Genomic DNA, 57671 nt, shown 5'->3' with positions numbered 1-57671 from the left:
CCAGATCAGTGTACCAACTCCAACAATCTCTGGAACGCTTACTTTCTGTGCTGGAAGCAATACAGTATTGACTTCAAGTGCAAGTACTGGTAATCAATGGCTATTGAATGGTAGTCCAATCTCAGGCGCTACTAACCAAACATTAACAGTTTCGACGGCTGGTAACTATTCTGTAGTAGTTACAGTTTCTGGCTGTTCTGCAACTTCAGCAACAGTAACTGTAACTCAAACAACGACAACTGCACCAGTAGCTAACAATCCGGCAGCAATCTGTACAGGAGGTACAATTCCTCAATTGACAGCTACTGGCTCTTCAGTAAAATGGTATAGCGATGCGGCACTGACAACTCAAGTGGGTACAGGTAGTCCGTTTACACCAACGATTAGTAATGCAACTGCGGGTACATTTACATTTTATGTAACTCAAACAGTAAGTGGTTGCGAAAGCCCTGCTAAATCAGTTACAATAACAATAAATGCGGCTCCTGCAAAACCAACAATCAGCGGAACACTGATATTTTGTACAGGAGGTAATACAGTGTTGACTTCAAGTGCAAGCACTGGAAATCAGTGGTTGTTGAATGGATCTGTTATTTCTGGAGCTACCAATCAAACGCTGACAGTAACAACGGCAGGTAATTACTCTGTAAGAGTTACTTCAAATGGTTGCTCAACTACTTCCGATCCGGTTGCGGTTTCTCAGGCAAATGCAACAGCTCCGGTAGCAAGTAGTCCAGCGGCAATTTGTACAGGTGATGCTATTCCAGCTTTAACAGCAAGTGGAACAAACATTCAATGGTATAGCGATGCGGCTTTAACCAATCTGGTTGGAAGCGGCAGTCCGTTTACCCCAACTATCAATAATGCAGTTGCAGGAACAACAACATTTTATGTAACACAAACAGTGAGTGGTTGTACAAGCACAGCGACTGCTGTTACTGTTACCATCAATGCTAAACCTGCCACTCCAACTATTTCTGGAACGTTGACATTCTGTGCTGGAAATAATACAGTTCTAACATCAAGTGCTGCATCTGGCAACCAATGGTTCTTAAATGGAACAGCTATTTCCGGAGCAACCAATCAAACATTAACAGTATCAACGGCAGGCGATTACACAGTAAGAGTTACTTCGGGAAATTGTTCAGCTACATCAAGTTCTGTAACTGTAACACAAATCAGTGTACCAACTCCAACAATCTCTGGAACGTTAACTTTCTGTGCGGGAAGCAATACAGTGTTGACTTCTAGTGCAAGTACTGGTAATCAATGGCTATTGAATGGATCTGTTATTTCTGGAGCTACTAACCAAACTCTGACAGTAACAACTGCAGGTAATTACTCTGTAAGAGTTACTATTTCTGGCTGTTCAGCTACTTCTGCTGTTGCTACTGTAACACAAACAACAGCTTCTGCTCCAGTAGCAAGTAATCCGGCTGCGATCTGTACAGGCGGAACAATTCCAACCTTAACAGCAACAGGCTCAAACATACAATGGTATAGTGATGCTTCACTGGCTACATTGGTAGGAAGTGGAAATTCATTTACGCCAACAATCAGTAATGCAACGGCTGGTACATTTACTTTCTATGCAACACAAACGGTATCAGGATGTACCAGCACAGCAACTGCTGTAACAATAACAATAAACCCAACTCCTGCTACGCCAACAATTAGTGGAACATTGACTTTCTGTACTGGTGCTAATACAGTATTGACTTCTAGCTCAGCAAGTGGCAATCAGTGGTTCTTAAACGGAACCGCTATTTCAGGCGCTACCAATCAAACGTTGACTGTATCCACAGCTGGTAATTATACAGTTACTGTTGCTTCAAATGGTTGTTCGGCTACTTCAGCCACAGCTACTGTAACTGAAGGTAGTGCAACTACACCTACAATTTCAGGTACATTAACCTTCTGTACAGGCGGAAATACAATATTGACTTCTAGTGCAAGCACTGGAAATCAGTGGTTATTAAATGGTAGTCCAATCTCAGGTGCTACCAATCAAACATTGACAGTAACAACTGCAGGTAATTACTCTGTAACTGTAAATTCTGGAAGCTGCTCGGCTACATCTACAGTTGCAACTGTAAGTGTAACCAACACAGCTGCCCCAGTAGCAAGTAGTCCGGCAGCAATTTGTACAGGTGATGCTATTCCAGCTTTAACTGCAAGTGGAACAAATATTCAGTGGTATAGCGATGCGGCTCTAACCAATCTGGTTGGAAGCGGCAGTCCGTTTACCCCAACTATCAATAATGCAGTTGCAGGAACAACAACATTTTATGTAACACAAACAGTGAGTGGTTGTACAAGCACAGCGACTGCTGTTACTGTTACCATCAATGCTAAACCTGCCACTCCAACTATTTCTGGAACGTTGACATTCTGTGCTGGAAATAATACAGTTCTAACATCAAGTGCTGCATCTGGCAACCAGTGGTTCTTAAATGGAACAGCTATTTCCGGAGCAACGAATCAAACATTAACAGTATCAACGGCAGGCGATTACACAGTAAGAGTTACTTCGGGAAGCTGTTCGGCTACTTCAAGTTCTGTAACTGTAACGCAATCAACATTAGCTGCAACAGTTACAAGCACAAATCCAACTTGTGCAGATGCCAGTGCAGGTACCTTGACAGTAAGTGCGACAGGTGGTACAAGTCCATACAGTTATAGTCTGGATGGAGTGACATTCTCTAATACAACAGGTGTATTCACAAGTTTAACCGCTGGTAATTATATCGTATATACAAAAGATGCAAGTGGTTGTGTGGTGTCCAGTACCAGAACATTGAATGCTGCATCTAGTATTACGGCTGTAACAGTAACCGCTGTGAATGAAACGGGTTGTGCTACATCAGATGGAACAATCACAGTGAGTGGCGTAACTGGTGGAACTGCTCCTTATCAATATTATATTAATGGAAGCGCTAACCCTGCCGGTATCAATAATAATGTATTTGCTGGTTTGGTAACTGGAAGTTATACAATCCGAATTGTTGATGCCAATGGTTGCGAAATTACAAGAACATCAGCTGTTGGTACAGATTGTCCAGCTTGTACGTTAAGTGCAAGTGTTTCGTCACAGGTGAATCCAACTTGTGCCGGAAATGATGGAAGCATTACATTGACAGCTTCAAATGGTACAGGTACAATCAGCTATTCAATAGATGGCGGTTCAAATTATAATACAAATCCAGTATTCAGCAATCTGACTGCTGGTAGTTATACTATCGTTGTAAAAGATGCCAACAATTGTATTGTGAATGTTGGTACAGTTACATTGGCTTCACCTGTGGCAATCACAGCAACAGTAAGTGGCAGTAACCCAACCACATGTGGAGTCAACAATGGAGCCATTACCGTGAGCAATGTATCGGGTGGAACCGCTCCTTACCAATACTCGATTGATGGAGTCAACTTCCAGACATCGAATACATTCACCGGTCTGGCAGGCAACAGTTACACGGTTTCCGTTCGGGATGCCAACAACTGTAAAGTAAGTTACACTCAGGTGATTACAGCGCCTAACGGTATTTCCGCTGTGACTGTCAACACCACTTCCGAATCAGGTTGTTCAACCCTGGATGGAACTATCACCGTCACTGTAACAGGTGGAAAAGCTCCTTATCAGTACTATATCAATGGTTCTGCCAACCCAGCTGGAATCAACAGCAATGTATTCTCGAATCTGGCAGGTCAGATTTATACAATCCGGGTGGTAACAGCAGATGGCTGTTTCTTCAACACCACAGCGGCTGTAGGGACCAACTGTCCTACTGCCTGTACACTGGCAGCCACCAGTACAGTAACTGATCTGGTTTGTCACAATGGTACCACAGGTAGAATTACTGTGAGTGCCAGTGGGGGAACGGGCTTGTATGAATACTCACTGGATGGAACAACGTATCAGAACATCGCAGTATTCAATAATCTGTCAGCAGGTAACTATACTGTTTACACACGGGATAAAAACAGTCCATCGTGTGTGGTAACCAATGCGGTGACGCTGACCAATCCACCCGCAATCACAGGCTCAATCACCAGCAGTGTGGATCCAACCTGTCAGAACAATGATGGATCGATTACAGTGAGTGTGAGTGGTGGAAGTGGCAGTGTGCAATACTCACTCAATGGAGGAAGTGCCACCAACTCACCTGTGTTCAGTGGACTGGCCGCAGGAAGTTATACCATCACTGCTACAGACAGCAAAGGATGTAGTGCCACTATTGGTACAGTGACATTGACTCTGCCAGCTTTGATTACGGGAACAGTAACTGGAACAGCGCCAACTACCTGTTCAGCAACGGATGGATTCGTAAGTGTGACCAATGTAAGCAATGGAACTGCTCCGTATACTTACTCAATTGATGGAGTTACCTTCCAGAGTTCAACTACATTTACAGGTCTGGGTGAAGGTACTTATACGGTTCAGGTGAAGGATGCCAAAGGATGTGTCAACAGCCTTACTCCAGTGACACTGAAAGTGAATGTGACCATCACAGCTACCATCACCCCTTCCAATCCAAGCAGTTGTACCGTTAGTGACGGATCAATCACCATCACCAATCCGGCAGGGGGAACAGCTCCGTATCAGTATTCGATCGGAGGTGCTTTCCAGACATCGAATGTGTTCAGCAATCTGGCAGAAAACAGCTATGCGATCACTATTCGCGATGCCAATGGCTGTACGCAAGGGTTCAATGCTACCCTTGTTGCACCAAACAGCATCAGTGCGGTGAGTCTATTAGGTAGCGATGAGTCAAGCTGTGGTGCCAAAGATGGTATGCTGACCGCAACCGTGACAGGTGGAAAAGCACCTTATCAATACTATATCAATGGTTCTGCCAACCCTGCCGGAATCAATAACAATGAATTCTCTGGTTTAGCGCCAGGTACCTATACAATTAAAGTGGTCACAGCAGATGGGTGTAGCTTCACCACATCTGAAACGATTATTGCCGCTTGTTGTCTTCAGGCAACGATTGCCTCTCAGTCCAATCCGGGTTGTGTGGGCAATGATGGCTCAATTGTGATCAGTGCCACAGCAGGTAATGGAACGATTCAGTACTCCATCAACAATGGGGCAAGCTTCCAGGCTTCAGCCAGCTTTACCGGTCTGAGTGCAGGCACTTATACGATTATAGTGAAAGATGCTGTCTGTCAGAAAACGATTGGTAATGTGACTCTGACAGCCGTTCCATTGACAGCGACTGTGACAGGCAATGATCCAAGTGGCTGTTCAGCTACCAACGGATCGATTGTGATTACCAATGTAACAGGTGGAACAAGTCCTTATACTTACTCAATTGATGGAGTGAATTATGTGTCAGCATCTACTTTCAGCAATCTGTCCAGTGGCAGTTACACAGTCTTCATTCAGGATGCATCGGGATGTGTGATCAGTTCGACTCAGAGTCTGGCAGCTACAGGGGGTATATTGAGTGTGAACACAACCACGGTATCAGAATCAGGTTGTTCGACCAAAGATGGCTCAATCACAGTAACCAATGTGGTCGGAGTGGGAGGACCCTACACCTACTATATCGATGGAGTGATTAATCCATCAGGAGCAAGCAACAATGTTCTGTCAGGTTTATCTTCGGGAGCCCATGTAGTGCGAGTGGTGGCATCGAATGGTTGTGATTACACAGTAAATGTGATTGTAGGCAGCAACTGTCCGAACACATGTACCCTGACAGCAAGTATTTCATCACAGACAGATCCGACTTGTGCAGGTAACAATGGATCGATCAGTGTGAGTGCAATCAATAATACAGGAACGATACAGTATTCCATAGATGGAGGTACAACATATGTGACAAGCAGTGTGTTCACAGGATTGAGTGCAGGTAACTACACGATCTTAGTGAAGGATGCTTCAGGTTGTCAGACCAGTGTAAGTGCTGTGTTGAGTTTGCCATCAGCCATTACAGCGACAGTAAGTGGAACCAATCCAACCAGTTGTACAACTACTGATGGTTCAATCACAATCAGTGCTGTAGCTGGTGGTACAAGTCCTTATCAATATTCAATCAATGGCACAACATTCCAGGCGAGCACAAACTTTACAGGGCTTGCAGCGGGAAGTTATACCGTAACAATAAAAGATGCGTCTGGCTGTACAGCAACTTTCACTCAGACGATTACAGCACCGAGCGGAGTGAGCGCAACAGTTGCATCAACCAATGAGACAGCATGTAACACAAACGATGGATCAGCAACGGTAACCGTAACAGGCGGAACAGCTCCATATCAATACTTTATCAATGGAAGTGTGAATCCGGCGGGTGCTAATAATAATGTGTTCGCATCGTTAGCTCCTGGTTCCTACACACTTAAAGTGGTAGATGCTAATAATTGTGAATTCACAGTGACTGCAACTGTAACCAAGTTTACTTGTCCTGTAACCTGTGACCTGACAGCTCAGATTACCTATGCTGATCCAACCTGTACGAATGCTAGTAGCGGGTATATTACAGTGACTGCAACAGGAGGTACAGCGCCTTACCAATACTCAGTAAATGGTGGTGCCTTTGCAGCAGGAACCGGACAGTTTACTGGACTGACTGCAGGCACTTATACAGTACAAGTTAAAGATGCCAATGCTTGTGTATATGATATTTCTGCAGTAACGTTAACATTGCCAGTAGGTCCTAGAGATTTAACAATACAAACAACTAATCCTACCACATGTACAGATGCTGATGGAATCATTAACATCAGTAATGTAGCAGGAGGAACAGCACCATATCTGTATTCAGTAAATGGAGCTTCTTACAGAGCGAGAACTAATTACACAAATCTTGCTGCTGGAACATACACTGTTTCCGTTCAGGATGGAAGAGGTTGTATTTATACAGAAACTGTTACATTAACTGCCCCAAGCGGTGTAAGTGCAACGATTGCATCAACCAATGAGACAGCATGTAACACAAATGACGGATCAGCAACGGTAACCGTAACAGGTGGAACAGCACCATATGAATATTATATCGGTGGTGCACCTAACCCAGCAGGTCTGAACAACAATGTGTTTGCATCTCTGGCTCCAGGCTCTTACACGATCCTGGTAAAAGATGCAGCAGGATGTCAGTTTACTACAACAACAACGGTAACCAAGTTTACTTGTCCTCCGGTTTGTAACCTGACAGCAACTGCAAGTGGCACGAACCCAACAAGTTGTACAACTACCGATGGTAGTGTGAGTGTAAGCAATGTAAGTGGTGGAACATTGCCATATCAGTACTCAATAGATGGTACAACATTCCAGTCAAGTGCAAGCTTCACAGGCTTAGGAGCAGGAACTTATACAATTACTATTAAGGATGCAGCTAACTGTAGCATTACTCTAACACAGACGATTACAGCACCAAGTGGAATCACAGCGACTGTTGCTTCTACTAATGAGACAGCATGTAATGCAAACGATGGTTCGGCAATAGTAACTGTCTCTGGTGGCACAGCTCCGTATCAATACTTTATCAATGGAAGTGTGAATCCTGCTGGTGCTAATAATAATGTGTTTGCTTCTTTAGCTCCTGGTTCGTACACACTTAAAGTAGTTGATGCTAATAATTGTGAATTTACTTCTGCCGTAACTGTGACTAAGTTCAACTGTGCTTGTACATTGGCTGCTACAGTATCTGGTACAAATGTAACGAACTGTACTGCTCCAAATGGAACAATCACAGTAAGTGCGACAGGCGGTACAAGTCCATACAGTTATAGTCTGGATGGAGTGACATTCACAAATACAACAGGTGTATTTACAGGTTTAACCGCTGGTAACTATACTGTCTATGTAAAAGATGCAGGTACTTGTTTAGTGAACGTTTCTCAGACATTAACAGCTCCAGCTACTATTGCAGTAACCACAGCCCCTACCTCAGAAACTGCGTGTTCTGCCGTAGATGGAAGTATAGCTGTATCAGTAACAGGTGGATCTTTACCTTATCAATATTATATCAATGGAGTCGCTAATCCGGCTGGTATCAACAATAGTACATTCAGTAGTTTATCCGCTGGAACATATACTATTCGGGTAGTAGACGCAAATAATTGTGAAGCAACAAGTTCAGTAACTGTAGGTACAGCTTGTACACTTTGTACAGTGACCGCTAGTGTTACTTCTGTTGTGAATCCATCTTGTACAACTCCAGCTAGTGGTAGTTTCACAGTTGTGGCAACAGGTGGAAGTGGAACATATGAATATAGCTTGGATGGTACAACATTCCAGTCTTCAGCAAACTTCACAGGATTGATTGCGGGTAACTATACGGTAACAGTACGGGATGCTGCAGATGCAACATGTACCATTACAGTTCCTGTTGGTTTAACTCAGACATCTCCAATCACGGCGACAGTAAGTGGTAGTAATCCAACCACATGTGGAGTCAACAATGGAACCATTACAGTGAGCAATGTATCGGGTGGCACAGCTCCTTACCAGTACTCGATTGATGGAGTGAATTTCCAGACATCGAATACATTCACAGGTCTGGCAGGCAACAGTTACAGTGTGTCAGTTCGAGATGCCAACAACTGTAAAGTAAGTTACACTCAGGTGATTACAGCGCCTAACGGTATTTCCGCTGTGACTGTCAACACCACTTCCGAATCAGGTTGTTCAACTCTGGATGGAACTATCACTGTCACTGTAACAGGTGGAAAAGCACCTTATCAATACTATATCAATGGTTCTGCCAACCCTGCCGGAATCAATAACAATGAATTCTCGAATCTGGCGGGTCAGATTTATACAATCCGAGTAGTAACAGCTGATGGTTGTTTCTTCAACACCACCGCGGCTGTAGGCACCAACTGTCCTACTGCCTGTACACTGGCAGCAACCAGTACAGTAACCGATCTGGTTTGTCACAATGGCACCACAGGCAGAATTACCGTAAGTGCCAGTGGGGGAACGGGTTTGTATGAATACTCACTGGATGGAACAACGTATCAGAACATTGCTGTATTCAACAATCTGTCAGCAGGTAACTATACCGTTTACACACGGGATAAAAACAGTCCATCGTGTGTGGTAACCAATGCGGTGACGCTGACCAATCCACCCGCAATCACAGGCTCAATCACCAGCAGTGTGGATCCAACCTGTCAGAACAATGATGGATCGATTACAGTGAGTGTGAGTGGTGGAAGTGGCAGTGTGCAATACTCACTCAATGGAGGAAGTGCCACCAACTCACCTGTGTTCAGTGGACTGGCCGCAGGAAGTTATACCATCACTGCTACAGACAGCAAAGGATGTAGTGCCACTATTGGTACAGTGACATTGACTCTGCCAGCTTTGATTACGGGAACAGTAACTGGAACAGCGCCAACTACCTGTTCAGCAACGGATGGATTCGTAAGTGTGACCAATGTAAGCAATGGAACTGCTCCGTATACTTACTCAATTGATGGAGTTACCTTCCAGAGTTCAACTACATTTACAGGTCTGGGTGAAGGTACTTATACGGTTCAGGTGAAGGATGCCAAAGGATGTGTCAACAGCCTTACTCCAGTGACACTGAAAGTGAATGTGACCATCACAGCTACCATCACCCCTTCCAATCCAAGCAGTTGTACCGTTAGTGACGGATCAATCACCATCACCAATCCGGCAGGGGGAACAGCTCCGTATCAGTATTCGATCGGAGGTGCTTTCCAGACATCGAATGTGTTCAGCAATCTGGCAGAAAACAGCTATGCGATCACTATTCGCGATGCCAATGGCTGTACGCAAGGGTTCAATGCTACCCTTGTTGCACCAAACAGCATCAGTGCGGTGAGTCTATTAGGTAGCGATGAGTCAAGCTGTGGTGCCAAAGATGGTATGCTGACCGCAACCGTGACAGGTGGAAAAGCACCTTATCAATACTATATCAATGGTTCTGCCAACCCTGCCGGAATCAATAACAATGAATTCTCTGGTTTAGCGCCAGGTACCTATACAATTAAAGTGGTCACAGCAGATGGGTGTAGCTTCACCACATCTGAAACGATTATTGCCGCTTGTTGTCTTCAGGCAACGATTGCCTCTCAGTCCAATCCGGGTTGTGTGGGCAATGATGGCTCAATTGTGATCAGTGCCACAGCAGGTAATGGAACGATTCAGTACTCCATCAACAATGGGGCAAGCTTCCAGGCTTCAGCCAGCTTTACCGGTCTGAGTGCAGGCACTTATACGATTATAGTGAAAGATGCTGTCTGTCAGAAAACGATTGGTAATGTGACTCTGACAGCCGTTCCATTGACAGCGACTGTGACAGGCAATGATCCAAGTGGCTGTTCAGCTACCAACGGATCGATTGTGATTACCAATGTAACAGGTGGAACAAGTCCTTATACTTACTCAATTGATGGAGTGAATTATGTGTCAGCATCTACTTTCAGCAATCTGTCCAGTGGCAGTTACACAGTCTTCATTCAGGATGCATCGGGATGTGTGATCAGTTCGACTCAGAGTCTGGCAGCTACAGGGGGTATATTGAGTGTGAACACAACCACGGTATCAGAATCAGGTTGTTCGACCAAAGATGGCTCAATCACAGTAACCAATGTGGTCGGAGTGGGAGGACCCTACACCTACTATATCGATGGAGTGATTAATCCGGCAGGAGCAAGCAACAATGTTCTGTCAGGTTTATCTTCGGGAGCCCATGTAGTGCGAGTGGTGGCATCAAATGGATGTGATTACACAGTAAATGTAATTGTGGGTAGCAACTGTCCGAACACATGTACCCTGACAGCAAGTATTTCATCACAAACAGATCCGACTTGTGCAGGCAACAATGGCTCAATCAGTGTGAGTGCAATCAATAATACAGGAACGATACAGTATTCCATAGATGGAGGTACAACATATGTGACAACTAGTGTGTTCACAGGGTTGAGTGCAGGTAACTACACAATCCTTGTGAAGGATGCTTCAGGCTGTCAGACCAGTGTAAGTGCTGTGTTGAGTTTGCCAGCAGCCATTACAGCGACAGTAAGTGGAACCAATCCAACCAGTTGTACAACTACCGATGGTTCAATCACAATCAGTGCTGTAACGGGTGGTACAACTCCTTATAGTTATAGTTTGGATGGTATAACATTCACAAATACGACAGGTGTGTTTACAGGTTTAACCGCTGGTAACTATACTGTCTATGTAAAAGATGCTGCAGGTTGTAGTGCAACATTTGCACAAACGATCACAGCGCCGAGCGGTGTAAGTGCAACAATTGCATCAACCAATGAGACAGCATGTAACACAAATGATGGATCAGCAACGGTAACAGTAACAGGCGGAACAGCACCATACGAATATTATATCGGAGGTGCACCTAACCCAGCAGGTCTAAATAACAATGTGTTTGCATCTCTGGCTCCAGGCTCTTACACGATCCTGGTAAAAGATGCAGCAGGATGTCAGTTTACTACAACAACAACGGTAACCAAGTTTACTTGTCCTCCGGTTTGTAACCTGACCGCTACTGCAAGTGGCACGAATCCAACAAGTTGTACAACTACCGATGGCAGTGTGAGTGTAAGCAATGTAAGTGGTGGAACATTGCCATATCAGTACTCAATAGATGGTACAACATTCCAGTCTGCAGCAAGCTTTACCGGCTTAGGTGCAGGAACTTATACAATTACTATTAAGGATGCAGCTAACTGTAGCATAACTGTAACACAGACGATTACAGCACCGAGCGGAATCACAGCGACTGTTGCTTCTACTAATGAGACAGCATGTAATGCAAACAATGGTTCGGCAACGGTAACTGTCTCTGGTGGAACAGCTCCATATCAGTACTTTATCAATGGAAGTGTGAATCCGGCGGGTGCTAATAATAATGTGTTCGCATCGTTAGCTCCTGGTTCATATGCACTTAAAGTAGTAGATGCTAATAATTGTGAATTTACAGTGACTACAACTGTGACTAAGTTTACTTGTCCTACTTGTACACTAGCTGCTACAAACACATCTGTAGCTCCAACTTGTAGTAATGTAAGTGGTGGTTCAATCACTGTGACTCCTACAGGTGGTACAACTCCATATGAATACTCAGTAAATGGCGGCGCATTTGCAGCAGGAACCGGGCAGTTTACTGGACTGACTGCTGGAACATACAGTATCATAGTAAGAGATGCAGCTGGTTGCCAGGTTACATTAACTCCGGTAACTTTTGCTAACCCTGCTATCACATTGTCAGCTACTACAACAAACCCTAGTGCGTGTGGTGTAGATGATGGAACAATCAAGGCAACTGTATCAGGAGGTACTTCTCCATATAGCTATAGCCTGGATGGTACTAACTTCATCAATACAACAGGTGACTTTACTGGTTTGTCTGCTGGTTCGTATACAGTGTATGTACAGGATGCAACGGGTTGTATAGTAAATGCCAATGTTACTATCACTGTACCAACAGGTATTACTGCCATGACAGTAACTCCAACTTCTGAAACTGCTTGTGGTAAAATAGATGGAACGATCACAGTAAGCGGAATAACAGGAGGAGCAAGTCCGTATCAATATTATATTAATGGAGTAGTCAATCCGGCTGGTATCAATAACAATACCTTCTCAGGCCTGGCTGCTGCTAACTATACAATAAGAGTAGTAGATGCGACGGGTTGTGAATTTATCGCAACTGCAACAATATCTACAACATGTCCAACCTGTCAGTTGACCGCAACGATAACTTCGGCTAATTCGACAAGTTGTGCAGGTAATGGAACCATCACAATTAGTGGTGAAACCAATGGAACAGCTCCGTATCAGTATTCAATAGATGGAGTGAACTTCCAGTCAGGTGCTTCATTCACAAATCTGGCAGGTGGTAATTATACAGTAGTCATAAAAGATGGCAATGGTTGTACTTTCAGCAAGTCTGTAGTAATTACAGCACCAAGTGGAATCACAGCAACAGTTGCTTCTACTAATGAGACAGCATGTAACACAAATGACGGATCAGCAACGGTAACAGTAACAGGCGGAACAGCACCATACGAATATTATATCGGAGGTGCACCTAACCCAGCAGGTCTAAATAACAATGTGTTTGCATCTCTGGCTCCAGGCTCTTACACGATCCTGGTAAAAGATGCAGCAGGATGTCAGTTTACTACAACAACAACGGTAACCAAGTTTACTTGTCCTCCGGTTTGTAACCTGACTGCGACTGCAAGTGGTACTAACTCAACTAACTGTACGACTCCAAATGGATCAATAAATGTAAGTGGAGTAACAGGTGGAACACTGCCATATCAGTACTCAATTGATGGCACAACGTTCCAGTCTGCAGCAAGCTTTACCGGATTAGGAGCAGGAACTTATACAATTACCATTAAGGATGCAGCTAACTGTAGCATCACTCTAACACAGACGATTACAGCACCGAGTGGTGTGAGTGCAACAGTTGTTTCTACTAATGAATCAGCTTGTAATGTGAATGATGGTTCAGCAACAGTAACTGTCTCTGGTGGCACTGCTCCATATCAGTACTTTATCAATGGAAGTGTGAATCCAGCGGGTGCTAATAATAATGTGTTCGCATCATTAGCTCCTGGTTCATATGCACTTAAAGTAGTTGATGCTAATAATTGTGAGTTTACTGCTTCAGTCACGATAACTAAGTTCAATTGTTCAACTTGTAACATTGCCGCTACATTTGTTCCAGTTGTTTCAACTAGCTGTACACTTCCAAATGGTAGTATCGCAGTGACTGCAACAGGAGGCACAGCGCCTTATCAGTACTCAATCAATGGATCAGCGTTCCAGAATGGAAATGTTTTTGCAGGCTTGAGTGGTGGCAATTACACAATTGTTGTAAAAGACGCAACAGGATGTTCAGCAAGCTTTAATCAATCACTTGCTTTACCAAATGGATTTGGTGCTAGTGCAACTATCTCTAATGAGCAATCATGTAAAGCCAATGATGGACGAGTAACTGTCACTGCAACAGGAGGAATTGCACCATACGAATTCTATATCAATGGTGTACCAAATCCGGCAGGCATCAGTAGTGGCAACTTTACAAATCTTGCTCCTGGTAGTTACACGATCCTGTTAAGAGATGCCAACAGATGTGAAATAACCATTGTATCGACAATATCTCAGTTTAATTGTACAGGAAGTTGTAACCTAACAGCTCAGGCATTTGCAAGTCCGGTATTGTGTAGCGGTGTAAATGATGGAAGTGCTATCCTGGTCAATGTGTCTGGTGGTAGTGGTAACTATGAGTATAGTATCGATAATGGTCTGACTTATCAGGTGAATCCTCAGTTTACAAGTTTAGGTGCAGGTAATTACAACATCTTTGTGAGAGATAGAGCAAATCTGGCTTGTATCGCTTCATTCCCGGTTACTGTTACAAGCAAGTTTAATGTAGCAGGTATCATAATTGTGAATCAGCCGAAGACATGTGGTGATAAAGGAACGATTACCTTTACCAATGTATATGGTGGACAAGCTCCTTATCTGTTCAGTGTGGATGGAACTACCTTTGTATCAGATACAGTCTTTACAAACCTTAATCCGGGAGCATACAAGGCAACTATTCGGGATTCTAAAGGTTGTCAGTTCTCTGCAACAATTAATGTGATAGGAGGACAAGCTATTACAGCTACAGTATCTGAAGGTACACAAGCTTCTTGCGGTAAATCAGATGGTACAATCCTCATCACAAATGTAAGTGGTGGTTCAGGAGTATTTGTTTACTCTCTGGATGGAACAAACTTCTCAGGTACTACTACCTTCACAGGATTAGCTGCAGGTGCTTATACAGTTTATATTAAAGAGCAAAATGGTGCTTGCGTGGCTACATTCCCTGTCACTGTAACTACAGCAGAATGTTGTAAACTGACTGCTACTACCTCTTCAACACAGCCGACAGGTTGTTCAAGTTCAGATGGTAGTATCACAGTGAACGTAATAGATGGAGTGGCTCCGCTGACCTATAAGCTTAACAATGGTACAGCTCAAAGTAGTAATGTCTTCAGTGGATTGGGTAACGGAAGTTATACGATCACTGTGACAGACGCTAACAACTGTACTATTACAGTAACAGCTACACTGGTTTCTCCAAATTCAGTAACGGCTCAGGCAGAACAGGTACAATCAGCATCATGTTATGGTAAATCAGACGGTGCTGCTCGCCTGATCAATGTAAGTGGTGGTTCCAAAGACTATGAATATTCAATAGATGGTAAGAACTATCAGTCTGTCACACTGTTTACAGGATTAAAAGCGGATGTGTATCTGTTATATGTAAGAGATAAAGTGACAGGTTGTGTGGCCTCTTATCCTGTAACAATTACGGAGGCTAGTCAGATAACAGCAACTGTGACTCGGGTTAATCCTTCTACTTGTAACACAACTGACGGATCAATTTCAATTACAGGTTTGGTAGGTGGAGTAAGCCCTTATCAGTTCAGCCTGGATAGTCTGGCAGGTTATCAGCCAACTGCACAGTTTACTGGCTTGGGTAATGGAACATACAAAGTATACATTAAAGATAGCCGTGGTTGTATGGCTGTATACACAATGACTCTGAGCTCACCAAATGCAGTAGTGGCAGGTTCGCCTACCTTAGTTAATCCAACTTGTCAGGGATCTAACAATGGTGAAATTCGTATGGGTAATGTAACAGGAGGCACAGCACCTTATCAATACTCAATCAATGGAGGTGCATATCAGGTATCTGGAACATTTACTGCCTTGCCTGCTGGTACACATACCGTAAGAATCAAAGATCAGACAGGTTGTGAGTATTCATTCACCTATACACTGACAGAGCCTGCGGCAATTAAATTTGATATAGCGCAGACTAAAGAGGCAACATGTACAGATCCAACAGGAACGGTAGAGGTACAGAATCCAACAGGCGGTATTACTCCATACAAGTATAGCCTCAACAATATTGACTTCCAGTCTTCACCAATATTCGAAAATCTGGATCCGGGAGATTATATCATGTATGTACGTGATGCTACCAAGAATACATGTGCCAGTACGAAGCCATTCACCATTCGTGGAGCAAAGAGTGTGGCATACGAAATTGCTGTGAGTAATATCGGTTGTTCTACATCAGAAAAAGGAAGCATCACTATCTATAATATCACAGGTGGAATCGAAACAGGCGCTACAGTAGAATATAGAATCAGTATCAATGGAGGAAAAACATTCCGTTACACTGATACAGACAGCTTCACATTTGAGAATCTGGAAGCTGGCACATACAATATAGTTATAGAGTATGGCTCAGGTTGTAAAACGAATGCTCAGGTGGCAACTATCAGTGCAGGATCTGTGACATTCACTGTGAGCTCAACAGCTGCAACCTGTGGTGTTAACAATGGTTCCGCCGAAGTAACAGTGGTGAATCCGATTGCTGGTAAGACATATTACTACTCACTGGATAATGTAAACTTCTTCACTACACCTATCTTCTCTAACTTATATTCAGGAAGCTATAAAATGTATGTGAGAGAAAGTATGACTGATGTTTGTCCGAATATCAAAGCATTTACAGTTGCTGGACCAGATTCAGTGCGGTATGTAATACGTCGTCAGGATTGTAACACGGTAATTGTAGATAGCCTGCGTGGTGGTGTAGCTCCTTATATTATTCAAATCACAGGAGCCAAAGCAATTAAAACAGGTGAACTGTTTACCAATAGCTTTACATTCAGTGACTTACCGGATGGAGAGTATACAATGGTTATCACAGACACTAAAGGATGTAATACATTGCCTTATAACTTCCGTGTAGGAAATGCAATCAGATATAAGACCAAAATAACAGCATCTGTAATTGAAGAACCTACAGGTAAAGTATTAATCTACGATATCACAGGTGGTCAGCCTGCTTACGAAGTGAGTGTGGATGGTCAGACCTGGACGAAAATAAAAGATACATCTATTCCGATAGATACATTGATTGAAAAACTACCTGTTGGATTGGTTACTATCTATGTGCGTGACGCCAATGGTTGTATTAAATCAACAACAGTGGAGATACCAGAAATGAAGTTTGTTGTACCTAATATCTTTACACCAAATGGTGACGGTATTAATGATACCTTCTTTATTACGAAACTCCCTGAAAATACATTTGTAACAATCGTAGATCGTTGGGGAAGAGTGGTGTTCCAGTCTCGTAATTACAAAAATGATTGGGATGGTGGAACCTATCCGGATGGTGTTTACTACTATACTATTGATATAGCTGGTGAAGAAACGTATAAAGGCTGGGTGCAGATCTGGCGATAAGAAAAAAAGCCTGTAAAGAGCAATTCTTTACAGGCTTTTTTCTTTTAGGAGTTGTAGTGAGTAAAGGGACATTTTAATAAAAAATGTCATAATGTGTATAAAGCATGCACAATGCCAGAAAAATATGCTAGTTAATCTGAAAATATAAATAGTAAACAGAAGGGAGTAACTTAATGATAACGTTTGAGTTAATCGATGAATGTTGAAAATTATTCGATGAATGACTAGAAAAATATGATAAATATTACACTGTACACTAACAATAGAATACAGAAAGCATACTAATAGAAATATAGCGACCTTTACTTTGCTGGAAAACCTATTTTGTTGAGCAATGCTCTGTCATAATATTTCTCCGGGAGTAAAGTATTATTCGCTACAGCTATGAAAAAAAAATTTACTATTCAGAAGATTCTCGTTTTTCTTCTTTTGAGCTGGATGGTAATTCAGCAAAGCAAAGGCCAAACATCAGTCTTCAAATCCACATCCCGAAAAATTGTGTATGCCTATGAAGGGTTCGATTACTTCGGGAGTGTCAGAGTGCCGGGGCAGTTTGGGCAGGCTCCTTCTTCTTTAAATAATCCGCTGACGCCTGGAGTATCCAGAGCAACAGAAGCTTCACAGGCAAGTGCAACGGGATTAAATCTACACAATATCAATACAAATAAATCCAACACCAATTCTGCTACAGCGTTGGGATGGGCAGGAGACTGGGTTGCTTCTAATGGGGCGAGTACTCCTTATGAGCTGAGTACTACTACGTTAGAAAATATAGTCAATAGCCCGAATTCTGCTCCTTCCCCAAATACATCTAATGAGAAGTTTAGCCTGATTAATTCAGGATTCTATGCTACTGTTAGTAAGAATGGTGGAGGAACCATTGGCCGGAGGTTACAGACTAGTACAGGGGGATATTTTTATGAATATGAGATATTTGATGAAAACAATCAGAACAATCGTTTAGATAATACCTATACAGATGCTTATTGGTACAATGCAGGAATCAATGCAAGAGATCGTTTTGTACGGACTTTATCTGAAAGTACTATTCGGACATTAGGTTCCAGTAATGCTGCTATCCATAAGGTTTCAGAAAGAACAGGGCCTTTACCTACCTCAGGTACAGATCCTGCGGGTAGTGGAAATAAATATACTGGTAAGACTTATACATCTAATACCAGTATTGGAGCTAATGGAAGTACCATCTGGTTAGGCTTTCTAATGCGTTTAAGTAATGTTGCTAATAATGAGGATGCCTTTGTTAATCTTCATTTAAATAACAATCCTTATCAGGTAGATAATAATAAAGTATCTATCGGTTACTTTGGTACTACTGATCCTGCAAGTTTTGGACTGGGAGCCACTAAGCGTTGGGGCTTACGCATAGGTTCTACATCCTATGTAAGTCCTTTGGCAATAGGTGATGTTGCAGATAGTTCTGCTGTTATACCAGATAAGTTTACTTTGCTGGTAGTAAGCATAACTTTTGATTATAGTGGCAATAATACAGTTAAGTTCTTTGTCATTAATGATAACAGTAAATACTATGATGATATTACTGGTGATGGTGTGATTGATGCACCTACACCTATTGGGATATTTTCAGTTGCAGGTGATTTGTCATTTCATTCACTTGCCTATAATGGGGGTAATACCATTGGGAGAAGTGATATAGACGAAATTCGGTTTGCCAGAAGCTATGATTTGGCAGCATTATCATCTCAAAGTGTGGCAATGGTACGTGACTTGTGTGAAAGCGATATGAATGGTGATGGTGATCCCGATGGACAAGCTGGAATCAATGTGAATCAGGGAGGAGATTTGGGTTATTCAAATGTAACAGATGCCAATAGTAATGGGAAATATGAAGTAGGTGAAGTTCCTGCAACAGAAACAGTAGGTGGAGATCCCACCAATCTTTCAGATACTTCATTTTCTACATATAGCAAGGTTTATGATCCTGCAAATAGTCCGGGAAACGATCCGGATAATGCGAAGGATAGAGTTATTTTTATGAATGGAAATAGTACATTATTTGGTACTCGTTTTGATGCATTAGCTCCTGGTTTTAATTATACTACAAACACTAATTCGCAGCCCAATGATGGAAACTATTATGTAGGGACACAAAGCCGGAATCCTTTTGGTCGGGAAGGAGGATGGCCAGTGTGGATCAATGCATATGACAATAGTGGAGACAAGTTGGGTAATATGATGGTTGTGAATGCTGCATATAGCCGAAATCTTTTCTTTCAACAGGAAGTTTCCGGCATCTGTCCCGGTACACAATACGAATTCTATGCCGATATTCTGAATTTATTTAACCGTCAGATTAAATCAGTAACTAACCTGTCTGCCTCAAAACAAGACTACAGCTGCGGTTGTTACCCTTCTCTGGAACCAGGATGTGGCCAGTTTAGTGCTGCTGGTACAGATCAGGCTTTGTCGGATGGTTTAGGTGGAGCTACCAGAACCGGAGACTGGAATCTTCCTTCAGGTGTAACTGCTACACAGGAATGTTTCGGATTGAATCCGGAAATTGAGTTCCTGATTGATGGTGTTCCGGTTTATATTCCTCCAATCTCCATTAATAACGATGAGAAGTGGCATAGAGTAGGATTTACGTTTATTACCAAAGATCCTCCTTCCGGAAAGATTACCGTTGCTGTACGTAACCGGGCTCCTGGTGGATCAGGAAATGACCTGGCAATGGATAATTTTATTTTCCGTCCATGTGGTCCTCAGCTAAATCTTACGGATGCAGTTGTGTGTAGTGATACGTCTAACCATGTGATAGAATACATTCCTACAGGGAAAACCTACAGAAAGCCTTATTATCGCTGGGTTATTAAACCCCCTCTTTGCCAATCTAACTGTAATGATTCTATTCCTTCGAAAAGGGTTTATTGTCTGGCAAATTGTGGTACAGATCCAAATGATGACTCAGATAATCCGGATGATGCCGTATATGTAGAAGATCCGGATACTACCAAGTGGCTTGTTGTGGGAGGCAAGGCATTCTACGCTAGTGGAGTCGCACGACTGAGTCTGGATACACTTGATCGCAATACATCTGATTTTCTGACTGTTTTTCCAGGAGGGTTTATTCCTAAAGGAACTCAGATTATGGTTTATTCAGCCAGTGAGTCAGACGCAAATACAACTTCCGGAAATTGCCGGATTGCAGGTGCTCCTGCTACTCTGGTCTGTGATTTTCTGACTCTACCTGCTAGTCTGCTCCAGTTTACAGCAAAAGTAGAGTCTGAAATGGTGCGAGTGGACTGGAAAGTCGATAATGAGAAGGGAGTACAGGAATATATAGTGGAACGCTCAACCAATGCTAAAGACTTTATTGCTGTAGGTAATGTTGCTGCCAAAGGAGGAAATAACACGGTTCTGTCCTATTACTTCTACGACCAGAACCCATTGGATGGTACTTCTTATTACCGTCTGAGGATTATCGATACAGATGGAACCTATAAATACTCCAAAGTAGTATCTGTAGATGTTAATATTTCCTTTGCTGTATATCCTATACCTGCCAGTGATGAGGCCATTGTGGTAATGCTGGATGAGAATAAAAAATCAAGAGACGTTCAGATTAAGTTAACCAATACTCTTGGACAAGCTTTACTAGCCTCTGATTATACATTACCAGCTGGCTCTCAGGAGATAAAAGTACCTGTTATTCATTTGGTTTCAGGTGTTTATGTAATGGAAATAGTTACAGGAACACAGGTAACTAAAAAACGGATTATCATTGCACGATAGTAGGATGATATTTATGTCTACAAATAATATCAAATTTTGGTGTAAGAATAAACTTCTTACCTGGAGTGGCTTATTATTCGGTATATTGACATTAGTAGATACTCATTCTGCTAATGCGGAAAATAATATTAAAGTTCTCAGTGTATTTAATGGTGGGCAAACTGATGTAAAGAATGGAACTGTCTGGGTCCAGTTCTTTAGAAATAATGTGGATATTTCTACCAAGGTTCTTTGGTCTATCGAATATACTGTAAAAGAACAGTGTGGAGGAATTATAAAGTATAGTCGTCCAACACCTGCTAATCCAGGTGTGAAATTCGATATTTATAGTGATGAAGACTATATTCCTGTAGGCGTTTACACATATAGAATTGTTGCCTTTAATCCATTTGATAAAGATACAATCAAAACCGAGTTTTTTCGCCCGTTGGTAGTAAAAACAAAGGTTAATGTTGCACCAGTATTGACTATACCTACTGATGTTGATACTACACTTGCCGCCGGTCTTACCAGCTTATCTCATCTGGAACTTACAGGAACAGCAACGGATTTCTGTACAGATTCCATCATAAAACTCAAGTGGGAGCAACTGGATGGACCCTCATTGCAAAACTACGATGTTGGGGGTGGTAAACTTGTATTACAAGATGTACCTGTTGGAGCCTATACATTTAAGCTGTCTGCAACAGATGATGGTAGCCTTACTTCTGAGTCTAGAATAACTATTACTATACAGAAACGAGTTGTTTCTGAACTGACCTGGCAAAAGGCATTCTCTCCTAATGATGATGGTATCGATGATGCCTGGGCTATTTCCAATATTAGTTCCAATGGGGACCTATATTCTGTTACTATTGTCAATCAGCAAGGAAAAGTGGTAATGGATGGAAAACCACCTTATGTTAATGACATGGTATGGGATGGAACTCAGTCGGGAAAACCACTACCTGAAGGTGCTTATTATTTTATTATTACCAATAAAGCTACTCGTGAAGTGAAAAAAGGGAGTATTTTGATGGTGAGGTAAAAACCAACCAGGAAAAGATGAAATGAAGTTTTACCAGCTTAAGGTTTAGAACGTTGAAATCTGTTATCTTACTATGGAGCCAGATAACCATCAGTGTAAGTATTCTGTTACTGAGTGGCATATCTTCACAAGCACAGGTGTTAAGCCCTAATCCCAACTATTATATCCATACATTTAACAACCTGTATCAGCTCAATCCGGCTATGGCAGGTAGTAATGATGAATTGACAGGTTTTATTACCTATCATCAACAAGTTTTGTCTGGTTTTGAAGATACACCTCGTCATCTCTCTCTTTCTGCTGATGCCCCATTTACCAGAAGTCAACAGGTTGCTTTTGGCGGAAATATCTATACATTCAGACGTAGCATTATGCAGACTACTGGGTTGTCTGGTACGTTTGCCCGCAAACTTATTTTGGGAAAAGACTCACATACATTACGACTGGGAGTTACAGGTGGCTTCTTTTATAATACGATAAATCCTGATGGCGTAAACCTGGCTGATCCAGCTATTGCCAGGCTCAATGGGAAATTTCAGCCTGATCTTGCCTTTGGAATAAACTATCAGATAAAAGGTTTTCAGTTGGGGGTGGCATTTCCTAAAATGCTTTCCTTTGCAACAATTGATCGGAGTGGTGACAAAAATACTTCTGCCCTTAAAATTAATGCCTTTAGCAGTCAGCTATTTTATGCCTTATATGATTTTGAAATTAATGAACGATGGGCTATTCGTCCTCTAATGATCTATAGATATATGGCTGATGCAGTATCAGGATTAGAGGTCAATGCCAGAATCCTGTATAATGATAAGTTTTGGTTTGGTGGTACTTTCAGACAAGACTATGGAAATGCAGCTTTTGTAGGATACAAAGCAAAAAAGCTGAGTATTGGGTATGCTTACAAACTGGCAAATGCCCAACAATACAATTATTCCAATCCGGCTCATGAAATACAACTTGGATTGTATCTGGGTAAACTGGGTAAGAGTAAATCTCTTGCCAGAGGAGGTCCCCGATTAAATATAAGTGATGATTTTGTGGTTGGACGTGTCAGGAAATCCAGGTCAGCTACATCTGCGAATAATTCAGCATCCAGCAAGCTACCTATGGCAAAAGCAGCATCTGTATCGAAACAAATTCCCTCCACAGAGGATGAATCGGAAGTAGTAAAGCTAGTGACAATAACCAGAGGTATCAATATAGAAGATATGAATACAGGTAACTATCTGGTTATTGGTTCATTTGATACAAAAGAAAAAGCTGAAAGAGAGCTAAAAAATAGCAAAGAAGATTTAAATGATCAGCCTTACACTCCCAAAATAGGCTTTAACTCAGTAAGCCAGACTTATTATATTTATCTGGCTAGCGGCAAGCTGGAAGATCTGATACGGGTAGGCACAGACTTAAAGGCTCAGGATCAATTTGAGGATATACAAATTCTGAAAGTAGTAAAACCTTCCGGAAAATAAAGAATTATAGGAATCAAGCCTTACAGAGTAATTGATCTTTGTAAGGCTTGATTGTTTTTGGTTAAGAAAGGTTAAGCAAAAATGCCATTGTGTCTACACCATCTGCATAATCGGCAGGACTTGGACACTGGGTTTGTCCAAAAGAATAGCTTCCAGGATACCAGCTATTCTTAGAAACTATACATTGAAGTTTCTCGTGATTGGCCTGAATCTTTTCCTTTAGTTGTTCTTTGTCAGTATATGATTCATAATAGACTACAGCCATTGGAGAGGTTAAAGCGTCATTCGGAGTGAGTAAAAGAAATCCATTATCAAAATGCGGAATCTGATTTACTAGGAATACTGCTTTCTGGTAATCATAGTTGTTGGCAAATTTATGATGGTGAATAATTGGGTTTAGGGATTCAATACTTTCCAGGAAATTAGTAAAATTATATCCTTCAGGAACATATAATTTCGCAACATTTCTGCATCCAAGTCCAAAGTAGTCTGTTATATCATGACCTAATGCAAGGAGCTCATCTGTAGTTTCCTCACCTGTCAGAATTGCACAGGATGTTCTGTTTTGACGAATGATGTTAGGCTTTTTTCCAAAATAATAATGAAAATAACGGGCTGAGTTATCGCTTCCTGTAGCAATAGTAGCATCTGCCTCTGTTAATCGTTCCACAAACTGGATAGAATTGGTAAAACGTGGTTCAACTTCCAGAAGAATGGAGGCAATTGCCTTTATAAGAAATGTATCCTGAGAACTAAGTTTTGCCAGTAGTCTGTGTCCACTAAGTAATACACACATAAGGTCATGAAAGCCAACTGCCGGGATATTGCCTGCCATTACAACACCAATTTTTTTAGGAGATAGTGTTGGAAACGAATAGTGTTCTAGCCATTGATCGAGTTGTTCCCTTTCAAGCATAAACACAATACCTTGTAATGCTTGCTGTACATTTTCAGGCGTAAACCAGGGATTTTCTGATTTTATTCGAAACTGCCATTCCTGTAATTGTTCAGTTGAAAGAGTACGTAAACGATTTCCTGTTTCTATAAATGCAGCCTTTCTTTCGTTGATGGTCATAAGTACAAGAGCCTTTATGTAGATAGTAGTAGAATCTACTTAATTGATAGATTTGATAGAATGTATTACCTTTGTGAATATATTATGGCAAAATTGGTAACAATTCTGTTTTCAAAACAGTTTTAAGTCTGTATTTTTGTAAATCAATATATTTTAATTAACCATATATAAACGAAGCAACGATATTTTATGGCGATAATGATAACTGATGAGTGCATCAATTGTGGTGCCTGCGAACCGGAATGCCCAAATACTGCTATTTATGAAGGTGGAGTAGAATGGAACTGGGCCGGTGGAACAGAACTGAAAGAGGTAGAACTGGAAGATGGCTCAGTTGTGGACGCAAAAACAGCTCAGGATCCTATTTCAAATGAATACTATTACATTGTATCTGGCAAATGTACAGAATGTCTAGGGTTTCATGAAGAACCTCAGTGTGCAGCAGTTTGTCCGGTAGATTGTTGTGTGGATGATCCGGACTATCGGGAAACCGAAGACGAATTATTAGCTAAAAAAGACTGGCTACATAATTGATAGTCAATAGCATACCTTCACGGCTTCATACTAATCAAAGGAAGCCGTGAAAAAAAGTTTACATCTGACTTGCGTTATATAGAATATAGCAGTACATTTGCACCACGATTTAGGAATTACGGTCTATTCGTCTAGGGGTTAGGACGCATCCCTTTCACGGATGAAACACGGGTTCGATTCCCGTATGGACTACGAAAGTCTAGAAACCAGCTCGAAAAGCTGGTTTTTTGTTTTACAGGGCGGTTGTATTTTGTTAAGTAAAAATCCTGATATACATCCTTATTGACACACAAACGAAGTTACCTGGAAAAATCTTCGTTCGCCTGCTGGACATGGATTGGAGGGTTGTGGATTAATTGCCCGCTGGATATATTTCCCAGTTACTTTTATCCTCTGGCAATCTGGAACAGAGGTTTGGTCAGAAAAACAAACAAACTTTGCTGTACCGTCTGCTAAGGTTAATTTACCACCATTGCCGCAATAACAACTAAATGGATGCATTACACCTTGCAGGCTGTTAAAATCTCCTTCCAAAGTAATTTCAGGTGCTGAAGTTTCTGTCCTGGTTTGTCCGGACAACTCTAATACAAACAGTTCAAGAGAATGACTGACTGTATTGCCCTGTACAATCAATACCTGATTATTGATTACCAGAATTTCATCTCTTCGATTGAGTTTAAGATCTGCAGGAAGTGAATATTCCGGTAAGTTGATACTGCCATTTGATTGAAGAGATAGCATGTATGGGCTATAACCAGAATTAGAATTATCCCAGGAACTTTTGCTTCCTTTCCCAAAAAGAATCAGAATGTTTCCATCGGGTAATGAAGCTGTCTTTATAAATTTTGCATTCTCTGTCTTTGCATTGGTATAGCGGGTAAGCCAGGTTACACCTTCATTCGCCTGAGGCGTCCATTCTCCTCCAAATGTGTAAAAGCCTCCTTTTTCCGAAATGCCCTTTGATAAAATTATTTCTTTGGGTACTACATTCCAGGAAGGAGCCTTCACTGTTTCAAAGTCTTTTCGGATTTTAATGAATCCTATATTGCGAGGATCTTTATTTGCCTCTCCAATGCGACTACTATTCAATGATTTACTATTAGGATCAGGCTCACCCGCAAAAACTACGCAATATCCATCGTTTGTCTCTACAATTCCCCCCAATTCAGTGTATGTCTGATTATCGTTTGACCATTTGTAATATTTCTGGGCAGAGCTGCTAATTTCTGCATACAATGGATACGTTTTACTACCATCATAACCACCCGCTTCTGTTCCATGTTCTGTTTTGAATGTATATATAACTTTGGAGTTGATGGATTCTTTGCTAAACTTATGAAGATGAATCCCTCTCGGATAGTTATCTCCAAGATCAATGGCAACAAAATTTCCATCCTGGCTTTGGGTAAGAAAGTTGTCAAATGAGTGCCCTGATGTTTGTCCAAAGTTTCTTATAACAGAAAGAGTTGTCGGATCAAATGCTACCGCAATTCCACCCTGATGATTTAATCCATCTGAACTTTGATTCATGATGCGACCCATCATAAATAGTAAATAGCCATTCTGATATTGAAGGGTACCACCATATGAGCTGATATGAAAGATATCTAAATTTGCCTGATCGGACTTTTGTACCTGTTTCTTTAGTAATGTTCCATTGGAAGATGCCTTGGATAGAAAAATTAGGTCATTCGTACCGTCATTTGAAAAGGTCTGGTAGGTAATATAATAATAGTTACCAACGGCATCATTGGTAGCTGCTAGTAGGATTGTATTAGCCATATTAGGTAATGGTATGGTCTGAATACTGGTTAGGTTTGCATTGAACTTACTCACAAATATTTTCTGGTTTTGTGTGTCCTGCCAGATTACTTCAAGATTCCCTTCCGGATTTTTTAATAGAAAAAACATCCTTTGCTGAGAGGCCTGCGTCTTATTCGCATCCGGCGGATTACCTGTAACTATAAATTGATATTTCGTGAGATCACCTAAAGGGGTCTTGAAGACTTTTGTTTCAGATTGAGCCCAGGATAAGCAATTAACCAACAGTAATAAAACCGTTGGTATCCATCTGAATCTAGGATACATAGTACAGTGCTGATAGAATAGTAAAGAAATAAGTTGACAACCTGATGTGTTGTTAATCAGTGTGTTAAGATAGGGAGAATCATGCTATTGTAAAATATAGACAGAAAAAAACATGTACGTAGTTTTTATATATAATGGGTTGTTTTTCTGCAGAGTAAAGTAGCTATAAACAAATACATCTACCTATAAAAATTTTTCCTCTCATAGGTAGATGTATTTGTTCTTGAAAAACTAAATATTGGCTATTGGTTTTGAAATTGACTCAGGGTATCCTCCATTTCGCGGGTTTTTCTTTCCATTTCTTCCTGAGTGGCAGCTAGCTCTTCCATGTTTTGACGCATCTCCTCCTCCTGAGCTCTCAACTCCTCCGCCTGTAACTGAGATTGTGCCAGCAACTGTTGAATCTTTTGATTGGTTTTCAGAATGGTTAGCTCAGCCGCTATAGCATTACAAGCTTCCTGTAAGAAGGTTATTTGATAGGGTTCCAACGGTTGGAAAGAGGCTAATTCCAAAGCACCTTCTACTCCTTGCTCAGATAAAAAAGGAACAATGAGCAAACAGGTTGGATTAGCTGTGCCTAACCCGCTACTGATCCGAACATAATTTTCCGGGATATCGGTCAGATAGATAATATCCCGTTCCTGACAAGCTGAACCAATCAAGCCTTCTCCCCATTCCAGACGTTTTTTTAGGTATTTTCTTCGTTCATAGGCATAGGTAGCTACTACATCCAGATAAAGTTGTTTGTCTTCTTCCACCACATGAAAGATTGATCCCTGATTGGCTTTTACATATTTGACAACAAACTGGATCAGTGTTGCATGCAAGGTTTGATGATCCAGGTTTTTATTACGAAGCAGCTGACTCAGTTTGGATAAACCTTCATTATGCCAGTTCTTCTGAGCTTCTTTCTGTGCAGATTCCTTCAGACTATTACGCATTTGCAACAAAGCTTCTACAATCGGTCCTTTGCCATTATACATCGAGGCTTCCACAGAAAAGTTGTTCTGCGCTACCTGACGGGTAAAATCCATGAGTTGTTTCTGATTCCCAACTAACTGATGGAGTGAAGTGATCATACGAGAAACTTCGTCTTTACTATCACTAAGAATTACCTCTGGCAGTTCCCCTTCGGATAGTTGTTCCAGATTAGACTTGGCCTGGTTAATAGGACGAGTAATGGATTGAATCAGTAAGTTTGAGAAAAGGAATAAAATAAGACCTGCAAAAGCTATGAAAATAATAATCCCCCATTTGGCTGTATTCTCCTGTGATTGTATCTCCAGGATCAGTGTATGTGATTCTGCCTCAAGATCTTTTTCCAGAGTTTGAGTAGTATTTATAAGGTTTTGGAATGAAGTAGAGTATTCACTAAACAAAAACTCTTTAACTTCCTGATACTTTAGAGAATCAGATGATGTGCTGTTCAGTATTTTATCAAAGTTGTTCTGGCTCAGAGCGGAAAGATCTTCAACCTTGACCAGGAATTTTAGTTTGAGTTCCTGAAGCTCAGGAGAAAGGTTTTGATGTTTTCTGACACGATTTGTTGATTCTTTCAGGAGGGCTTGATGATTTTTGAACCATTCTTTTAATTGGTTTGCTCTGTCTGCTTCTGTTTCTGTGTTAATGATAAAGGCAAATCCCAGATGTCCCCGTAGTGCATTGTACAGATGTTTTGTTTCTGCAATTTCTTCTTTTAAGGTATTAAGATGGTCAATTCTGTCACTCATTTGTTCGCTCTTAGCAGAAGTATACCAGAAAACAACTGCGATTACAGAGAAAAAAAAGAGAGATGTATAAACAATTACCAAAAGCCTCCTACCAATAGAGAGGTTTTTTAATAGTGTACGCATACTACGAAGTATATATAAATAAGAATAGTACTAGTTAAGAAGTATTGGTCAAAAATAGTCGAAGCCTTTTCCAATCACCATCGCTTATCAAGAATATTCATAGGTATGTAAGAACTAACTCAAATTAGATAGATTCTACAGGGATTTGGTTGTAGCGTTTGGGGTAAAGAAGAAATGAATGTATACAGGCTATAAGTCTAGCATGGGTTGGGTTTGGATGGTTGTATTGTGAAAGTGTCTAAGTGCAGAAGATATTATGTTAAAATAGTATTTGGATGTGTTAATATTCTGTGAGAGTGTGTTTTTTCAATATGATAAATTGCTGGTAGAAACCCATTAACCTTTCTTAAAAGTATTTATCTATGAAGAACATCCCAAAAAAATGCATGGTCGGACTACAGTTTCTTCTTTTCAGCCTGTTTGTGATACCTCAGGTGTATGCACAGGTCATTGTAAAGGGAACTGTTAAATCTGAGACAGGAGAGGGCTTTCCTGCAGTCAGCATCTTTATAAAGGGTACAAACAGAGGTACTAAAACAGATGCTGATGGAAAATTCAGTATCGAAGCTCCCGGACCTGAAGCTGTGTTGGTATTCACTTTTGTAGGCTATCAGAAAAAAGAAGTACAGATTGGAAACAGTTCCGTACTGGATGTTACACTCGAAACAGATATTAGAGCATTGGATGAAGTGGTTGTAACGGCTTTGGGAATTAAGCGTGAAAAGAAGCAGCTGACCTATAGCACTCAGGAAGTAAAAGCAGAGGAAATTACCCGAGCCAAAGAAACGGGTGTATTAAACTCACTGACTGGAAAAATCTCAGGTGTACAGATTACTTCTTCAACAGGGCAGCCTGGAAGTTCCTCCCGGATTGTGATCAGGGGGACAAGTTCCTTGCTTGGTGACAACGAAGCACTAATTGTATTGGATGGTGTACCTATCAATAATAGTCAGACAGGAAATGCCGGACCAGGAAATGGTGTCAGTCGTTTATCGGATATTGACCCCTCTATTATTGAGAGTATCAACGTCTTAAAAGGTTCTGCTGCTTCTGCATTGTATGGTTCAAGTGCTGCTCGTGGAGTAGTAATGATTACAACTAAAAATGGTAGTGCTTATAAGAAACCTTCTATCAATTTTACGTCTCAGGTTTCATTAGAAACCCCAATCCTGCCATCTGTTCAAAGTAAATATGCACAGGGAGATAAAGGTGTGTATTACAATGGTGAAGATCAGAAAACAAGTTTGTTATGGGGGCCGGAAATTAAAGGATTGACAGTAAATGGGGTGCCTGTACGAAATAAAAATCCAATGAAAGAGTTCTTTCAGACAGGAAAAACCTACACAAATTCATTAAGTGCGCAGGGTGGTTCTGATAAATCAAATTATCTGCTTTCCTACTCTTACCTGGATCAGACCGGAACAGTACCCACTACCAATTACAAACGTCATTCTGCTTTCCTGAAATTCCAAAATCAATTATTTGATAACTTAACCAGCACATTTCAATTCAACTATGTAAATTCTACTAATCACCGGATTGCTGAGGGATATGGTCTGGAAAGTCCTTTATGGACAGTCTTTACCGCTCCATTTACCTGGGATCCGAAACCTGCACTGGATGCAAATGGTAATCAACGTGTATTCCGCTATTCACGTAATAACCCATACTGGGTATTGGACAATATCTACAACGATTCAAGAAACAATCGATTCCTTCCTGTTCTGACATTAACATATAAACCGCTCACCTGGTTAACAATCAGTGAACGTGTTGGCGCAGATGTATATACCGAGCAAATCAAGTACTTTGAAGCTCCCAGTGATGTACTCGCTACCAAAGGTGTTATTACAGACCGAAACAATAACTTTCGTCAGTTTAATAATGATTTAATTATTGAGGCACGGAAAAATTTTGGTCCGGATTGGGATGTAAGTCTGTTATTGGGTAATAACCTTTTCTCAACCTATTCTCAAACCTACCAGATTCAAGGTACTGGTCTGACGATTGATAACTTTAATAATGTCAGCAATGCAGAACGCCAGGTGAGTTATGAAAACTATTCCAGAAAGAGAAAAGTTGGTTTTTACGGACAAATGAATGTAGAATATAAAGGCTTACTGAACTTCTCACTGACAGGCCGTTATGATGGTACATCTGTTTTGGCTAAAGGGAGTAACTACTATGCCTATGGTTCGGCCTCTATGGGCTTTATTTTCTCTGAGTTGCTGTCTTCTGTTCCTGCTATCAATTTTGGAAAACTTCGCCTGTCTTATTCTAAGGTAGGGAATGACAATGTAAGTCCTTATAGCCTTACTACTCCCTATACTGCTGCTACAAACTTTCCTTTTAACGGACAAAATGGCTTCCTGATGCAGACTACACTGGGTAATGCCAATTTGGTCAATGAAAATACGAATGAGTTTGAAATAGGTCTGGAAATGAAGTTACTACAGAATCGTATTGGTTTTGAAGCAAGCTATTTTGACAGAAGACACAAAGATCTGCTGACACAAGATATTCCAGTTGCTCCATCTACAGGTTATAGTTCTACAACTCTGAATGCGGGTGATATGACTAATAAAGGAGTTGAAGTATTACTGAATCTAACTCCTGTAAAAGCGGATAATTTCTCTTGGGATGTAACCGTAAACTATACAAAGATCAAGAATACAGTTACCCGTATCTATGGTGATCAGCAGATGCTAAACCTGGGACAAACGTATGCATTTGTGGGTGATCCGTATGGCACATTCTATAATTATGGATATAAACGTAACGAACAGGGACGGATCCTGATCGATGATAGTGGATTGCCTTTGTTAAGTTCTGATTATCAAAAAATAGGTAATATACAACCTGACTGGTTAGGGGGTATTACTAACACGTTTCGTTACAAGGGAATTACATTAAGCTTCTTTTTTGATATGAAAAAAGGAGGAGATATTATGAACTCCGATCAGCGTTACGGATACTTCTATGGGGCACCAAAAGTAACAGAAAACCGCGAAAACCGTGTAGTATCAGGTATTCGGGAGTCCGATGGTCAAGAGAATACTACAGAGGTAACAGGACAGGCTTACTTTCAGCGATTAAATACAATTTATTCAGAATCAGTGCAGGATGGTACTTATATCAAGTTGAGAAATGTGAGCCTGAGCTATAACTTCTCAAAAACACTACTTCAGAAAACACCTTTTGCTACAGCCTCTTTGACCGCAACCGGACGTAACCTGTGGATTTATTCCCCTCATTTTACAGGCGCAGATCCGGAAGTAAACAGTTTTGGCACTGGGAACAATGCGATTGGAACATATGCCTATTCTGTTCCGACTTCCCGGTCTTTCAATTTTACGTTATCTGTAACGTTTAAATAATCTATCTGACGCAAAATTCTTGTAGCCTAATCTGAAAATACACAATGAAATATATAAAGCTTTCTTTGGTTGCTGCTTTCCTGATCATTTGTACAGGATGTGATAAGTACCTTGATGTAAATAGTAACCCTAATAATCCTGAAGATGTGCAGGAAAAACTAATCCTATCTCCTGTGGAGTATAATCTTGCGCAAGGTGTTGTTGGGGGATGGGCTAGTGTACATGTGAATCACTTTATGCAGACGGTAGCACTGAATCAGCCAGTGCCTAATGTGGGTACCTATCTGCTGGCCAATACAGACGAAAACGATACCTGGTATTATCTCTATACGATCTGTCTGCAAAACCTGCATTTGCTCAATACTAAAGCTGAAGCAAACAGCAATTTGAAGTATGCAGGTATTGCCAAGATTCTGACAGCTTATTGCCTGGGATATGGAACTACCTTATGGGGTGATATTCCCTACTCAGAGGCATTTGCAGGTAGCGCAAATTTCTATCCTACCTATGATAGTCAGGAAGATATTTACAAAACTATTCAGGATTTATTGGATAAAGGTATTGCCAATCTTGAAGCAGGGACTGGACTGACGCCTGGAAGCGATGACTATTTGTATAACGGAGATGCTGACAAATGGATACGGGCAGCCTTCACATTAAAGGCCCGTTATTATATGCACTTAACCAAAGCTCCAGGGTATAATGCTACTACACAGGCAGGTTTGGCCCTGGCCGCTTTGGAAAAGGGGATGCAGTCAAACGATGATGATCTGGAATTTCCTTATCCGGGAGGGGCTGGTACACAAAATCGCTGGTATTCGAATTTTCTACCTGTAGAAACAATGATCATGTCTGCTCATACAGTAGATCTGTTAAAAGATCGTCAGGACCCACGTATTTCAAAGCTGGTTGCACTTTCAGAAGAAGACGGTGTATACAGAGGACGTGAGATAGGAACAGAAGGGATTGGTAGTCTGGGATCTTATTCAATAGGAGGTGCATTTTATGCAGGAGAAGCATCCTCATTGGTTCTGATCAACTATCGTGAGGCTTTATTTCTGAAGGCAGAAGCTGATTTGCTTACAGATGGTTATGCTGCTGCTCAGGAATCCTATACGGCTGCCATTCAGGCAGATATGTCTAAGCTAGGAGTATCCAATTCATCGGCAGCGTATCTGGCAAGTAGAGGCACCTTGACTGCCAGCAATGCGCTGGAGCGGATTATGGAAGAGAAAAGTATTGCCAATATTTTCTCAGTGGAAGTATTCAGTGACTGGAGACGCACGGGGTATCCTGCTATTAGTTTGGTGCCACATGCCTTGTTTCCTTCAATTCCCAGAAGATTAATCTATCCAAACTCTGAAATTTCAACAAACCCTCAGCCACAACAAAGTGCAACGTTGAAAGATCGTGTATGGAGTGACCCTCAATAAGGGACTATTTATAGGTATTATTTTGAAAAGGTTGTCATATCTATGACAACCTTTTTTATTCTGTTAAAGCAATTCGGATAGAGTGTGAAATGATTTTCTATGATGGTGAATGTTTTGTATTTTATTGAATTAAATTGAGTCATAATTATCATTTAAACAGAGATATGACTCAAATTGTTTTCTCCTGGATAAAGGTAGTATGCATTTTAGTAATGGTAAGTATTGGAACATTAAAGCCGTTAATGGCGCAAATAGAAAATGTGCTTCAACTGCATCCACAAAATCCACACTATTTTTTGTACCAGAATAAGCCAATGGTTCTGGTAGGTTCAGGAGAACATTATGGCTCTATCATTAATCTTGATTTTGATTATAAAACATATTTGAGAACTATCTCTCAGAAAGATTTCAATGTGACAAGAGTGTTTATGGGGGCCTATGTGGAGAAACTGGGAGATTTTGGAATCACCCGAAACAATATAGCACCACAAGAAGGCCGATTACTCTTACCCTGGGCACGAAGTAAGACACCTGGTTATGTATTAGGCGGAAATAAATTTGATCTCACTGTTTGGGATGATGCCTATTTTACCCGATTGAAAGAATTTATGACGGAAGCAACCCGACTGGATATTATTGTAGAGATCAATCTTTTTTCCTCCTATTATGAGGATGGGTGGAGATACAGTGCATTTAACAGAAGCAACAATATCAATCAGACAGACACCATTGTTTCTAAATCGGTAAATACATTGGCTAATGGAAATATTCTGAAGCATCAGGAAATGTATGTACGTAAACTGGTTCAGGAACTACAGCCATTCGGAAATTTTTATTTTGAGATTCAGAACGAACCCTGGTGGGATCAATCCGAAGAGACCGTAGTATGGAATGAATATGGAAGTGCTAAAGACTGGTTTACGCAGATTCAGATTGTATCACAAAAGTCCAGAGAATGGCAAGCGAGAGTAGCAGATTGGATTAGAGAAGAAGAACGAAAACTTGTTATTAAGCCACATCTGATCTCACAAAATGTAAGTAACTTTTATTATCCGGTGGCTGACACAGATGCCAATGTATCTATCTTTAATTTTCATTATGCTTTGCCTAAAGCTGTAACTGATAACTATTATCTGAATAAAGTGGTTGGTTTTAATGAAACCGGATTTGCTGGTAGAGAAGACAAAACCTATCGTCGGCAGGCTTGGCGATTTTTAATGGCAGGTGGCGGGTTATTCAATCATTTGGATTATTCATTTTCCGTTGGAAATGAAACCGGACGAGATACTTCCTATAAAGCTCCAGGTGGAGGAAGTTCTACACTTCGTAAACAATTGAGTGTATTGAAACACTTTTTTGATAGGATAGGATTTATCAATTTATCGCCGGATGCCTCTGTAGTTCAAACCGCTCCTGGTGCCATCTCTTATGCATTGAGTGATAGAAAATCACAATGGGTAATCTACTGGGAGTCTATTACTTCTTCTATTTATGATCTCACAATTAATCTCCCTAGGGGTATTTATGAAGCGGAATGGTTTGATGTAACCACAGGGAAATCCATACAGAAAGTTTCTGTTGGAAACGGTAAGCTATCTGTTCCTGGTAATGGCGAAGATAGGGTAGTGGTGATACGTAAAATCTCTGCGGGTAAGTAGAGATTTTAATAAGGTTTTATATTTGTAGCGTCAGAGGTATAGCTACCTATGTTGATTTATCAAACTATTCTCTTATTATTCTCTTCATGAAATCAAAGGTGATAAAACGGAACTCTTTCGCATTTTTCTTTGCTTTGGGCATTGTCGGCATATTTAGTAGCAGCTTTCAGATGCTATTTGGACATAAAGTGAAGCTGGTAGATTCGAAAGCCACAAAAGAAACTCAGGCTTTATTTGTAAATCTGAAGCAACTGTCCAAAGAACATACCTTGTTTGGGCATATGCATGCCACAGAGTATGGGCATGGATGGTCGGGCGACCCAGATCGTTCGGATGTGAAGTCTGTAAGTGGATCTCACCCTGCTGTAATAGGAGTTGACTTCAGTGGTTTATCAGGATGGCCTGATGAGGTTGTCACTAAGAATAAAGAATTGTTGCGAAAACATATTGTGGATACCTATAATAGAGGAGGAGTGGTTACGGTAGCCTGGCACTTTAACAATCCGGTTACGCCAACCAGTTTTTACTGGAAAGATTCTGTGTCTGCCCCTGCTGTAAAAGATATTATTCCTGGAGGATCACACCATGAGTCCTATAAAAAGATATTGCAGACAATTGCAGACCTGGCAAATACAAGTCGTGGGAAAGATGGAAAACTGGTGCCAATGATCTTTCGACCCTACCACGAGTTTGATGGAGATTGGTTTTGGTGGGGTAAAAGCCATTGTTCACAAAGCGAATTTGTGTCTCTGTGGCGTTTCACAGTGGCCTATTTGCGGGATGATCTAAAGGTGCATAACTTCCTGTATGCATTCTCTCCTGATTGTAAGTTCAATACTGAGGCAGAGTTTCTGGAGCGATACCCCGGAGATGAATGGGTTGATCTGGTAGGTATGGATGATTATGCTGATTTTGGGCGTGATGGTCATTATAATCTTGATGCTGGTATCCGAAAGTTGAAGGTTATCTCAGATTATGCAAAGAAGAAGGGGAAGATAGCTGCCTTTACAGAGACAGGGCTAGAATCTATTCCTAATCCTACCTGGTGGACTGAAACATTGCTGAAAGCTATGAAAACAAAAGACATGGAACTCGCCTATGTATTGGTTTGGCGAAACGATACACAAAGCCCTACTCATTACTATGCTCCGTATCCCGGACATTCCAGTGTACCTGACTTTCTGAAGTTTTATCAGGACCCTTATACCTTATTTGAGAAAGACCTAAAGAATATATACACGTTGAAATAACAAGGTTCATGTAGTCTGTCTCATTATTAGTATATGAATCATTTCGAATTTTGAGTAAAGGATGTCATTGAGGAAGTAATAACAAATGTCACAAAGAGAGTTACGATGCCTTCAATCGTGTGTGGTAGTGTAGGTGCGCTGGCCTTCTTTCTGCCGCGAGGTTGGCCTTTGGCCTTGCGGGCTGAAGGATCGGCAGAAAGTGTCCTTTTTTGCTTCGTTTTTTGGACAAGCAAAAAATGAAGAGGTCAGTGGAAGAATAATGCAAGGGGCTATAAACAAATGAGGAGAGGGATTCTTAAAAATTAACCCAAGCCTACATTTTAAAACATAGACTTGGGTTTTACTCTCATCTAAAATTTGGGATAACTCATGTATTTTTCTGCCTTTGGCCAATAATTCCTACAAGCTTCCTTACAACTGTATTTGTAGATCAATAGATAAAACAAATCCAAGGAAAAAGATTTCTATTCTTATGCTTTTTCTTCTCCCGAAGAGATGATTAACTGTCTTCTTAGTAAAAAAACTGCCTTCAGATCCTGTATAAAGCCTTTTATTTTAAAAACTCAGGGTTTTCCCTGAGTTTTATTTTCAGGGATTTTCCCCGATGTGTAAAGTGCAATTGTAACATAAATTTGTACCATTAATTGAGGGTATAAACGTTGATAAGAAACTGATATTTTCCCGGCCACTGGCATTGTCAGTATAGAGCCGGGACTTTATCCTATTCATTCCTGCAGCGATGTACCAACCTTAATCGCATCAGACACTACTTTACTCCACAAAATGTCTGGTATCACACCCGAACGGATACACTGTATGCTCAAGCTATGATCGGTACTTCATTAAGCGGTTTCAATTCCTGAAATGCAAGACCGTTTTACCCATTCAATCATATTATCAAATGAACACCTTTATTATGACGAAACTATTTACACACTCTAATTCTGGAATCAGGAGTCTTTTGTCTCTTCCCCCCGGTTATTATCGGATCTCATGGGTTTTTCTTCTGATTGTTCTGTCTGTGATTTTTTCCGAAGTACAGGCACAATCTACCAAGAGAACCATCAAAGGATCTATCCAGTCTGCGATGGATAACAAAGAAATTCCGGGTGCCAGTGTTCTTGTAAAAGGAACTGCTATCGGAACTACTACAGACGCCAAAGGGGAATTTGCCATTGAGGCCTCAGATAATGATGTATTGGTTATTTCCTTTATAGGATATGTCACTCAGGAAATCAAAGTAGGCTCGCGTACTACTATTGATGTGCTTTTACCTGAAGACATTTCCATCCTAAATGAAGTAGTTGTTGTGGGATATGGGGAAATGAAACGTACAGATCTGAGTTCTGCTCAGACTACGATCACAGCAAAAGATCTGGAAAAGACAGTGAACACAACCTTGGAGCAGGCTATTCAGGGCCGTGCAGCTAATGTGTACATTACACAAAATACTGGCCAGCCAGGAGGAGGTATTTCTGTAAATATTCGGGGAATAAGTTCAGTGAATGGAACAACCGAACCTTTATATGTCATTGATGGGGTTCAGATATCAGGGGCAGCAGGTGGATCATACGGACAAACAAGTTCTATTAACCCGTTGGCAGGCCTCAATCCAAGTGATATTGAAACTATTGACATTTTACAAGGTCCTTCAGCTACTGCTGTATATGGTTCACGAGGAACAAATGGAGTTGTATTGATTACTACTAAGCGCGGTAAATCTGGCAAAATGAAGGCAGGTTATGCTTTTACTTATTCACTACAGGATCGCCCCAAGTATTTACCAACTCTCAATCTGAGAGAATATGCTGAGATGGTAAATGAATATCGGTCTTTGACGGGCAATACTGCTGTCCCTGAATTTCAGGACCCCTCTTTGCTAGGAGAAGGGACTAACTGGCAAAAAGAGTTATTCCGCCAATCTCCTTTAGTAAAACATCAGTTAAGCTTAAGCGGAGGAAACGATAAGACTACCTATTATATGTCGGGCGAGTATTTCAAGCAGGAAGGTGTGGTGGCTGGATCTGGCTTTGATCGATATGCCTTCCGATTGAATATAGACAATCAAACGCGCAAATGGCTAAAATTAAGTACTAATATTGCTCTGAACCAGACCAAGGATAAAGTTAACTCCACACAAAATGATCTGATTAGCATTGCTATAGAGCAGGCTCCCAATATAGCCGTACGTAATGCGGATGGTAGTTGGGGCGGACCTATAAATGCACAGTTCTCTACATCCAATCCGATTGCCTTGGCGAGCCTAATTGATAACCGGATTCGCAGAATGAATGCGCTGGGAGGTATCAGCGCAGATATCAATATCTGGAAAGGATTGGTATTTCGTACCTCATTGAATGGAAATGCTCAGTTTAGCAATGGGTATACATTTACCCCTACTTATAGAATGGGTAGTATTACAAATAATACAGCTGTTTCTCAAAAGACTGCTGGAAACTCACTTTACTGGAACTGGAACCAGTTAGTACAATACAACACACAAATTAAGAAACACTCTATTGGATTGATGGTGAGCCATGAAGCTCAGGAAAGCTGGTATGAATCATTATCTGGTACTCGTTCAGGATTCCTAACTAATAGCCAGACAGAATTAAATTTAGGAGATGCAAAAACAGCTCTTAATAATGGTTCTAAGGGGAGTTGGGCTATGGAATCATATCTTGGACGTTTAAACTATTCGTTTGCTGATAAATATTATTTCCAGGCTGCTTTCAGAGCAGATGGCTCTATCAATTTTGGAGCTAATAAACGCTGGGGTTATTTCCCATCGGCTTCAGTTGCATGGCGTATTTCACAAGAAGGCTTTATGAAAAGTATTCCAGTGGTAAATGAGTTAAAACTTCGGTTTGAGGCTGGAACTACCGGAAACTCGGGAAATGGACAAGGGTATTTGGCTAAGTTAAATTCTTATACAACTACCTGGGGCGCTGGTTTTCTGGCTGGTAACTACTCAAATGAAAACTTTCAATGGGAGCCTACCCTCACCTATAATTTAGGTCTTAATCTGAGTTTGTTTGACAGCAGAATTCAGATAGATGGTGATGTGTATCTGAGAAAAACGGATAAATTAATTATGATGACACCATTACCATACTATATGGGTACATCTGGGCAGGGATCTATCGCTGCGCCATTTGTCAACCTGGGTGCTATGGAAAATAGGGGGTATGGAGTTACCATTACTACTGTAAATGTTAATAAAAGTGACTTTAGCTGGGGAAGTAGTTTGAATATATCTGGTGTGAGAAATAAGCTGACTGAACTATATTCAGAGAGTGCATATATGGATAGAAAATACTGGTTTATGGTAAACTTCCTGACTCGTTCTCAGATTGGCCAGCCTATATGGCAATTTTATGGGTATGAAAAAGAAGGTATCTTCCAGAATTTAGATGAAGTCAAAAATTCGCCTATCCCTAAAAACAATACAGTGGCACAAAGCAGCACTTGGGTTGGAGATGTAAAATATAAAGATTTGAATGGGGATGGTGTCATCGATGGACAGGATCAAAAAATAATTGGTAATCCTTGGCCTAAGTTCACCGCAGGTTTTACCAACACATTTAACTACAAAGGAATAGAGTTGATGGTATTACTGACTGCATCCTATGGCAATCAGATCTTTAACTATGTACGATTCAAAAATGAAAATGTTACCCGTATTAATGTTGGTCGTAACCTTCTGAAAGGAGCGACAGACTATGCTCGCCTGGCAACAGATGCAGAAGGAAACCCTTATGTATCGAATGCAGGAACTACCCATCCCCGTGTTGTAGCAAGTGATGCCAATGGTAATGGAGATAGAGCTACATCAGATTATATAGAAGATGGATCCTATCTGCGTGTTAAAAATGTGCAGCTTAGTTATTCTCTACCCAAATCGCTTTACTCAAGAATTTCAGGATTAGACGGAGTTCGTATAGCACTGGGTGTTCAGAACTTAGCCACTTTTACCAAATACAAAGGGTATGATCCAGAGGTAGGCGCCTATGTAGGAAATGGCTCAGACCCTAACAGTACAGTAACAGGTGTAGATTATGGTCGTTATCCACTGACTCGTATGTATACTTTTAACCTCGGTATTGATTTCTAATTCTGATTTCTATGTTTATGAAAAATATTCACAAGTTTATATATCCGGCTTTTACTGTATTTGTATTCTTGCTATCAGGTTGTAGCAAAGATTTTCTGGAAAGAACGCCTCTTGACTCGATTGTAGACGAAAATTATTATCAGACAGATGAACAAGTGCTGATGGGAACGGCCGCACTGTATAATATTGTCTGGTTTGACTATAACGACAAAGCATCCTTTGCTGTTGGAGATGCACGGGGTGGTACCTTATTTTCAGGTTCTAGCTGGACTTCTCATGTGCGTTTTACCACCTCCTCTACCGAAGATGAGGTACTATACAGCTGGAGAGCCTTCTTTAATACAATCGGACAATGTAATACGATTATCCGAAATGTCAATAAGTTTGCGGGAGCCGCAGTATCTGAATCCATTAAAAAACATGCGATTGCAGAAGCTCGTTTTATGCGTGGCCTGGCCTATTCCTATCTGGTACGTAATTACCAGGCTGTTCCCATCATTACAGATAACACTGCATTACTAACAGACACAACACTTACACGTAATACAGTAGCGTCTGTTTGGGAATTTATTATCCGGGATTTCAGATATGCTGCCCAAAATCTTCCTGCTATCCCTGTCGCGAAAGGGCGTATCACAAAATGGTCTGCTGAAGGAATGTTAGCCAAAATGTTTCTGACAAGAGCAGGTTTAAATCACTCTGAAGGTAGCCGTGACCAGACAGATCTGGATAGTGCCAGATACTATGCCAAAGATGTAATTGATAATAGTGGGGCTAAACTGGTAGCAAACTATGCAGACTTATTTAAAACTGCCAATAATAACAATATAGAGAGTTTGTTTGCCTTACAGTGGGTGTACAATGGTGAATGGGGAACACAAAATACATTACAGGCTTATATGGCATTTAATTCCTCCATTACAGGTTTTTCGGATGGATGGGGTATAGATCATGGCGCCACTGCTGACATTCTGAAAGAATACGAGGCTGCAGATTCCATTCGTAGAAAAGCCACCTTTATGTTTCCAGGTGACAGATACAATTATATCCATCAGATTGTTACCAATCCGGATGGTACACAAAGCATAGAAGAACTGGTGGTAACAAATGGGAATCGTGCCAACGTGAAGAAATATGTAGTGGGATTGGCGTCCGATAATGATGGCAGAGTTGCTAATATGAGTACAGCTATCAATACCTATATGTTACGTCTGGCAGAAGTATACCTGATCTATGCAGAAGCTGTTATGGGGAATGCAAACGCTACCAGTGACGCAGAAGCACTTAAGTATTTTAATGCTGTACGTACCAGAGCCGGACTCGCAGCCAAGACATCCATCACATTTGATGATATTTTTCATGAAAAGCGTATTGAGTGTGCTATGGAGGGGGTACAATGGTATGAGTTTGTGCGGTTGTACTACTTCAATCCTACCAAAGCACTGACTATACTCAGCAACATGGACAAAGGGAACTATACCATTACACATGTACAAGGCTCTGTTCCTCCCAAATGGAATATTACTTACAATCCAGTTCGTTATAGTGTAGATGCTGCTCACTTCTTCCTTCCTTATCCGGAAGTTGAACTTACGCAGGCTCCCAATCTACGTAAAGAACCTGTTCCTTATACATTTACAGAGGATTTGTAGACTTACTATTCCTTTGATTGACTGTTTCACAGACTGTAATTTATACGCTAACATGAAAAATATATCTATTCATATACGAACACTCCTGTATTGGAGTGTTCTGCTCACCATCACTGTGTCTTTAAATGCCTGTAAGGATGAAGAACTGGGCGCACCTGTTGTCAAACAAGTTCGAATGCTCAATCCTGCAACAAAAGACAGCACATTTACGCAGACATATCCAGGTACACTGATTGCTATTCAGGGGGAAAATTTAGCTAATGCAAAAAATATCTATTTTAACGATTATAACGCATCTTTTAATCCGGTTTATAATACCAACCAAACCATCATCATAACTATCCCGGCAGAGGCTCCTACAGAAGCGACAGAATCTTCTGTATCCAATACATTACGGATTGTTACTACCCACGGTGAGACTACTTTTTCCTTTACCTTATTACCTCCTAAGCCTGTTATCAGTGGTATTTACAATGAAAATGGGCTTCCCGGATCGAAGATGACTATTGCAGGAGCTAATTTTTATCTGGTAGAGAAAATCACTTTTCCTGGTAATGTGGAGATAACAGAGTTTACCGTATCAGAAGATGCAGAGTCTATTGAAGTAACAATTCCTGCTTCGTTGGCAACAAGTGGATCTGTGAAGGTGACTACGAAATATGGAGATGTAGAATCCAGTGCACCTATTAATTATTATACTGGCTCTGGTGTACTATGTAATTTTGATGATATCAATACACTGATCTGGGGATGTGCCACTTCCAATGATGAGACTAAATTTCCAGGAGGTCATGGCAATTATGCATTGATGGAATTTGCGGGTATTGGGGCTGGTGATGGTGGCTGGTGGAACACTAACCGATCCATTAATACCGGCTCTACTCAGTGGGTAAGTGCCGAAAATATGAATGATGGGATTGCCAGCTATTCTTTGAAGTTTGAAATCTATATCAAAGAAGAATGGAAAGTGGGAAGTATTTTGATTGCGAAAGATGGTAACTGGAACAACTATATGGCTCGTTATGCTCCCTGGAGTGGAGGTGATAATAGTTCAAGTAGTACTGCTTATACGACCACTACCGGTTGGCATACAGTAACTATTCCTCTCACAGATTTTAAGAAAACCAAAAATGGTTCGTATGATGATAGTGGTAGCGCACCAACTTCTCTTACTCAAGTGCTGGGTGAATCGGGAGCTGGTGGTATCAACTTCTACTTCGTTAATGATGGAAGTGAGGCTGTAAAGACATTTTCTGCAGCAGTAGATAATATCAGGGTAGTTAAAAATATCCAGTAATACATTCAGTCTTTGGATCTGCATGATAAACGTTTGTCCTGTTGTAGAGAATACGTGCTATAACAGGACATTTTTATATGATCGGATCTGAATACCTATTGTTTTAGTACCATACAAATCAGTTGAATATGAATAAACTATACATAGTGTGGAGTTGGGCTTTGCTGACTTGCTGGAACGTTACTGCTCAGAATACAGCAGGAGTCTTTTTGCATAACTTTAAAAATAAGACAGCTACTGCACCAGCCTACGAGGTAATAAACTTTCCGCAGGGTACACCAGCTTCTGTTTTTACCATAGATTTTGCTGATACGGTTGCTAAGGTATCTGATTACATATATGGAACAAACGCCAATCAGTATTCTGGTACATACAATCAGGAGGCCAAGTTGGTTGATTATATTCAAAAGCTTAATCCTCAAATCATTCGCTATCCGGGAGGATTACATAGTGACGAATACTTCTGGAATGTTGAATGGGACTGGAATCTGCAACAACCCAATGGTGCTTCCGGAGGATGGTTTAAAAATTTGCCCACGGATCTTCCTGCACAGATGATTAAGTCTGGAGCGACGATTAGCACTGCGGTTTCTGGATATTGGACACCTGGAAAAGGGTACTGGACGTTTGGATTGGATGACTACTATGACTTTCTGGCAAAAACCAGCACGGAAGGTTTAATCACAGTAAATTATGGATATGCCCGATATGGCACAGGTCTTACACCTGTACAAACTGCTGCCCATCTGGCTGCTGATTGGGTCCGTTATGATAAAGGACGTACAAAGTTCTGGGAAATTGGTAATGAGAATTTGTATACATGGTCTGGTAGCTATAAGATCATAACTTCCCAGAATAAGGATGGACAACCGGAAATTCTCACTCCGGAACTGTATGGGAAACACTGTCAGGTGTTTATTGACTCTATGCAAAAGGCCGCCTCAGAAATAGGGGCTGTCATCTATATTGGAGTACAAAACGATGAAGGTGTTTTGGCAGGAGTAGGAAATAAAGCGGACTGGTATGTAGATCATACTTATTTTACCAATTTTCAGGAGAACTCCACAGTGTCAACCATTCTCAACTCGGTAGAGAACGAAGTTCAGAAATATGCCAATAGAACAGTGTCAGAATCGCAAAAGTGGGGTGTACCTGTAAAAGCTTCTACCCTTACAGAATGGAACATCTTTGCTGAAGGCTCAAAACAGGCTGCTTCGTATGTTAACGGTATGCATGCGGTACTGGTTTTGGGTGAAATGATCAAACACAAGTATGGTATGGCAAACCGATGGAATATTGCCAATGCATGGGGAAACGGAGACGACATGGGAATGTTTGGTCGGGGTGATGATACAGATGGAAGCAATGCACTATGGAATCCGCGTGCGCCTTTTTACTACATGTATTATTTCCAGAAGTTCTTTGGTGATCATATGGTAAAAACAACGCGTACATCCGGAGACGGAAATGTAGTCGTGTATGCTTCTACATTTAGCTCAGGTGAGGCAGGTATCGTGATTGTAAATAAAGGGCAGACAGATCAACTGATAAAGCTAACGCCGCAAAACTTCATTACTCCAGATCGATATTATCTCTATGGCCTGACTGGTGGAACAGGCAATGGAAATTTTTCATTGCAAGTACTTGTCAATGGCGCAGGACCCACACAAACATCTATTGGAGGACCTATTGATAAACTGGAAGCGATTAAAGCAAAGCTTGTTCCGCTCTCAGATCAGATCCAGGTGTCGGTTCCTAAACTGTCTGTACAATATATTCTACTGGAAAAAGGAGATGATCCCATACTGGGAACACAGCTTTATGAAGATCCTTCTTTGATTGTTTATCCCAATCCAGCACAAAAAAGCATACAGATTCAATGGGAGCAGAATACCTATCACAAAGTTGAAGTGCTAAATATGTTGGGACAAGTAGTATACCAACAAGCTGTTCCAGCAGGTTTCAGACAAATCCATATCACTTCTGAGTTGCCCTCTGGTGTATATTCTATCCGGTTAACAGGTGCAAAGGGTGTTGTACTGCGTAAGCTTGTCTCTCAACAATAACTCTATCTTCTAAAGAGGTTCCATTAGAGCAAACAGAAAAACAAACACAATCTTTACTTATTATTCTATTACCTATTTATGGAAAAGCCAGTGAAAAGAAACCGGTTTCGGTTTATTGCAGGCGTTTTTGCATTGATGAGTAGTCCATTAGTCAATGCACAGACTCCTTTTATTCTCAATGACCCCGTTGATATTAGCAAAGACTTTAAAGAGTATACCAATACATACTTTCTGGCCGATAATCTCAAGACCTTTGATCCGGCATCCCTATCGGGTTCCATAACCTGGAAGCGGGCCAGATACACTACCCGACATGCGTTTGATAATACGATGTCTGGTTTAGACTTGGCACCCCAGAATGAGTTTCCAGGTATTGAATACGCAGCTGATCCGGTACTTCCATTCTCTATTCAGTTTGTATCACCCAAAACTATTCGGATTCGTGCCACATCCGGACCTCAATACCATAAAAGCGAACCTTCACTCATGCTGGTAAAAGAACCAGCGACTGATAAATCGTGGCAATATGCTAAAGTAGCAGGTGGACATCAATACAAAAGTGCCTTCGGACGAATTGTAATTAAAGAAAATCCCTGGAAAATAGAAGTGTGGGATGCACAGGGACGGTTGTTAACACAAACACGTCATCAGACAGACGGAAAGAGTTCATTTACTCCAACTTTACCCTTTTCATTTGTGCGAAGGGCTTCTGATTATTCCCGAAGTATAGCTGCTGTATTTTCGCTGATGCCTGATGAAAAGATCTATGGCTGTGGAGAGTCGTTTACAAAACTGAATAAGTATGGACAGAAAGTGGTATTATGGGCAGATGATGTGAATGGAGTAGAGACCAACGAGATTTATAAGCCTGTTCCTTTCTTTATGAGTAGTCGTGGGTATGGTATGTTTATGCATACATCGTCACCAATTACCTGTGATTTCGGAGCTACCTTTAATGCCAACAATGCGTTGATGATTGGGGATGATGAACTGGATCTGTTTGTGTTTTTGGGAGAGCCCAAAGATATTCTGGATGAGTATACCAACCTGACAGGCAAGGCTGCTATGCCTCCCTTATGGTCATTTGGATTGTGGATGAGCCGCATTACCTATTTCTCCGAAGAAGATGGTCGTAAGGTTGCGAAACAATTGCGTGAGAATAAAATCCCATCAGATGTTATTCACTTTGATACAGGCTGGTTTGAAACAGACTGGCGTTGCGACTACCAGTTTGCACCTTCCCGTTTTAAAGATCCTGTTGGGATGATTCAGGACCTGAAGAAACAAGGTTTTCATACTTGCTTATGGCAACTGCCTTATTTTGTACCCAAGAACAAACTATTTACTGAAATTGTAGACAAAGGACTGGCTGTCAAAGATGGCAAAGGCAATATCCCTTACGAAGATGCAGTGCTGGATTTTACTAACCCGAGTACCATTCAATGGTATCAGGACAAGATAGGAGGTTTATTAAAACAGGGTGTAAGTGCTATTAAAGTTGATTTTGGTGAAGCGGCCCCTTTGAATGGTGTTTACTCCAATGGGCGTACTGGTTTTTATGAGCATAACTTGTACCCTTTGCGTTATCAAACGGCTGTAGCAGATATTACCAAACGGATCAATAATGAAAACATCATCTGGGCAAGAAGTTCATGGGCTGGTAGTCAACGTTTTCCGTTGCACTGGGGGGGGGATGCTGAATCGACAGATATGGGTATGGAGTCCGAACTGAGAGGTGGACTATCATTGGGGCTGTCCGGGTTTTCATTCTGGAGTCATGATGCCGGTGGTTTCACCACCAAAACACCGGAAGAACTCTATCGCCGGTGGTTGCTAATGGGACTCTTCTCTTCGCATACTCGCTGCCATGGACAAGCACCTAAGGAACCATGGGAGTATGGTAAAAATTTTAATGATTACTTTCGTAAGGCAACGGAAATGCGGTATAAGTTAATGCCGTATATCTATGCACAGGCAAAGCAGGCAACAGAAAAAGGATTACCTGTATTACGAGCTTTGTTTGTTGAATTTCCGAATGATCCGGGAGCATGGCAGGTTGACAACGAGTATTTGTTTGGTTCGGAGATGTTGGTGGCACCGCTATTTGAAAGCGGTTTGCGTAGCCGTAATGTATATCTGCCACAAGGTCAGTGGATCGACTACCAGACAGGTAAAGTATATGCAGGTGGCTGGCATACCATTGAGGCAGGAGAACTGGATATTATCCTACTGGTGCGTGATGGAGCTATGTTACCACATATCAAACTGGCGCAATCTACCGCTGAGATGGATTGGACAAATCTGGATCTGGTAGTGTATTCTGCCAACGGAAACACTGCAAAGGGGATAGTTTGTTTGCCAACTGACAATGTGGTGAAAACGGTAAACCTGACCAAGAAAGGAAATGCCTTCGCAGTGGATAAAGATCCTCTTAATGGGAGAGTGAAGTGGAAAGTAAAATATTATACAGAGTTATCCGTTAAATAAGTTGAGCAGAAGTACATATTATACCCCAGGGAGTTATCTATGATAATTGCTCTGGGGTTTTTAGCTATTTTTCTATACTCTTTTGTGAGAAACGGTTTTTTCATGGAGCTATTGTTTGTCAATAATGTAACTTTACTGACTGATCAATACGCTATTGAATTATGTTCTGGTTTGAAGATGAAGTAAAATCGCTTGAAAAGAAAAAGTTTCTCGATCCTCTTAAAAAGAAAATTGTATTTTATGGCAGTTCGTCCATACGGTTGTGGGGGGATATTGCTGCCAGTTTCCCCGATTACAATATTCTGAACCTTGGCTTTGGTGGGTCTACTCTTGCCGCCTGTGCCTGGTATTTTGAACGTGTGGTAGTTCCTTATCATCCGCAAAGTCTGATCATTTATGCAGGGGACAATGATCTGGGTGACGGAAGGCATCCGGAAGAAGTACTATTGTTTTTGGTGGCACTGATGGAAAAGGCCTCACTCTCTCTGAAAGATGCCAATGTTTCCTTTTTGTCTGTCAAACCGAGTATTGCCCGCTGGGATATTATAGACCGTATTCGCTATACCAATCAGATTATACAAAAAGAGATTCATGCCCGTTCCCAATGGCATTACATTGATGTATTCACGCCTATGCTGGATGCCAATGGATATCCCCGAAAAGAACTTTTTCAGGAAGATGGATTACATCTGAGTGTGAAAGGCTATCAGGTATGGCAGGAAGTTATTGGCCAAAATTCACATATTATTTTTTAATGATTCATTAATAATGCGTTAATATACAATTAGTTATATTCGGATGTTAATTTATCCGAAAAAATGAACCGCGAATACCATCAATGGTTTAGTCCACATCTGAACCGCACTATGGAATTATTGGTTCTGGGAACATCCGGAACACGCGTATTGGTATTTCCTGCACGCATGGGGCGATTCTATGATTATGAAGACTGGGGTTTGAGTGAAGTACTGAAGCCACATCTGTGCAATGGAGAGTTACAGTTATTTTGTGTGGATAGCATTGATGGAGAAAGTTTGTATAACTTCTGGGCCGATCCTCCACATCGGATTCGCCGACATCTGGCATATGAGCAGTATGTGCTAAAAGAAGTACTGCCTTTTTCTGAGAAAAAGAATCCCAATTCTTCATTGATCTCACATGGATGTAGCTTAGGTGCTTTTCATGCGGTTAATATTGCCTTCCGGCATCCGCAACTTTTTGACAAAGTGATTGCCTTCAGTGGACGATATGACTTGTCTGTACCTGTAGCAGAGTTTAGCAGTTTATTTGGCGATTACTATGATGAAGAGATCTATTTTAATACCCCCAGTCACTTTCTTTACAATCTGCGGGATGAGTATTGGCTGGAACATCTGCGACAGATGGAGATTGTATTGACCTGTGGCAATGAAGACCCTTTTCTCGAAAATAATCGAGCATTCAGTCAGTTGCTATGGCAAAAACGGATTTGTCATTCCTATTATGAATGGCAGGGACGTGCACATAAACCCCATTACTGGCGTCAGATGATAGGTGTATATTTGCAGGCTCTTTTATGTTAGAGGAATATGAATAGTAACGGAAGTACCTATGGCTGGAGCGGAATTAAGCCATAAAATACCTTGTAGGTATTCTATTCGGGAACGAATATTTCGCCAGCCGCTTCTTTCGGGTGATACAGTTTTTTCATCAAATCCTACCCCATCATCTTCTATTGTGAGGCATAGTATATCTTCCTTCTGATATACAATCTCTAAGAGTATTTCAGAAGCCTCAGCATGTTTGAGGGCATTGGTGAGTAGTTCCTGAACAATTCGGTAAATCATCAGGTTTTTGTCGGGTGTGATAGGAGTAGGAGAACCAAAATGCTGGAAGATAATCTGTGGAGATTCTTCTTTTTGTTTGATAATCAGATCTTCCACAGCACGTATCAAACCGAATTTTTCTAAGGTATTGGGTTGAAGGTTGCCAGAAATGGAACGTACTTCTCCACAGGCATCGTCTATCATCTGGACTACCTTCTCTCTTGACATACTGGGATGCTCTATACACATCTTTATACGGGAGAGAAGGGTACCCACTCCATCATGTAACTCCTGCGAAATACGGGATCGTTCACTTTCCTGGCCTTGTATCAGTGCACTAAGCGTTTCTATCTGAAGGTTCTTTTTAACTTTCTCATCCCGTAACTGATTTAAGTGAACCTGATTGGCTGCAATGTATATGGATGCTCCAGTCAGACATACCGCCAATACAATAATGATGATATAAAATTGCTGCCGGGATTGCAGACGATCCAGTTCTGATTGAGTAAGCTTTTTTTCAAGGGTAGCTTTAGCCAGTTGTTCTTTCTGACGGCCAATAAGCAAATAGTCTTTAAACGAATTGATATCTCGTTCGATTTTGGAATTATAGGCATAGTCAGCAGTTTCCTGCATCCTCAACATATATTGGGTGCTCTTTTCATAATCTTTCAGATCCATATAGGCATATCCCAGACTTCGGTATACCTCTCTGCGTAGTTGCAAAAGTGTGATATTGGATTCGGTTATTTTCAGACTTTCCATAAGGGTAGGGATGGCTTCAGTAAACTGACCCATATCTTTATAGGAACGACCTTTGTAATAGAGAGACAGGGCTTCCAGCCATTCGATATGTGCTTGCCGGGCTATCTGGAGACTTTTATCTGCATAGGCGAGGGCCTTTGCATTGTTAAAAATATGACCATACAAATCAGCCCATGCCGCATCCGTTCTTCCCTGAAATAGTGGGTTTTTTAACTTGTTGTTTAATTGATCTGCTCTTTGCAGCATTTGGGTGGCCTCAGGAATGAGTCCTTCCTGTACATGCACATTGGCTAAATTGATCAGATGTCCAATTTCCTTCTGTGGAATATGGCTTCGTTTGAAGTAGGCTACTGACTGTGTTATATATTCTTTGGCAAACTGACGAAACAAGGGTCTGTCCATAAAGTAGATACCCAACGCTCCCATTGCCTCATAGTAGTTCAATGAGTCACCTTTGAGACGAAACATCTCCATACTATTGCTATAGCTATAGACAGGAGACTCTTCAGGGTCATTCCACTTTTCCTGATTCTTGGCATAGGCAAGATAACAGAATGCTATCCCAAGCGTATCTTTTTGTTGCTGAAAGTCACGAAGCCATCGGATGAGTTCTTCCTGATTGTAATTCTTTTCGGGATCAGGATAAGGGGGCTGAGCAATAGCTACACAGTACAGGAAAATTCCACAACTTATACCTATAAGCAGAACGATCCTCCTCATAAAGTGAAAATAAAAGATTAAATTTTTTGGTGAAAATATTATATTTTTGCCAGCTTTCTACACTGTTTTACAGGATTTTCTCATGATAAAGGTTTTATTAGCCGACGACCACAAGATGTTCACTGAGGGGATTGCCTCTTTTCTTTCTCAGGAGTCTGATATTGAGGTGGTTGGGTCTTGTCAGGATGGGGCTCAGGTATGGAGTGCCTTACAGGAAAGCTCTATAGATATAGTGTTGCTGGACATCAATATGGGTAAAGAGAGCGGATTGGACATCTGTAAGCATATTGTAGAAGAATTTCCGAAAACAAAGGTGCTGGCAATCTCCATGTATAGTGAAGAAAGCTTTATTCGTAAAATGTTCAAGAACGGGGCCTCGGGATATTTATTAAAGAATACTGGAAGGGAAGAGTTACTTAAGGCTATACGTACCATCTTTGGGGGGAATACATATCAGAGTGCAGAGGTAATGGAGATTGTGCTGAAAGGGATGAACCGACAGAAGCAACAGGAAGGAAATATTTATAATGTGCGTTTCTCAAGAAGAGAAAAGGAGGTATTGGATTTAATTGCCAAGGGATTAACTACCAAAGATATCGCAAAGCAATTATTTATCAGCGAAAAGACAGTGGAGACACATCGGAGCAATCTGCTGGCAAAGCTGAATGTACACAATGTGGCCAGTCTTATTAAAGTGGCTGTACAGTATGGATATTTATCCTAGTACTGGAATAAGAGAGTATTCTATAAAAATAAACCCAGCGAAATAGGCTGGGTTTATTGTATGTAATTGGTTTCGCTAACTGTTATTCAAATTATTTAAATGCACTTGCAAACATTTCTTGTGCTTTTGCTCCTAATAAAGGCATTGGTTTTTCTTCACCATTGACTGCTGCAATAAGGCCGAAAATCCATAGAACAAACAAACCGATACAGGTAACAATCCAAACTAACCAGCCGAGTATTGGTATCCAGGCAACAAAGCCAACTGCAACACCTATAATAATTAACAGTAACACCTGACGTAAATGAAATGCAGCTAGAGAGGTTTTATTACTGCTATGCATAATCAGTGCAATAATGAATCCAACAAGAGTGATATAGCTTAAAATTGCAATAGTTTTACCATTGTCAGTAACAGGAACGATTTGGTGACTTGGTTGTTCTTCCATGTTTTTTAAAGATAATAAGTGGATAAAGTTTAGATGAATTTACAGTAATGTTTTTGCATAGTTTATTTGGTAAATTTCTGTAAGTCAAAAACTTACCAGCTTGTTATGCTTTTAAATGTTTATGGTGATCTAAGTAAAAGGTAACCATGTTTTATGATTTTTTTTCATCCGGAAATAGATGTTACCTATTTTTCTTATAGCAGAGTAGCCAATCGACGGGTTGAGTGCTACAATCAGATCTTAGCGTTTAAGAAACTAAGCAGTTTGTAGAATTATTGACTGAATGTCCAGGTATCTACTTCTACTTTTGCTTTTTGTAGAGCGGTTGTAAAGGCAGAAAGAGAAGGAAAAGAAAGTTGAGTAAGGATGCGATACTCTACTTCTATAGTAAACGAATGGTCGACAAAGGGCCAGGGATCGACATGCAACATCCCTTTTGTATCCTGCCAGAGCTGATGATGTGTCCCATCAGGCCCGGTACTGATCTCGATTCGACGTTGTTCTGGCTGAATCTGACTCATACATAGAAGTAAAGACAATGCGTCACTCCATTCCAGCAGACGGTAACTTTTGTTGGCAGTCTGTTTGGTAATATTCAGTTCTTTTATAAGTTGTTTGCGAAGAGTTTCCTGTTGTCGTAGGAACTGATCCAACTGTGGATTGGTATGGCGTTTGGATGCATACAGAAATTCCAGATGCATAGACGTTAGCAAGGCATTCCAGCGGCTCTTGGAGGCTGAAATCTCCATAACATTTTGGTACTGTTCCACACTAAATTCCATCAACTGAAAATGCTTGGGTGCACCAGCCTCTGTTAGGTTCTCACTGGTAAATGATTCGGCCAACCCATCGTCATGTTCTGCAATCGCAACCAATGTTTCGGTCCAGTAAAGTGGTGGTTCTGAGAATTTCCAATGAGATGCGATTTGAGCTGCCAGAAGGCCATGTGCTCGCTGATAAATTATCTTCCAGCCATTTTCTATAGAACTTACTAACATAAAAGATTTTAACTTTTGCAAACAGTAAAGGATAAATACTAGTTAAGAGAAAATAATTGTACCTCTTAACTCTATATGGATTTACGCAGCGAAACACCTTTTTGGCTTATAAAAGATGGATTTATACAGTCTTACAACAGTCTGAAACACAATAGCAAAACTGAAGTACTTATTATAGGGGCAGGAATTACAGGAGCTTTGGTAGGATATCATCTGGCTCAGGCAGGAGTTGAGGTCACTTTAGTAGACCGCCGTCATGTTGGAATGGGGAGTACATGCGCCAGTACAGCTTTGTTGCAGTATGAAATCGACACACCTTTGTATCAGTTGATCCCCATGGTTGGAGAGAAACATGCCGTACGAAGCTATCACCTATGTCTGGATGCTATTGATAAAGTAGGGGATATTGCTAACACAGTGGGTGAAGGCAAAACTTTTCGTAACCGAAAAAGTTTTTATTATGCTTCCAGTACACGACATGTAGCTGCATTAAAAGATGAGTATGAACTTCGTCGAAAACATGGCATTGCACTTAGCTGGCTTGATAAAGATGAGATTGCTGACAAATTTCATTTTTCAACACCTGCTGGTCTACTTTCCGATAACGCAGCAGAGATAGATGCCTATCGCCTTACGCATGCTCTTTTAAAGAAGATTATTGCCCTGGGAGGTAAAGTGTATGATAAGACGGAGGTTAAGGATATACACTATGCATCCAATCATGTACGAATAACGACCACAGAAGATTGTACTATTGAAGCAAAACGATTAGTGATAGCAGCAGGCTATGAGTCACAAAAGTATTTAAAACAACCTGTTGAAAATCTGAACTCTACCTTTGCTATCATCAGTGAACCTATGCCTGATGAGGCGATTTGGTATGGAAACTGCCTGATCTGGGAGACTGCTCGCCCTTACCTGTATATGCGAACTACAGTAGACAAACGAATTCTGGTTGGCGGACGGGATGAGCCTTTTTACAATCCGAAACGTAGGGATGCTTTAATTCCTCGTAAAAGTGAAGCATTAAAAAGAGCATTTGAAAAGAAGTTTCCTTCTATACATTATCAGATTGATTACCAGTGGGCAGGTACTTTTACTGAAACCAAAGACGGATTGCCTTACATAGGCCAAAGCCCCGAACGTCCACTAACCTATTTTGCCTTGGGATTTGGTGGCAATGGTATTACATTTAGCCTGATTGCTGCCGAGATCATCCGGGATTTGTACATGGGAAAGAAGAATTCAGATGAAGCTATTTTTTCTTTCAAGAGGCATTAGATGTTTTAAAAGAAGGCTTGGCTTAATTAGAAAGTTGTTAGTCCAAACTCTGTTCAATACTGTTTACTTAACCTGTGTTATCCAACGAAAAGTTAATTTACAAAGAGAGCAAAGATAACTTCAATCGTGTGTGGGAGTGTAGGTGCGTAGGGCTTCCTTTTCCCGCGAGGTTGGCCTTTGGCCTTGCGGGTTGAAGGATCGGGAAAAGGTGCCCTTTTTTGCTTCATTTTTTGGGCAAGCAAAAAATGAAGAAGCTACAAGCAGAGAGAAGATCAGCATTTTGAAAATACATGATTGAAGAAGTTATTGCCTCCTATTTTACCCAATATACCCTCCAAAATATTTCTCCAGCGAAGCTTTATCATACTTGTCTTCTCCTCTCCAGGATTCTGCAAAAATCCAGTCACCTCTTCCTCTGCTGGGTCGGTTATACGAAGCAGGTTTTAAAATATCGATACACGACAGTATCTCTATGAGAACTTTTCGTTCATCTTTGGTGGATGGTATAACAGAGGCTAGTTTTTTTTCCAGAGCACCCGGATAGTCCGCAGGCTGGCTGCTTTCAATAATCTCCAGCATAGATCGAAAGATGGTAATGTCTTCTGCTGTGGGCTCTGGTATTTCTGCCAGTTGAAATTGTTGTAAGTCAAAAAACGTATACTCCAGATGTCCATGTCTCACACCTCCCCACTTGATTCTTTCAAAGTTGAGCACATTGAGATCTATATGTTTATAAAATTCGTCTCCTATTATGCCATACTTCAAATCTCTACAGATACCACAGGTATAACTTGTATGAGTTACTTTGCCTGTATTGTCATAGGATTGACCAGAAATAGCTTTTGTATAGATGTGTGGCGGTAATTGCTGAGCAATAAAATAAGAAGCAATGCCTGAACGCCAGTCCAGACGTCTTGTTGATAAACTACTGAGAAACGCTTTAACTACTTTGTCCATTGAAATCACAGAAAGTAGTCCATGTATCTGTACCAGACACTGATCATGTGAAATAGTCAAAGGATCAAACATTAAGCCTTTGAATTTGGCATAGTCAAAATCGTCAGGATCTGTGTATATCCGACTGACCCATCCGTTTTTCCAATACGTTTTAAAGAGAATGTTCTTTGCTTTTTTATCCATAGGTGATTGCTTTTCTCAGAAAAGAAGTTGATTATTCTGGTCCGTCGATCTGTGGCTCAGGATCTAGTTCGAATTTCTGTGTTTTGGGATTGAATGCGACTGTCAGATAACCACCCATTCTGCCGATATCATTCCATACAAGAAATTCTTTTTTGTGGGGATTATAGACTTCAACATTGTCATAAACAATGGTTTTGATGTTTCCGGTTTGGGTTTCAACAGATGAAAAGTCAATAATCTGGAAGAGAGTATTATCTTTCTTGTTAATGATCTTAAGCTTGTCCATATGGACTCTGTCTTCCCCTGGTTGTTTGGAGTAAATGCCTATGAAATAATAATTTTCCAGCGAATTTGTCTGGAGAACCTCATTATTGACAATGGCAGATTCAGGAGTGAGTTCTATCAACTTCGACACATAGTTGAGGTGTAATGGGAAGGTCTTTTGAGTGGAAAGATTTTTCCATACTCCTGTACTCATCTTCTCAGAAAACTCAAATTCAAACGTAATTCTTTGTTTTTGGTCGTTTACCTCATACAATACTACCTTTTTAGTCTGTCTGTTGAGTTTGCCTTCCAGTCGTATGGGGGTGTTATATGCATCGTACTTATAGACGCCAATCAGATTAAAATCTTTTTTGTCTTTCTCCCCAAAAAAACCATCTCGTACTTGTATGGAAAGTGTAATGGGATATTTACTAATGCTGCCTTTGTAAGTATAACATTCATACCAGCCCGCTTGCACTTGTGTGATACAAAGGAAAAGGATAAACAGAAGGCTTAGAATTGTTTTTGTCATAGTAATGAATTAATAAGATGATCTCCAGATCCCTCTCTGTTTTCCCTTTTGTATAGACCCTGGCCAAAGATAGAAAAATAAAATCTCCACTAAGATACTTTTACAAATCGCATCATTTCCTCTATTTTTAGGCCGATCATTTTACTTTTTATGTTTGTATTAAAAACGAGTTACGATGTAGTGATTGTTGGAGGAGGTCATAATGGCTTGGTATCAGCCTGCTATCTGGCTAAAGCCGGTAAAAAAGTGTTGATTATAGAGAAAAATGACTATATCGGAGGAGCCACCACCTCTCAACAACTATTTCCTGATTACGATGCCCGTCTGTCCCGTTATTCTTATCTGGTAAGTTTGTTTCCTGAAAAGATTGTCAAAGATCTGAACCTGCGTCTTTTGTTAAGAAGGCGCAAGATTGCCTCCTATACACCTTTTAATGAGAATGGAAGGTACAATGGGTTATTGATCAGCAACGAGAATGAAGAACTGACACAACAACAGATAGAGTCTTTACATCCAGGAGACTATAAGGGATATCAGAAGATTCAGGGAGTTAATCACCTGATGGCCGAGA

General features: G+C 40.9%; 27 protein-coding genes and 1 tRNA gene (2 of these 28 cut by a window edge). 20 read left to right on the top strand and 8 right to left on the bottom strand.

Annotated features, from left to right (window positions below):
* The 4 genes from QNI15_RS21500 to QNI15_RS21485 form a co-directional block, all read left to right on the top strand.
* On the top strand, nucleotides 1-17275 hold the 3' portion of the coding sequence (locus QNI15_RS21500; protein WP_314033429.1) for an Ig-like domain-containing protein. 3461 nt of this gene lie to the left of the window's left edge; 17275 of the gene's 20736 nt are visible here — the last part of the coding sequence; its start codon lies beyond the left edge, outside the window; it ends in the stop codon at nucleotides 17273-17275.
* 384 nt (nucleotides 17276-17659) lie between these two features.
* Nucleotides 17660-21046: a T9SS type A sorting domain-containing protein gene (locus QNI15_RS21495; protein WP_314000955.1), complete on the top strand. Its 3387-nt coding sequence runs from the start codon at nucleotides 17660-17662 to the stop codon at nucleotides 21044-21046.
* 13 nt (nucleotides 21047-21059) lie between these two features.
* Nucleotides 21060-22073, top strand: a complete 1014-nt coding sequence (locus QNI15_RS21490) for a T9SS type B sorting domain-containing protein (RefSeq protein ID WP_314000953.1) — start codon at nucleotides 21060-21062, stop codon at nucleotides 22071-22073.
* Between the two features lie 53 nt (nucleotides 22074-22126).
* On the top strand, nucleotides 22127-23542 hold the full coding sequence (locus QNI15_RS21485) for a PorP/SprF family type IX secretion system membrane protein (RefSeq protein WP_314033428.1): 1416 nt from the start codon (nucleotides 22127-22129) through the stop codon (nucleotides 23540-23542).
* A gap of 61 nt (nucleotides 23543-23603) precedes the next feature.
* On the opposite strand, the gene QNI15_RS21480 is transcribed toward QNI15_RS21485, so the two are convergent.
* Nucleotides 23604-24617 carry an acyl-CoA reductase gene (locus tag QNI15_RS21480; protein ID WP_314000949.1) on the bottom strand — a complete coding sequence of 338 codons (1014 nt, stop codon included), beginning with the start codon at nucleotides 24615-24617 and terminating at the stop codon, nucleotides 23604-23606.
* A gap of 189 nt (nucleotides 24618-24806) precedes the next feature.
* On the opposite strand from QNI15_RS21480, the gene QNI15_RS21475 reads away from it, so the two are divergent.
* Both QNI15_RS21475 and QNI15_RS21470 read left to right on the top strand, forming a co-directional pair.
* Nucleotides 24807-25151 (top strand): 4Fe-4S binding protein, encoded by a 345-nt coding sequence (locus tag QNI15_RS21475; protein ID WP_313989801.1) that lies wholly within the window; start codon nucleotides 24807-24809, stop codon nucleotides 25149-25151.
* A 120-nt stretch (nucleotides 25152-25271) separates the two neighbouring features.
* A tRNA-Glu gene (locus QNI15_RS21470) sits at nucleotides 25272-25343 on the top strand.
* An 87-nt stretch (nucleotides 25344-25430) separates the two neighbouring features.
* Here QNI15_RS21470 and QNI15_RS21465 read toward each other — a convergent pair.
* On the bottom strand, nucleotides 25431-27239 hold the full coding sequence (locus QNI15_RS21465) for a hypothetical protein (protein WP_314000947.1): 1809 nt from the start codon (nucleotides 27237-27239) through the stop codon (nucleotides 25431-25433).
* 242 nt (nucleotides 27240-27481) lie between these two features.
* On the bottom strand, nucleotides 27482-29092 hold the full coding sequence (locus QNI15_RS21460; RefSeq protein WP_314000945.1) for a GAF domain-containing protein: 1611 nt from the start codon (nucleotides 29090-29092) through the stop codon (nucleotides 27482-27484).
* Between the two features lie 362 nt (nucleotides 29093-29454).
* Between QNI15_RS21460 and QNI15_RS21455 the strand changes: the two genes are divergently transcribed.
* From QNI15_RS21455 to QNI15_RS21405, 11 genes are all read left to right on the top strand, one after another.
* Complete coding sequence (locus QNI15_RS21455; RefSeq protein WP_314033427.1) at nucleotides 29455-32469, top strand: SusC/RagA family TonB-linked outer membrane protein; 3015 nt, start codon at nucleotides 29455-29457, stop codon at nucleotides 32467-32469.
* A 44-nt stretch (nucleotides 32470-32513) separates the two neighbouring features.
* The gene (locus tag QNI15_RS21450; protein ID WP_314033426.1) at nucleotides 32514-33902 is read left to right on the top strand and encodes a SusD/RagB family nutrient-binding outer membrane lipoprotein; all 1389 of its coding nucleotides are present in this window, start codon (nucleotides 32514-32516) and stop codon (nucleotides 33900-33902) included.
* Nucleotides 33903-34066: 164 nt separating this feature from the next.
* The gene (locus tag QNI15_RS21445; RefSeq protein WP_314033425.1) at nucleotides 34067-35560 is read left to right on the top strand and encodes a hypothetical protein; all 1494 of its coding nucleotides are present in this window, start codon (nucleotides 34067-34069) and stop codon (nucleotides 35558-35560) included.
* A 170-nt stretch (nucleotides 35561-35730) separates the two neighbouring features.
* Nucleotides 35731-36810 (top strand): glycoside hydrolase family 26 protein, encoded by a 1080-nt coding sequence (locus tag QNI15_RS21440; RefSeq protein WP_314033506.1) that lies wholly within the window; start codon nucleotides 35731-35733, stop codon nucleotides 36808-36810.
* A gap of 916 nt (nucleotides 36811-37726) precedes the next feature.
* Nucleotides 37727-40924 carry a SusC/RagA family TonB-linked outer membrane protein gene (locus QNI15_RS21435; protein WP_314033424.1) on the top strand — a complete coding sequence of 1066 codons (3198 nt, stop codon included), beginning with the start codon at nucleotides 37727-37729 and terminating at the stop codon, nucleotides 40922-40924.
* Nucleotides 40925-40941: 17 nt separating this feature from the next.
* Nucleotides 40942-42576 (top strand): RagB/SusD family nutrient uptake outer membrane protein, encoded by a 1635-nt coding sequence (locus QNI15_RS21430; RefSeq protein WP_314033423.1) that lies wholly within the window; start codon nucleotides 40942-40944, stop codon nucleotides 42574-42576.
* 52 nt (nucleotides 42577-42628) lie between these two features.
* Complete coding sequence (locus QNI15_RS21425) at nucleotides 42629-43873, top strand: glycan-binding surface protein (protein WP_314033422.1); 1245 nt, start codon at nucleotides 42629-42631, stop codon at nucleotides 43871-43873.
* Nucleotides 43874-44001: 128 nt separating this feature from the next.
* The gene (locus QNI15_RS21420; RefSeq protein ID WP_314033421.1) at nucleotides 44002-45939 is read left to right on the top strand and encodes a T9SS type A sorting domain-containing protein; all 1938 of its coding nucleotides are present in this window, start codon (nucleotides 44002-44004) and stop codon (nucleotides 45937-45939) included.
* A 78-nt stretch (nucleotides 45940-46017) separates the two neighbouring features.
* Nucleotides 46018-48426 carry a glycoside hydrolase family 31 protein gene (locus QNI15_RS21415; protein WP_314033420.1) on the top strand — a complete coding sequence of 803 codons (2409 nt, stop codon included), beginning with the start codon at nucleotides 46018-46020 and terminating at the stop codon, nucleotides 48424-48426.
* 161 nt (nucleotides 48427-48587) lie between these two features.
* Entirely contained in the window at nucleotides 48588-49181 is a 594-nt protein-coding gene (locus tag QNI15_RS21410; protein ID WP_314033419.1) for an SGNH/GDSL hydrolase family protein, read from the top strand.
* 63 nt (nucleotides 49182-49244) lie between these two features.
* A complete protein-coding gene (locus tag QNI15_RS21405) occupies nucleotides 49245-49988 on the top strand; it encodes an esterase family protein (protein WP_314033418.1) in 744 nt (247 codons plus the stop codon).
* On the opposite strand, the gene QNI15_RS21400 is transcribed toward QNI15_RS21405, so the two are convergent.
* Complete coding sequence (locus QNI15_RS21400; protein WP_314033417.1) at nucleotides 49980-51713, bottom strand: tetratricopeptide repeat-containing sensor histidine kinase; 1734 nt, start codon at nucleotides 51711-51713, stop codon at nucleotides 49980-49982. The genes QNI15_RS21405 and QNI15_RS21400 overlap by 9 nt on opposite strands.
* A gap of 82 nt (nucleotides 51714-51795) precedes the next feature.
* Here QNI15_RS21400 and QNI15_RS21395 point away from each other — a divergent pair, with 82 nt between their 5' ends.
* On the top strand, nucleotides 51796-52437 hold the full coding sequence (locus QNI15_RS21395) for a response regulator transcription factor (RefSeq protein ID WP_314033416.1): 642 nt from the start codon (nucleotides 51796-51798) through the stop codon (nucleotides 52435-52437).
* Nucleotides 52438-52528: 91 nt separating this feature from the next.
* On the opposite strand, the gene QNI15_RS21390 is transcribed toward QNI15_RS21395, so the two are convergent.
* Both QNI15_RS21390 and QNI15_RS21385 read right to left on the bottom strand, forming a co-directional pair.
* Entirely contained in the window at nucleotides 52529-52885 is a 357-nt protein-coding gene (locus tag QNI15_RS21390; protein WP_314004451.1) for a DUF4870 domain-containing protein, read from the bottom strand.
* Nucleotides 52886-53157: 272 nt separating this feature from the next.
* Nucleotides 53158-53883: a DUF3891 family protein gene (locus tag QNI15_RS21385; protein ID WP_314033415.1), complete on the bottom strand. Its 726-nt coding sequence runs from the start codon at nucleotides 53881-53883 to the stop codon at nucleotides 53158-53160.
* Nucleotides 53884-53958: 75 nt separating this feature from the next.
* Between QNI15_RS21385 and QNI15_RS21380 the strand changes: the two genes are divergently transcribed.
* Nucleotides 53959-55164, top strand: a complete 1206-nt coding sequence (locus QNI15_RS21380; protein ID WP_314033414.1) for an NAD(P)/FAD-dependent oxidoreductase — start codon at nucleotides 53959-53961, stop codon at nucleotides 55162-55164.
* A gap of 318 nt (nucleotides 55165-55482) precedes the next feature.
* Here QNI15_RS21380 and QNI15_RS21375 read toward each other — a convergent pair whose 3' ends face one another.
* Both QNI15_RS21375 and QNI15_RS21370 read right to left on the bottom strand, forming a co-directional pair.
* Complete coding sequence (locus tag QNI15_RS21375) at nucleotides 55483-56304, bottom strand: hypothetical protein (protein ID WP_314033413.1); 822 nt, start codon at nucleotides 56302-56304, stop codon at nucleotides 55483-55485.
* A 31-nt stretch (nucleotides 56305-56335) separates the two neighbouring features.
* Nucleotides 56336-57100, bottom strand: a complete 765-nt coding sequence (locus QNI15_RS21370; RefSeq protein ID WP_314033412.1) for a hypothetical protein — start codon at nucleotides 57098-57100, stop codon at nucleotides 56336-56338.
* Between the two features lie 150 nt (nucleotides 57101-57250).
* On the opposite strand from QNI15_RS21370, the gene QNI15_RS21365 reads away from it, so the two are divergent.
* A protein-coding gene (locus tag QNI15_RS21365) for a phytoene desaturase family protein (RefSeq protein WP_314033411.1) crosses the window boundary here: on the top strand, nucleotides 57251-57671 show its 5' end (the start). 1160 nt of this gene lie beyond the right edge of the window; only the first 421 of its 1581 coding nucleotides appear in the window; the start codon lies at nucleotides 57251-57253; its stop codon lies off the right edge, out of view.

Source organism: Xanthocytophaga flava, assembly GCF_030068545.1.
GTDB classification, from domain to species: domain Bacteria; phylum Bacteroidota; class Bacteroidia; order Cytophagales; family 172606-1; genus Xanthocytophaga; species Xanthocytophaga flava.
The sequence above is the reverse complement of the archived record's forward strand: the minus strand, read 5'-3'. Positions and strand labels throughout refer to the sequence as shown.

Excerpts from the sequence above, each read along its gene's own strand:
- QNI15_RS21495 (WP_314000955.1), top strand. The coding sequence starts at position 17,660 with ATGAAAAAAAAATTTACTATTCAGAAGATTCTCGTTTTTCTTCTTTTG.
- QNI15_RS21490 (WP_314000953.1), top strand. The coding sequence starts at position 21,060 with ATGTCTACAAATAATATCAAATTTTGGTGTAAGAATAAACTTCTTACC.
- QNI15_RS21480 (WP_314000949.1), bottom strand. The coding sequence starts at position 24,617 with ATGACCATCAACGAAAGAAAGGCTGCATTTATAGAAACAGGAAATCGT.
- QNI15_RS21475 (WP_313989801.1), top strand. The coding sequence starts at position 24,807 with ATGGCGATAATGATAACTGATGAGTGCATCAATTGTGGTGCCTGCGAA.
- QNI15_RS21465 (WP_314000947.1), bottom strand. The coding sequence starts at position 27,239 with ATGTATCCTAGATTCAGATGGATACCAACGGTTTTATTACTGTTGGTT.
- QNI15_RS21460 (WP_314000945.1), bottom strand. The coding sequence starts at position 29,092 with ATGCGTACACTATTAAAAAACCTCTCTATTGGTAGGAGGCTTTTGGTA.
- QNI15_RS21455 (WP_314033427.1), top strand. The coding sequence starts at position 29,455 with ATGAAGAACATCCCAAAAAAATGCATGGTCGGACTACAGTTTCTTCTT.
- QNI15_RS21450 (WP_314033426.1), top strand. The coding sequence starts at position 32,514 with ATGAAATATATAAAGCTTTCTTTGGTTGCTGCTTTCCTGATCATTTGT.
- QNI15_RS21445 (WP_314033425.1), top strand. The coding sequence starts at position 34,067 with ATGACTCAAATTGTTTTCTCCTGGATAAAGGTAGTATGCATTTTAGTA.
- QNI15_RS21440 (WP_314033506.1), top strand. The coding sequence starts at position 35,731 with ATGCTATTTGGACATAAAGTGAAGCTGGTAGATTCGAAAGCCACAAAA.
- QNI15_RS21435 (WP_314033424.1), top strand. The coding sequence starts at position 37,727 with ATGACGAAACTATTTACACACTCTAATTCTGGAATCAGGAGTCTTTTG.
- QNI15_RS21430 (WP_314033423.1), top strand. The coding sequence starts at position 40,942 with ATGAAAAATATTCACAAGTTTATATATCCGGCTTTTACTGTATTTGTA.
- QNI15_RS21425 (WP_314033422.1), top strand. The coding sequence starts at position 42,629 with ATGAAAAATATATCTATTCATATACGAACACTCCTGTATTGGAGTGTT.
- QNI15_RS21420 (WP_314033421.1), top strand. The coding sequence starts at position 44,002 with ATGAATAAACTATACATAGTGTGGAGTTGGGCTTTGCTGACTTGCTGG.
- QNI15_RS21415 (WP_314033420.1), top strand. The coding sequence starts at position 46,018 with ATGGAAAAGCCAGTGAAAAGAAACCGGTTTCGGTTTATTGCAGGCGTT.
- QNI15_RS21410 (WP_314033419.1), top strand. The coding sequence starts at position 48,588 with ATGTTCTGGTTTGAAGATGAAGTAAAATCGCTTGAAAAGAAAAAGTTT.
- QNI15_RS21405 (WP_314033418.1), top strand. The coding sequence starts at position 49,245 with ATGAACCGCGAATACCATCAATGGTTTAGTCCACATCTGAACCGCACT.
- QNI15_RS21400 (WP_314033417.1), bottom strand. The coding sequence starts at position 51,713 with ATGAGGAGGATCGTTCTGCTTATAGGTATAAGTTGTGGAATTTTCCTG.
- QNI15_RS21395 (WP_314033416.1), top strand. The coding sequence starts at position 51,796 with ATGATAAAGGTTTTATTAGCCGACGACCACAAGATGTTCACTGAGGGG.
- QNI15_RS21390 (WP_314004451.1), bottom strand. The coding sequence starts at position 52,885 with ATGGAAGAACAACCAAGTCACCAAATCGTTCCTGTTACTGACAATGGT.
- QNI15_RS21385 (WP_314033415.1), bottom strand. The coding sequence starts at position 53,883 with ATGTTAGTAAGTTCTATAGAAAATGGCTGGAAGATAATTTATCAGCGA.
- QNI15_RS21380 (WP_314033414.1), top strand. The coding sequence starts at position 53,959 with ATGGATTTACGCAGCGAAACACCTTTTTGGCTTATAAAAGATGGATTT.
- QNI15_RS21375 (WP_314033413.1), bottom strand. The coding sequence starts at position 56,304 with ATGGATAAAAAAGCAAAGAACATTCTCTTTAAAACGTATTGGAAAAAC.
- QNI15_RS21370 (WP_314033412.1), bottom strand. The coding sequence starts at position 57,100 with ATGACAAAAACAATTCTAAGCCTTCTGTTTATCCTTTTCCTTTGTATC.